This window comes from Rhodococcus wratislaviensis, assembly GCF_900455735.1.
Classification (GTDB): Bacteria; Actinomycetota; Actinomycetes; order Mycobacteriales; family Mycobacteriaceae; genus Rhodococcus_F; species Rhodococcus_F wratislaviensis.
In genome coordinates this window covers 1-57,671 of sequence record NZ_UAUI01000012.1, presented here as the reverse complement: position 1 = coordinate 57,671, position 57,671 = coordinate 1, and the positions used below count along the sequence as shown (strand labels likewise).

Below are 57,671 nucleotides of genomic sequence, written 5' to 3'. Positions count from 1 at the left end.
GGGGCTCGCCGCGTACCCTCCTCGGGCCCACGGGTCCTGCGGCCAGATCTTCTCGGTGTAGTCGACCGGTGACGCGGCGCGGTCGCCGAAGAGCTCGACGAGAGTGTCGATGATCGCTGCCCGGCGGTCGTCGTCGGAGAGCGCCGACCAGGACCGCTGGCGGTCACCGTAGACGAAGCACACGAGCATACCGTGTCCGGCATCTTCGGGGGAGTTGTCGAACACGACTCCGACGGCGCGGGTGCCGTAGATGGTCGCCTGGCCGGACAGTCCGTCGGCGCGCCAGAACGGGGTGTCGAAGACGGCGTGCACCTTCGCCACGTCGCCCATCGGGCTGCGTTCGACCCATCGTGTGCGCGAGACCGGCAGCGGGGGAGCGAACGTGACCCGCTGGGTGGCCGACGGCGGCAGCGCCATGACGACGGTGTCGGCGAGAATCGTTCCCCGGCTGGTCTCGATCCGAACACCGTCGGTGGTGCGCTCGATGTGGCGCACAGCCGTATTCAGATGGACCCGGTCGCCGAGATGATGTGCGACGGCCAGCGCGGTGGACTGTGCGCCGTCCCGGAATCGGCGCTCCTGCGCGCAGCCCTCGGTTTCCATCAGCTGATCGAATCCGCCGGCGGATGCGACGTAGAACAGCAGATGGAACAGCGACAGATCGCGCGGCTCGATCGACCACACCCCCTCGACGGCGAGCGCGAGTCGCCGACGGGCGTCTTCGTTCGCGACGGTCCGCTCGAAGTAGGAGTGGACGGTTTCGCTGTCCCACTTCTCGATGTCCGGGGTGGCCGTGGGGTCGTCGAGGTCGATGGCCCTCGCGAGTTCGTCGATGCGATCGGCGGCAGCCAGGTATTCGGCCATGCCGGGGCCGTCGTCGGGACCGGCGCCGGTGTAGCGCCGCTGCACACCGTCGGGCCAGAGTTCGATGTGCTCGCCTGTGTTGTACGTCGGGAAGGTGGGGCAGTCGAAGCGCTCGGCGAGGGCGAGCAGATGCTTCTGGGTGGGGCCGACCCATTGTCCGCCGTGGTCGACGACGACACCGTGGCTTCTCCGTTCGGAGCACACCCTTCCGCCGACTCGTTCGGATCCCTCGAGGATCACGGTGTCGATGCCGTCGTCGTGCAGCGAGAGTGCGGCGGACAGGCCTGCGTACCCCGCGCCGACCACAACGGTCCGAACGCGGGCCGGTAGGGCAGTCGGGTGATCCTTCGTGTTCGTCATGCCCAGCATCCTGTTCTTGATTGGCTCGCCAGTCAATACTCAATTCTGGTTTCCTGCGCGAGGATTCGAGGGTTGACACGATGTGACGCGTGCCACAGACTGTTGATAACTGGCCCGCCAATCAGAAATGGGGATCGCATGGACGACGCATTCGAACAGGAACTCGAGAGGCGATTGCTCCTATTGGAATCCCCCGGCGGAGGCGGGATGATCCTGCCCGACCTTCCGTGGCGGGACGTCGCGGCGGCGATCGCCGGGATCGTCGCCACGATCTCCGTCATGCTGTGGTGGGGGTACTGATGCCGGACGGGCAGCGGCAGGACAGCGCCACGGCAATGGGAAGTGCGGGCGGAACCGGCGACGACGGCACGGACGCCACGCTGAACGAACTGCCACTGATGCCGGCGGAGCGGATCTGGGGTTTCTGGGACTACTCGGCGGTCAACATCGGCCTGGCCGTGGCCACCTGGGCTTTTCTGCAGGGCGCGGCCGTCGCGTACTACGTCGGCGCGGTACAGGCGATCGCGAGCATCGTCATCGGCTACGCGATCAGCGTCTTCCTCGTCTCGCTCGCGCCGTGCCTGCCGTCGGCGAAGTACGGCATCGAGCAGTTCGTCGGACTGCGAAGCGTGTTCGGCAGCAACGGCGCCCGAATCGTGATGGTCGTGATGTCCACGCTCTTCGCGGCGGCGTGGTCGGCAGTTCTGGCCATCATGTTCGGGCACGGCCTGGTCAACGTCATCGACAACGTCTTCGGGGTCGAGATCTCCCAGACCGGTGCGGCAGTGAGCCTGCTGGGGTTGGTGGCGGTGGCCCTGTCCTGGCTCGTCCTCGCCCGGGGGCCGGTCTCGGTCGAGTCGGTGTGCCGGGTGATCGCACCCGTCCTCGTCCTCATCATCGTCGGGATTCTCGTCATGGTGTTCACCAAGCGATCCTGGTCCGAATTGGCCAGTCTGCCACCGCTCGACCCGGAGAGCGATCCGCACACCAGTTTCATGGTCGCGATCGAACTGAACATCGCCGGCGGGTTCGCGTGGTGGCCGAATATCGGAAACCTCGCCCGGCTCACCCGTGATCCGCGTGCGGCGTTCTGGCCGAACTGGCTCGGACTCTTCGCCGCGTCCGTGGCTGCGGCCGTCGTCGGTGTGTTCGCAGCGCTGGCGCTGAACCTCGAGGATCCCACCGAGTGGATGATCCCGCTCGCGGGAGTCGTGCTGGGAGTCCTGGCCCTGATCGTCATCGGTTTCGCCAACGTCACCGCCATCCTCTCCCAGGGATACGCCTCCATGGTGGCGCTCAAAGGCGGTGGCGGGAAGCTACTCCGCGGAACGCCCTGGCCGGTGCTGGTGGCATTCATCCTCGGACCCGCGGCGATCCTCGTCTTCTTCCCCTCGGCCGTCTACGACAACTACGGTCGATTCCTGTCCTGGGGTGCGATCCTCGTGGCACCGCTGTGCGCCGTGCAGATAGTCGACTTCTTCCTGCTGCGTAGAGGTGTTCTGCGGATCCGCGACCTGTACCTGCCCAGTGCACGCTCCTGCTACGGGTACTGGGGCGGTGTCAACGCCTTCGCGTTCGCCTCCGTGGCGGCCGGCGCGGCGACGTACGCACTCCTGCTCAATCCGGTCACCTACATTCCATCCTCGATCTTTCCGTACACCACCGCCTCGATTCCGGCGTTCCTCGTCGCCGGCACGCTCCATGCCGTGTTGACCAAGATGTTCGTGCAGCCGCTCGGACTCGGCGGCTACGACCGCCTGCCGCGGGTCGCAGCCGGTGTCGAAAGGTGAAAGATATGACGTCACAGCTCTTTCCCCACCTGTTCTCCCCGCTTCGCATCGGGAACGTGACGCTCGCGAACCGTGTCGTGTCCTCCGGGCACGACACCGTGCTCGTGCAGCAGGGGAACGTGACCGACGAACTGGTCGCCTACCACGAAGCCCGCGCCGCCGGTGGTGTCGGCATGATCGTGGTCCAGGTCGCCGGTGTTCACGAGACCGCCCGCTACACGTCCCACGTGCTGATGGCGACGGACGACGACTGTATCCCGGGCTACCGGCGCATCGCCGACGCCTGTCACCGCCACGACTGCGTCGTCGTCGGGCAGATCTTCCATCCCGGCCGGGAGATCCTGGAGTCGCAGGACGGGTCCACTCCGGTCGCGCTGGCACCGTCCGCGGTGCCGAGCGAACGCTTCCACGTGATGCCGAGAGCGATGACGGCGGGCGAGATCGACGCGGTCGTGCAGGGGTACGGCGACGCTGCACGTCGACTGCAGCGCGCCGGACTCGACGGCGTCGAGATCGTCGCGAGCCACGGCTATCTACCCGCGCAGTTCCTCAATCCGCGCACCAACCTCCGCGTGGACCGGTACGGCGGGTCGGCGGAGAATCGCCTGCGGTTCCTGCGTGCGGCGCTCGCATCCGTCCGTGCGGCGGTCGGCCGCGACTTCGTGGTCGGGATGAGGATTTCCGGCGACGAGATGGGCAGCGACGGACTGCGGCCGGACGAATCACAGGCGGTGTGCGCGTCGCTGGACGCGGACGGACTGTTCGATTACGTCAGTGTGTGCGCCGGGAGTTCGTCGAGTCTGTCGGGCGCGGTACACATCGCCGCCCCGATGACCGAGTCCGCCGCCTACACTGCCCCGCTGGCGGCGGCCGTCAAATCCGTGGTCCGGGTTCCGGTGATCGTGGCGGGCCGGATCAATCAGCCCCACGAGGGCGACGCGGTGATCGCGCAGGGGCAGGCCGACGCGTGCGCGATGACCCGCGCCCTCATCTGCGACCCCGCGATGCCGGCGAAAGCCGAACGCAACGACGTCGATTCGATTCGCGCGTGCATCGGCTGCAATCAGGCGTGCATGGGGCATTTTCAGCGAGGGTGCGCGATCTCGTGCATCCAGTATCCGGAGACCGGTCGAGAACTGCGCTTCGGGGCTCTGCGGATCACGCGCCGGCCGAAGAGCGTCATGGTGATCGGCGGCGGACTGGGTGGGCTGAAAGCGGCCGCGGTGGCCGCGGAACGTGGGCACCGGGTGACCCTGTACGAGGCGGCGTCCCGGGTGGGAGGCCAGGTGCTGCTGGCCGAACTGCTCCCGGGCAGGAGCGAGTTCGGTGGCGCCGTCACCAACCTGGAGGGTGAGGCGCGCCGGGCCGGCGTGCGGTTCGTGACCGGGACGACGGTCGATCCCGGACTGGTCAGGTCGGAGCAACCGGACGAGCTGATCGTCGCGACCGGCGCGCGGCCGTTCCGGCCAGAGATCGAGACCCTCGACGAGCCGCACGTGGTGGAGGCGTGGGACGTGATCCGCGGGCGCACACTCCCCGCAGGCAGGGTCCTCGTCGCCGATTGGCGCGGCGATTGGATCGGGCTGGGTGTCGCGAACCACCTCGCCCGGCTGGGCCACCGCGTCACGCTCGCGGTCACCGGATACGCTGCGGGCGAACACCTCCAGCAGTACGTGCGGAACGCGATGGTGGCCGCGGCGGTGGAGGCGAAGGTCGAGATCCTTCCCAACGTCCGGCTGCGCGGTGCGGACGACGACACGGCCTATCTGCAGCACACGCTCACCGAGCGGCCGGTGCTGGTCGACGGTGTCAGTGCAGTGGTACTCGCCCAGGGACATGCGTCGGTCACCGACCTGCTGGAGGTCGACGGGTTTCCGCGGGAGCGGATCCATGCCGTCGGCGACTGCCTGTTGCCGCGCACCGTGGAAGAAGCTGTGCTGGAAGGGCTCACCGTCGCATCGGCGCTCTGACGGCTACTTCGCGGTGCGTTTGGCGGCGGTCGACGCGACCCGGTGCTTGTCGACGGTGATGGCGTCGATGAAGTCGTCGCACACGGCCCGCATCCGCGTCGGAGTCATCAGGGTGGAGCCGGTGAGCACCTGGATCGCGAGGCCGTCGAGAAGACCGAGGAGCATGTCGGTGGCGGCCCCGGGATCCTTCACCCGCAGAGCCCCCTGTTCGACGCCTGCCTCGACGGTCTCCCGGACCACCCCGCGCCACTCTCCGTACACCGTGTCGTTGAGCTCCTGGAGTTCGACGTTGCCGAGTGCGGAGGCCCACAGCTCCACCCACACCCGCCAGGCCGTGATCGTCTCCGGTCCGGCGGGCAGGTACGACTCCACGAGCCGGTGGAGCCGCACGAGCGGAACGTCGCTCTTCTCCATGATCCATCGCCGTCGTTCCAGCGAGTGCTCGAAGTTGAACTGGAACGCCGCATGCAGCAGCGCATCTTTGGAGTCGAAGTAGTAGTGGATCGTCCCGTTGCTCACCCCGGCCCGCGCCGCGACGTCGGCGATCCGGACGGCGCGGAAGCCGAGTTCGGCGATGGCTTCACACGTCGCTTGAAGGATCTGTTCTCGACGTTCCGCTTCAACGCTGGGGCGTGGCATCGCGCTCTCAACTCCTTGGATGTGACGTTTCGTCTACAGAGACCGTAGTCGAGAGTTCGGCCGAACCAGCGTAGCCGTCACACCTGCTGCGTTGCCCTGCTGTTCTCGCGGATGTGCAGGAGAGTCGGGCGGTCCGCGTCGAACGCCGCCGTGATCGCGTCCGTCAACTCCCCGGTGGACTCGACGGTCCGTCCGTGACAACCCATCGCCCGCGCCACGGCGGGGAAGTCGATGCCGCCGAGCGCGACCGAGTGGACGGTGTCGCCGCGGTCCGCCATCTCGTTGCGGATCTCACCGTAGCCGCCGTTGTCGACGACGACGATCGGCAGCGGCAGTCGGAGTTGCGCGGCCGTCGCGAGCTCGGGAAGCGTGAACATCACCCCGCCGTCGCCGAGAATCGCCAGGACCCGGGCGCCCGGGTCGGCCACGGACGCGCCGATCGCCGCGGGCAGACCGTATCCCAGCGTTCCCTGTCCCGTCGGGTACAGGAATCCGCCGGGGCGGTGCACGGTGAGGTTCGACAGTGCACCGTAATAGCAGGCCATCGTGCTGTCCCCGGCGATCACCGTGGATTCGTCGACGGCCGGTGCGATGGCGGCCATCATGTCCAGCCACGGAGCGCCTTCGGCGGCGGCATCGGCATGCAGCCCCTGTCGGAGCGACGCAGCCCGCTCGTGGGCGCCGGAATCCTCGCGCATCTTCGTGACGTCGAGCAGTTGCAACACCGTGGTCCCGGCATCACCCAGCAGGCGGATGGCGGGATCGGCGTTCGTGGTCATCGACGTGGGGTCGACATCAATGCGAATCAGCTTGTCATCCAGTTCGACCGGGCCGTACCAGAAATCGGAGGGTGCAAATTCCGTGCCGATCGCGAGAACGCAATCGGCGGTCTCGAGCACCGCGCGGACCGATGGATGGTGAACGCCGGCTCCCACCGACAGCGGGTGGTCCTCGTCGAGGACTCCCTTCCCGTTGGTCGTCGTGATGACGGGCGCGGACAGACGTTCGGCGAGGGCACGAACCTGCGGGGCCGCCGAGCGGGCCCCGCCGCCCACGACCAGCACGGGAGACTGCGAGGCGGCGAGACGCTGCGCCGCGTCGGTCACCGCGTGCGGGGGAGCGGCGAGCGGAGCGGACTCGACCGGCGCGACGATCCGCACGTCCGCTTCCGCGTCGAGGATGTCGACCGGGATCTCGATGTGCACCGGTCGCGGTCTGCCCGAGCGCATGGCGGCGAAGGCGTAGGCGATCGCGCGGGGGATCTCGGCGACGCTGGTCACCCGGTGGCTGTAGGACACGATCGCCTCGAGCGCGGCCTGCTGATTCTTCACCTCGTGGAGGTAGCCGTTTCCCCTCCCCGGATGGGTGAGCGGCAGAGCCGGTGAGATGAAGAGAACCGGAACCGAATCCGACCACGCCTGCGCCGCTGCGGCAGCGGCATTGAGGATGGCGGGGCCGGTGGTGGTCAGGCACACGCCGGGTTTGCCCGTCACGCGGGCATATCCGTCGGCGGCGTAACCGGCCCCCTGCTCGTGCCGGGTCAGGACGGAGCGGATCGGCGAGTCGGCCAACGCGGCGTAGACGGCGAGGTTGTGGGTGCCCGGAATTCCGAAGACCGTGTCGACTCCGTGTGCGGCGAGAGCCGCGACGAGTGCCCGGCCGCCGTTCTGGCTTGTCATCGATGCCCTCCCATGGGCTGTGCAGTGTTCGTGTGCGGATGGTGCGCGGGTACCGGACGGGTGCGGGGCGAAGGCGTGTCTCCGCCCCGCACCCGTAGGAGTCAGTCCAGGTTCCGGGAAATGACGAGCTTCATGATGTCGGACGTGCCTTCCTCGATCTCCTCCAGTTTCACGTCGCGCATCCACTGCTCGACGGGGTACTCGCGGGAATAGCCCCAACCGCCGAGCGTCTGCACCGCGGCGTGCGTGACGAACATGGCGGTCTCGGACGCCGTCAGTTTCGCCATGGCGGCGATGCCCCGGGCGTTGCCGCCGCTGTCGATGATGCGGGCGGCGTGATGGACCAGCAGCCGGGCGGATTCGATCCGCGTCGCCATGTCTGCCAGCCGGAAGGCGACGGCCTGATGCTCGATGATCGGCACCCCGAACTGCTTCCGTGTCTTGGCGTAGTCGAGGGCGTACTCGTAGGCGGCGCGGGCGGCGCCGACGGCGGCCGCGCCGAGCACGACCCGCGAGATGTCGAATGTGCCCATCAGACCGTAGAAGCCCTGTCCTTCCTCGCCGAGACGATTCTCCTCGGGGACGAACACGTTGTCGAAGAAGATCTCCCGGCACACGATGGCGCGCTGGCCCATCTTCTTCATCGGCTCACCGAACGTCATTCCCTCGGCGCCCTTCTCGAGGAGGAACGCGGAGACGCCGCCGGACCGCTGGGTGCGGTCGGTTTTCGCGAACACGACGTAGAACCGGGCGGCGCCGGCGTTGGAGATCCACGCCTTCTGCCCGCCCAGCCGGTAGCCGCCGTCGACGCGCTCGGCCGTGGTGACGATCGACGCCGCATCCGAGCCGGATCCCGGCTCGGTGGTGGCCAGCGAGGTCATCGGGGCGTTCGGTCCGGTGAGGGGGCCGAGCCACTGCTTCTTCTGCTCCTCGGTGCCGAGGACCATGATCGGATCGGAGAAGAAGCCGTTGGAGCACAGGAGGTTTCCGATGCCGGGGTCACCCCAGCACAATTCCTCCTGCACCAGGCACTGGGTGAAGACATCACTCATGCCGCCTCCGCCGAACTCCTCGGGGATCATGAAATCGGTGATGCCCACCGCGGCGGCCTTGGCGAAGATGTCGACGGGCGTCACGACATCCGCCTCGTCGACCTCCCGGCCGCGCGGCCGGATCTCCTTCTGCGCGAAGTCCCGGCACAGCTCGATGATCTGCTTCTGCTCGTCGGTCAGGGGCCAGGCGGGGATGTTGGTGGTGGTCATGTCGCGGTTCCTTCGCTTCGAATATGGTTGTGTCGGTGCGGGACTGTGGACTCTGGGGTGTGTGGGGTACGACGGGTCAGCGCTGCACCGCCGTCAGCTCGGTGAACTCCTCGACGCCGAACCGGCCGAGCTCCCGGCCCAGGCCGGAGGACTTCCAGCCTCCGAACGGGGCCTCGGGGTTGAACGGGGCGCCGTTGATGTCGACCTGGCCGGTGTCCATCCGGGCCGCGACGCTCAGGGCCCGTTCCGGGTCGGCCGACCACACGGCGCCGCCGAGCCCGTAGTCGCTGTCGTTGGCGAGCCGGATCGCGTCCTCGTCGCCGTCGTGCGGGAGGACGACCAGCACCGGCCCGAAGATCTCGTCGCGCACGATCGGGTCGTGCGGTCCGACGTCGGCGAGCACGGTCGGTCGCAGGTAGTGGCCCGTCTCGAGGCCTGCAGGGACGCCGGACCCTCCCGCCGCCAGACGGGCCCCGCCGGCGACCGCCGCGTCGACCGCCTCCGCGATCGATCGTCGCTGCGCAGCCGAGATCACCGGGCCGAGCTGCGTCGAGCGGTCCCGGGGATCGCCCACCAACAAAGTGTCGGCGTGGTCGGCGGCGAGTTCGACCGCCTCCTCGTAGCGTGCGCGCGGCACGAGGAGGCGAGTCCACGCACTGCACGTCTGACCCGAGTTGACCATGGCGGCATCGACGGTTGCGGTGACCGCTGCCGACAGCGGGGCATCACCCAGCACCACGGAGGCCGACTTGCCGCCGAGTTCGAGGCACGCGCGTGTGAGGGATTCGGCGGCGGCGTGTGCGACGCCCCTGCCGACGGCGGTGGAGCCGGTGAAGGACACCACGTCGACCCCGGGATGTGCGGCCAGTGCGGCCCCCACCGTGCGACCGCTGCCCGGAACCAGGTTCAGGACCCCCGCCGGAACGCCGGCATCGAGTGCGGCGTCGGCGAACAGGTAGGTGGACAGCGGGGTGAGCTCGGCCGGTTTGACGACGGTGGTGCATCCCGCCGCGAGGGCTGCTCCCACCTTGGCCGCGAGCTGGTAGAAGGGGTAGTTCCACGGCGTGATGCACGCGACGACACCCGCCGGGCGGCGCAGCAGCAGCGTCCGGCCCAGCCGTTCCCGGAAGAGAAGGTCCCTGGCCAGCCGCGCATACGATGCGAGGATCTCGATACCGAGGTCGATGTGCGCTTCCTCGGCCACGGTCACCGGGGCTCCCACTTCCGCGACGGTGGTGTCCACGAGGAGTTGCCTCCGCGCGCGCAGTTGGGTGCACAGATCGTCGAGAATTTCCGCGCGATCCTCGGGAAGGCTCGCACCCCAGGCTGTTCCGGCGGAGCGTGCCGCCGCGACGGCGGCGTCGACGTGGGCGGCACCGGCCGACCCGGACCGGCCGATCACGGACTCGGTGGCCGGGTCGTGCACCTCCGTGCACTCGGTGACGGGAATCCAGTCCCCGCCGACGAGGATCGAGTCGCGTTCCCAGGCAGTGTGAATCGTGGTGGTCATCGGGCCGCCGCTCGCGAATCCGTGTACACGGACTTGCCGAGCCACTGACCGCCGTCGGTGACGAGGACCTCTCCGGTGACGTAGCCGGAGCGGTCGCTGAGCAGGAAGGCCGCCGATTCGGCAACCTCGTCCGGCGTCGTGAAGCGAGCGGCCGGGACGCTCGACAGCACTCGGGCGCGGTCCTGTTCGGTGGGCCACAGTGCTGCCCCGGCACCTTCGGTTTCGGTCGGTCCCGGTGCGATGCAGTTGATCCGGACGCCGCGGCCACCCCACTCCACGGCCAGGGTGCGCGTCATCGCGACGACACCCGCCTTCGCCGCCGCACTGTGGACGGTGCCGGGATGACCGTGCCACGCGTAGCTGGCGATGGTGTTGAGGATGGTGCCGCGACCGGTCGCCAGCATGTGGCGGCCTGCAGCGCGGGTGCAGTAGAACGTGCCGTTCAGGACGATGTCCACCACAGCCTTCCACCCGCCCGGCGAGAGGTCCTCGCTGGGAACCACGAAGTTGCCTGCGGCGTTGTTGACGAGGGCGTCGAGGCGGCCGTAGCGATCGACCACCCCGTCGATCGCCGCGTCCACGGCGTCGGAATCCCGCACGTCGCACACCACGGCCTCGGCTTTGCCGCCGACGCGCTCGGCCGCCCGGACGGTGTCCTCGAGCGCGTGCTGCCTGCGGCCGAAGACGACGACGGTGCCGCCCGCGGCCGCCCACCGCATCGCGACGGCGCGTCCGATGCCGGAGCCGCCACCCGTGACGACGGCGACGCGGTCGCGGAATTCGTCGGCGGTGTTCGGGACGAGGCCGGGGGAGTGGGTCTCGGTCATCGCATGGTTCTCCTGTGCTGTCTCGGGATGTGGACTCACGGGGCGGGTGTCGGTTCGGCGGCCACGACGAGCGCGTCGACGGTGAGCGCTCCGTCCGGGGCGACGCGGACCGGATTCAACTCGATCTCGGCGATGTCGGGCCGTTCCGCGATCAACCGGGACACCCGCGTGACCACGTCGACCAGGCCGTCGACGGACACCGCGGGGCGTCCCCGCCATCCGCGGAGAAGCGGCATGCACCGAAGGTTTTCGAGCATCGCGAGGGCGTCCTCGGGTCCGACGGGGGCCGATTCGAGACGGATGTCCTGGAGCACTTCGGTTTCGGTGCCGCCTGCGCCCACCACGATCACCGGACCGAGGTCGGGATCACGGCGTGCGCCGACCAGGATCTCCACGGTGCCCGCCCGGGTGTCCTGCTCCTCGAGCACGTAGTCACCGTCGCCGAGCCGGGCATGCATGTCCTGGAAGGTGCGCGCCAGTTGTTGGGGACCGTCGATGCCGACCGCGACCCCGCCCGCCTCGCTCTTGTGCTCGAGCCAGCTCGCCTTGAGGACGAACGGGGCCCGCAGACGGCCGGCCAGTGCGACCGCCTCCTCGTGGGTGCGTACGACCCCGCCGTCGGGGAAGGTGACACCGAGTTCGGTGAGAAGTTCACGCGCGGCCCAGTAGCCGGACCGGAGCATGTCCTGCGGAACAGGCTCGGAGAGAGGGTGATTCGACGGCTGCGGCGGTCGCAGGCGGGACAGCCCGGACAAGGCGCGGACCGCGGAATCGACCGTGTCGAACACGGGGACGCCGTGCCGCCGCAATGCCTGCGCGGTGCTCGATTCCGGAGCCATGGTGTGGACGACGACGGGCTTGCCCGTCGCCGCGGATGCCCGGCCGATCCGTTCGGCCACGGCCGCTTCGCGTTCGGCGAGACTGGGAGCGTCCCGCGCGTAGCAGCCGAAGTACCCGGTCAGCACCACGGCGTCCGACTCGTCGGCACGGAGAAGGTGTTCGACGACGCTCGCGTAACTTCCCAGATCCTGCTCGCCGGCGCCGGCGAGGTCTACCGGGTTGTTGCTGGCCGCGCCCGTCGGTAGTTGCAGTGCAATGGATTCGGCGAGCCCGGGTGAGAAGTCGGGAACGGTCAATGCGCTCGCACTCGTCACGTCCGCGGCGATCGCGCACTGCCCGCCACTGTCGCCGACGATGGCGACGCGGTTGCCGGCGGGAACGGTGGTGGAGAGGAATGCCCGGGCGACGGTGATCAACTCGTCGGGGGTGCTCACGCGGAGTACGCCTGCCGCGCGGCACGCGGCGTCGACGACGTCCATGGCAGAGGTGAGGGAGCCGGTGTGGGAACGCGCCAGGCGGGTGCTCGCGGCGCTGGCGCCGACCGTCAGCAGCAGGGTCGGTCGTCCGGTGTCGCGCAGGGCGCACAACGTCCGGAACAGGGATTCACCGTCGCTGAAGCTTTCGAGGTACAGGGCGATCACGCGCGTCGGGTCGTGGCTGCCGAGATCGGAGAGCAGTTCGGCGGCGGTGACGTCGGACTGGTTACCGATGGAGACGAACCGGGAGACGCCCACGCCGTACCGGGCGCCGAGCGCGGCGAGTTCGGAGCCGAGTTGGCCGCTCTGCGAGATGACGGCGAGCGGCCCGGGTGTGAACCGTCCCCACGCCAGGGAGAGGTCGGTGGCGCTGTCGTAGATGCCGAGACTGTTGGTGCCGACGAGTCGTGCTCCGGCACTGCGGATCCGGGCCGCGAGTTCGGCTTCGCCGGGAACTCCTGCGGTGACGCCGAGGAAACCGCGGACGCCGAGTGCGAGGGCCTCGTCCACCATGTCCGAGACGAACGGCGCCGGCACGCAGAGGGCCACGAGGTCGGGGACCTCGGGGAGGGCGGACAGGTTCGGATGGCATGGGTGTTCGAGGAGGGTGTCGGTTCTCCTGTTGACCAGATGGACTCGGCGGCGGTGCTCGCCGGTCAGGGCGCCGCTCGCCAGCCAATAGCCCCACTTCGCGGGATCGGCGGAGGCGCCGACGACGGCTACCGAGGCAGGGTCGGAGAACACGCTCAGTTGTGTGACGGACTCGGCCACCACAGTGGTCATAGGGGACTCTCCTCGATCTCGCGTTGCTGTCGATCGGAAAATAGATAACTGGCGCATCAGTCAATTTAGATTGTGGCGGCACTCACAGTGGCTGTCAACCCACCTCTCTCCGTCGCGGCGGGGTGCCGTCCGGGGGGTGGCGCGCTCTTGACATCGAGTGTGATCGCCCTCACGATGATTCATAACTGGCCCACCAGCCAACTATTCGACACCCTCTGTCCTGTCATCCGCGAGGAGCGTTCATGAAGACTGTGCATGATGGATCGACCACGGGGGACACGATGATGTCCTCGGCGGGAATCACCGACGCCGAGGCCGGTCAGCTGCCGCGCGGAATCCTCCCGACGTGGGCAGTGTTCGGCGTGTCGCTCGGCATTCTGGCGCCCGCGTCCACGCTGGCCCTCGCGATCGGTGTCGTCGTCACGATTGCCGGCAACCTCAGCTGGATCACCTGGGCCGTGACCTCGGTACTGGTCCTCGGGTTCGCCGGCGGCATCGGCTGGCTCGCCAAACGCTTCACCACCACCGGAGGAACGTACGGACTCGCGGCCCGCGCGGCAGGGAAGCCCGCCGGATTCTTCGTCATGGTCACCCACCTCGCGTCGTCACTCGTCGCGGGACCCGCGTGCGTGATCGGCTCGGCGATCTACCTCGACGCCTTCCTGCAGAAGGCGGGTCTGCCCGCGAGCACGTGGACACTCGGCATCTGCGCCGGGGCCGTCGCGGTCGCGGTGACCGCCCTGAACCTTCGTGAGGTGAAGCTGTCCGCGAAGCTGCTGCTGGTGATCGAATTCTTCACGGTGGCAGTAATCGTCGTGCTCCTGATCGTGGTCCTCGCGAATTCGGACATCGGTCCGATCGACAGCAGGCAGTTCGACTTCCACGGGTTCAGTGCCACAGCGATTCTCGCGACCGCAGGATTCTCCGTGTTCTCCCTCGCCGGATTCGACCACGCCGCCACCCTGGGCCGCGAGGCGCGTCATCCCAAGCGGGCCATCAGCTTCGCCGTCGTCGGATCGGTCCTGGCCTGCGGGGTGCTCTACATCGTCGCCACCTACATCATCGTGCTCGGCTTCCGCGGGTTGCCGATCGAGAACATGAACGCACCCCTCGACACCCTGGCGGAGCACAACGGCGTCGGGTGGCTCGGCTATCTGATCGACATCGGTGTCGCCATCAGCTTCTTCGGGTCGACTCTCGGCGTCATGGCAGGCACCAGCCGGACCGTGTACACCCTGGCCCGCGACGGTCTGCTGCCCGCTCGCCTCGGCAAGGTCAGCGCCCGCCACGGAACCCCCGCCGGTGCGGTGACGACCCTCGGCGCCATCTATCTGGTGGCGGGGCTCCTCGGCGTGGTCGTGACCGCGGCGGAGACGTCGTACGGCCTGCTCGGGACGTACGCCGGCTACATGCTGATCGCCGCCTACGGACTCACCGCGCTGGCGGCCGGCTACTGCGCGGTCCGGTCGCGGTCGCTGCGCCTGGGCATCGGACTCGCGACCGTCCTCGCCGCGATCGGGTCCGTGCTGGTGTACTGGTACAGCTTCAACCCGTTCCCGTCCGGAGCACGAGGTGTGGTCGCGTGGATCTTCTTCGCGACCGTGCTCGGCTACATCGCCCTGTACTGCTACCTGCGGCTCCGCAAGCAACTCGTCTTCGCACGGATCGGTGAATCCGACCGGAGGACGACCCTCGAGGTCGATGCGGACGAGCAGGCGGGCGCGGTGCGCTGACGGTCCCGCACCCGGACGAACGGGACGCTCGTTGCGTCAGATCGAACGAGCGTCCCGTTCGTCCGGCGATGGCAGGAGTCGGGCGCGTCCGGAGTCGTGCTCGGCGATCGCCGGTGCGACGAACTGCTCGAGCATCGTGCGTTCGTCGGTGTCGTCGACTCCCGGCACGGTGAGCAGGGAGACGATGATGCGAACGAGCCACCGTGCCTTCCGGGACGTCTCCTCTCCGGAGAACCCCGCCTGCCCCAGGAAGGCGGTGCCCAGCGACTCGATGACGTCCGACGAGTGTGCGATCTGCGCGGCGAGGCCGGAGTCGCCGAGCTGGAACCAGGCGGCCAGAGTCGGGTCGGCGCGCACCAGCCGGATCGCGGCCAGCATCGCCTCCACGATCACGTCCTTCGGGTCGCCGGCCGCGGACACCTCCTCCGCGACCAGCGCGCCGATGCGCCGGGCCTCGCGGTGGACGAACGCCAACTGCAACGACTGCCTGCTGTCGAAGTAGCGGTACAGCGTGGCGCGAGAGCATCCGGCCGCCCGGGCGACCTCGGCCATACCGACGGCGGCGATGCCGTTCTCGACGTACAGCTGGGCCGCGACGTCGAGGATGCGCTCGGCGGCGAGGCGGGGGCGTTCGTCCCTCATCCAGTCGGCGGTCATGCTTCACGCATCCGGAACGGGACGCTCGTCGGGCGGCGCACGTAATTGCCGTCCGCGTAGACGACGGCGTCGATGTCGACGGTGAAGTCGGGGCAGCGGGCCAGCAGTTCCTCGAGCGCGATCCGCGCCTGCATCCGTGCCGCGGCCGCACCCAGGCAGTGGTGGGCCCCGTGGCTGAACGTGAGGATCTGCTTCGGACTGCGACGCACGTCCAGGACCTCGGAATCCGGCCCGAACCGGCGCGGGTCGCGGTTCGCGGAGCCGTACAGCAGGAGCACCTTCCGTCCCTCGGGAACGACGGTGCCGTCGATCTCGACGTCGCGGGTCACCGTTCGGGCGAGGCCCTGGACGGGGGCCGTGAGCCGCAGCAACTCCTCGACGGCGTCGCCGACGAGCTCCGGATGTTCGATCAGATCACGACGCTGATCCCGGTGTTCGGTGAGCAACTGGACTGCGCCGCCGAGCATCCCGGTGGTGGTGTCGTTGCCGCCGGTGACCATCGTGAACGCGAAACCGAGGATGGCGAGCAGCCCGGTGACGTCGCCGTCGGCTCCCATCCCTCCGGCGACGAGGTGCGAGATCGTGTCGTCTCCGGGGTCGGTGCGCCGCCGCTCGATCAGTCCGGCGAAGTAGCCCATCAGATCGGTGACCGCACCCGTCGCCTGCAGCGTGTCGCCCTGCGCATTGGCCGCGACGATGGCCTCGGTCCATCCGTCGAACTGCGCTCGGTCCTCATCGGGGACTCCGAGGTAGTGGGCGACGACCATGCTCGGCAACGGCTTGAACAGGTCTTTCACCACATCGCCCTCACCGGCCTCGCGCAGTCGTTCGATGCGCTCCACCACGAACGCCCGGACGTCCGGCTCGACGGCGGTGACCTGCCGTGGGGTGAATCCCTTCGACACGAGACGGCGGAACGCGGTGTGGTCGGGCGGGTCGAGCATCACCAGCGGCGGATTGTCCTGCAGGCCGATCTTCTCGAGCTCGCCGTACGTCGTCGTGAGGCCGGCCGCGGAGGAGAACGTCTCGGCGTCGCGGGCCGCCGCGTAGACGTCGGCGTGCCGGGACAACACCCAGTAGTCGTTCTCGGGTGCGCCCTCGGGGACGACGTGATGGACGGGGTCGTGGTCGCGCAGGCCGGCGTACATCTGCCACGGAGCACGCCACGATTGTCCGGACCTCGGCACGAACGAGACGCTCGACACATATGCGGTCATGTATCGATGGTGAGACACATATCCCATTGTGTCAATGGTGGGGCTACGACCTCTCTAGCCGAACAGGGCGAACGCCACGACAGCGAGGATCAGGACGAGTACCGGTGTGAGGATGAGCAGCAACCCGAGCAGTCCGGGATTCTTCACCGGCCGATGGTCGATGGCGCCCTTGCTGAAACTGCTGAACGGCGACGCGTAGTACACCGGGGGAGCCGGGTGGTACCGGTTGTCGACGGTGATCTGCGCCCTGCCCTGCTCCCAGATCCACGGGACCGAGATCTGGATGTGGTGCACGCCCGGCGGCGCCGGAATCTCGTTGTGGCCCCACCGAAGCGGCACGTGAAACCCGTTGATGCGGGCATTGGGGGTCACCAGCATCGGGCCCATCGGCGGCTTCTTCGCGTCGATGACGAGCGCGGTGGGTGAGGAGACGGGCTGCACGAAGGGCGACAGTATCACCCTGCGGCAGCCCGAAAGTGGTGGCCTACTGGCCGGCCGCGATCCGGGCCTTCTCCAGAGCCGCGAGGGTGCGGAGCACGGTGGCGCGCTGCTTCTCGAGGTCGCTGATCCGGGCACGCGCGGCGAGGCCGGCGGGCTCACCGATCAGGTTCATCTGGGCGTCGATGGCCGAGAGCTGATCGAGCAGGCCCGTGACGCGCGTTTCCAGTGCGGCGACGTCGACGGCGTCGGTGCGCACCGGTGCCACCGGCGGCGTGGCGGACGTGCGGGACGTGCTCGGGCGGGTCGACGCAGACGCCGACGACGTTCCGGAATGAGCGGTGCTGCGCGGCTCCGACACCACGCTGGCCGCCCGGGGACGGAGCGCCTTGCGCACGGCGGCCGGGTCCGGGAGTTCCGCGAGCTTCATCTCGTTGAGTTCGCGGCGCGCATCGCGGGCGTTGACCCGGTGCTCACGCTCTTCGTCGTCGTCCGACTGCAACGTGCCGCCGAGCGGCCGCAGGCCGTACATGCCGAGGAAGCGGCGGGCCTCGTCGATGACCGATTCCTTCTCGCGGCAAGTGCCACAGCGAGGTTCGTTACGGAACATCTCGACGGCGTTGTCGTCTCCGCACCACACGCACGCCCCCGGCGACCAACGCCGGACGTTTCGAATTGCAGCGATATCGATAGGGCCGGAGAGAGTCTGCGCGTCGATCACGACGAGCCACAGTAGGGGAATTCGAGCGTGCGAGTCACATCGCCGTAAGTACGACCTGCGGTTCTGTGGCCAAGCGTGACGAAGATCATGCCGAGGCTCGCAAAGTGCTCCGCAAACGCTGTGTGCCACACGTGTTTTCCCGACCGGTAAGTTTCATTCTCCGGCGCCGATGACGGTGGTCAGCCAGTCGACGAGCGGCCGCATCGAACGCCACGCGGTGCGCACTTCGTCAGCGGCGCGGGGAGTTTCGATCCAGTCGGGGGAGAGGTAGCTCCGGCTGGCGGTGAGAGACTTGTGACGCATCAGGTCGAGTCGCGGGTGGTCCTCGGCGACGCCGCGGGGACGGGTCTTGAGTGTGTCGCCGCCGATCTCGAACCCCGACGATCGAACCTTCTTCACGAGCCGGACGAGTTCGCGGCCCCTCCGGTCGTCGTCGACGGCGTCACGGAAACGCCCGACCTGGACCGGGGTATGCGCGTAGAAGCCGCCGGCGACGAACAGTCCGGCCGCATCGATCTGCACGTAGTAGCCCACACCGGGGCGGGTTTCGACGAATCCGCCCTGATGGGTCTTGTAGGGCGTCTTGTCCTTGGAGAACCGGACGTCGCGGTAGGGGCGAAACACCTTGCCTGCGCCGAATTCCGATTCGAGTTCCGCGAGCAGGGCGGTCATGGGTGCGCGCACGGAGTCGTCGTAGACGGATTTGTGCGCGGTCCAGAAGCTCTTGCTGTTGTCTGCCTCGAGGTCCTCGTAGAAGTCGAGAGCAGCGGTGGGGATCCCGGTGAACACAGGGAAAGGCTACGCCTGTGAGTGGTTGACGAGTCCAGAGACTCGTCAACCACTCACAGGCGCGAAGCGCCTAGGCGTTGCCGTTGAACAGCGACGTGACCGAGCCGTTCTCGAAAACTTCCTTGATGGTGCGAGCCAGCAGCGGGGCGATGGACAGCACCGTGAGGGTCGGGAACTTCTTCGACTCGTCGATCGGAAGCGTGTTGGTGACGATGACTTCCTTGGCACCACACGCGGCGAGACGCTCGGCCGCCGGATCGGACAGGACGCCGTGGGTGGCGGCGATGATCACGTCGCCCGCGCCGGCCTCCTTGAGGATCTTCACGGCGCCGGCGATGGTTCCACCGGTGTCGATCATGTCGTCGATCAGGATGCAGGTGTGGCCTTCGACGTCACCGACGACGCGGTTGGACTTCACCTGGTTGGGCACCAGCGGGTCGCGCGTCTTGTGGATGAACGCCAGCGGCGCGCCACCGAGGGTGTCGGCCCACTTCTCGGCGACCCGGACGCGACCGGAGTCGGGCGAGACGACGGCGATGTTCTCGGTGCCGTAGTTGCCGCGGATGTACTCGGCGAGCTGACCCTGGGCGTGCATGTGGTCGACGGGGCCGTCGAAGAAGCCCTGGATCTGATCGGTGTGGAGGTCGACCGTGATGATGCGGTCGGCGCCTGCCGTCTTGAGGAGGTCGGCGATCAGGCGAGCCGAGATGGGCTCACGGCCGCGGTGCTTCTTGTCCTGGCGTGCGTACGGGTAGAACGGCAGGATCGCGGTGATGCGCTTGGCCGATCCGCGCTTGAGCGCGTCGATCATGATCAGCTGTTCCATCACCCACGTGTTCAGCGGGGCCGGGTGGCTCTGCAGCACGAAGGCGTCGGAGCCGCGGACCGACTCCTCGAAACGGACGAAGATCTCGCCGTTCGCGAAGTCACGGGCAGTCTGCGGGGTGACCCGCACGTCGAGTTCCTTCGCCACCTGTTCGGCCAGCTCCGGATGCGCGCGACCAGAAAAAAGCATGAGGTTCTTCTGGTTGTCGATCCAATTCGCGGTCACTGCTCTATGCCATCCTTTAAATCTTGCTTCTCGGTTTCGTGCAGATCTGAACTGTGGTGCGGTCCCGCGGCGGCTGCCGCCTCGGCGGCGGCCGTACCGGGCCGATTTCGTTGCACCCAGCCGTCAATATTGCGCTGCTTCCCGCCGGAGACCGCGAGTGCCCCCGGTGGTACGTCGAAACGCAGCACCGTGCCGGCGCCGGTGTAAGCACCGTCACCGACCTGTACCGGAGCGACGAACATGGTGTCCGACCCGGTCCGGACGTGTGACCCCACCACCGTACGGCTCTTGGCGACGCCGTCGTAATTGACGAACACGCTCGACGCACCGATGTTGCTGTGCTCGCCGATCGTGGCGTCGCCCACGTAGGTCAGGTGAGGAACTTTGGAGTGCGCTCCGATGTCGGCGTTCTTCGTCTCGACGAATGCGCCGAGCTTGCCGGACGCACCGAGGACGGTGCCGGGACGCAGGTAGGAGAAGGGGCCGACGGTGGCGCCTGCGCCGATCCTCGATTCCGAGCCGTGGGTGCGCACCACGCTGGCGCCTTCGCCGACCGACACGTCGGTGAGCGTGGTGTCGGGACCGATCACCGCGTCCTCGCCCACGGTGGTGGTGCCGAGCAGTTGCACTCCCGGATGGATGGTGACGTCGCGAGCGAGCGTGACGCCGACGTCGATCCACGTGGTCGACGGGTCGACGACGGTGACTCCGGCCCGCATCCAGTTCTCGACGGTGCGGCGGTTGAGTTCGGCGGCCAGCCTCGACAGCTGGACTCGATCGTTGGCGCCTGCGACCTTCGCCGAGTCGGACAGGTGGGCGGCGAAGACGGGTGCACCGGCCTCGCGGGCGATCTTGACGACGTCGGTCAGGTACAGCTCGCCCTGCGCGTTGTTCGCGTTGAGCTGCCCGAGCGCGGAGCGCAGGAACGCGGCGTCGAACGCGTACACACCTGCGTTGACCTCGGTGATGGCCGCCTGCTCCTCGGTGGCGTCGGCCTCTTCCACGATCTCGGCGATCTCACCGTCGTGGGGTTGGCGCACGATCCGCCCGTAACCCCGGGGCTCGGGAGCGGTGAACGTCAGCATCGTGACCGCTGCGGGGGTGGGTTCGCTGTGGTGCTCGTCGACGAGAGCGTGCAGGGTGTGACCATCGAGCAACGGGACGTCCGCTGCGGTGACCAGCACGGTCCCGCGAAAATCGGCGGGCAGGGCGGACAGGCCGCATTCGACGGCGTGCCCGGTGCCGTTCTGCTCTTCCTGGATGGCGACCGCGATCGGGCGGCCCAGTTCGGTCTCCAGGGCGCTGACGGCGACCCCGACTCGTTCCTTGTCGTGCCCGACGACGGTGACGAGGTGGGCCGGATCGACCTCCGCGGCGGCGTGCAGGGAATGCGCCAGCATCGTGCGCCCGCCCAGGGTGTGCAACACCTTGGGGGTCTTCGACCGCATCCGAGTTCCCGCGCCGGCGGCGAGGACGACCACGGCGGTCTGCACTGGCATGAAGCTCCCTCTGGATCGTTCTGCTCTTGCTGTTCTCGACAGCTCCACCTGCAGGAATTCGCTCCGCAGGCTCCGCTCCGCCGCCAGGACTCGAACCTGAACTATCTGAACCAAAATCAGAGGTGCTGCCATTACACTACGGCGGATTGCCACACACACGGGGTGTCACGCCCGTTTGCGCGAGAGAATCCTCGCATGCCGACCCGCCGCCCGTCGAACCGCTGCGGAAATTTGTCTCGAACGCCCCGATAGAGTGGGTGCTACCTGCAGTGTTTCGACGCTGCCCGCGGCACTTCATCGTCGCGAGTGTCAGGAAAGGATGGTGCCTCGGTGCCCCGACCCACGGACGTGGACGCGACCCCCGAGAGGGCGGTCCGCACCCGGATGACCGGTACGCAACGCCGCGAGCAGTTGATCGAGATCGGTCGCGCCCTGTTCGCCGAGCGAGGCTACGAGGCGACGTCGATCGAGGAGATCGCACAGCGGGCGCACGTCTCCAAGCCGGTCGTCTACGAACACTTCGGCGGCAAAGAGGGCCTCTATGCCGTGGTCGTGGATCGGGAGATGTCGCGGCTGCTGGAGATGGTGACGTCGTCGCTGAAGCAGAACCGCTCCCGGGTCCGGGTCGAGCGGGTGGCGCTGGCGCTGCTGACCTATGTGGAGGAGCACACCGACGGATTCCGCATCCTCGTCCGCGACTCTCCGGTGGCGGCACCGGACGGAACGTATTCGAGCCTGCTCAACGAGGCCATCGGTCAGGTCGGGCACATCCTCGCCGGCGATTTTTCACGGCGTGGCTTCAATCCCGATCTGGCCCTGCTCTACGCGCAGGCGCTGGTCGGAATGGTGTCCACCACCGCGACGTGGTGGCTGGACGAGCGGACGCCTCCGAAGGAGGTCGTCGCCGCGCATCTGGTCAACCTGTGCTGGAACGGGTTGACCAATCTCGAGGCGGATCCCCAGCTGGGCACCGATCGGCCCCGCACGACACCTCAGTGAACGTGTTCTCGTTTTCCGACTCGCGGTTCAACTTCACTAGGGCTGCGCCTGTCAAGTGCTAGGGTTCGCTGGAGTTTGCGCGCCCCGTCGGGGGGGTTGTTCGGGAGGCAGTCGATGGCGAGACAGGTTCGAGCAGAGGTAACTCGGGCTTCGGTCCTCATGGCGGCGGCCGACGTCTTCTTGCGGCTCGGCTACGCCAATGCGGGTCTGAACGAGATCATCGAGCAGTCGGGTGTGACCAAAGGCGCGCTCTATTTTCCACTTCAGTTCCAAGGAAGACCTGGCCCGCGGTGTCATCGACGAGGGGCAGATCCGGCTCACCGCCGGAATGACGTCCGTCAGCGACGGGCCGACGCCGGCACTGGAAGCGCTCGTCGCCTTGTCCTACGTGGCGATCGAGGCGGCGAGTTCCGACCCGATCGTCGCGGCGATGCTGCGACTGCAGCACGAGATCGGCGACTACCAGGGGACGCACGGCAACGTGGTCTCCTCGTGGCAGCAGGGTTTCGAACGACTCGTGGCACGAGCGGTCGAGGAGGGCGACGTCCTCGCGGAAGACGACGTCTCCACGGGAACTCTGTCCACATTCCTGCTCGGGTCGCTGCTGGGGGCCCACGTGGTCGCGACCGCGACCGGCGCCTTCGACGATCTTCCCCGTCGCATGGAACGGGTCTGGTACTTCATTCTTCCCGGACTGGTCGAGCCGTCGAAGCTCGTGTATTTTCGCCAGTTCGCATCCCGGCGCCTGCTGCGCTAGAAAACCGCTTCCGCGGGAAGAGGTTTCCGCGACCAGGTGCGGGATCGTCGCCACATTGTTAGGTGTGTCACAGGCTGGAGTCGGGCATTCGCATTAAACACACCTCGAATCCAATAGAATCGGCCAAAAAATACTTTGAGTATGTACTTTGCCAGACAAAACGGTTCCACATCCTAGTTGAAAGGAATGCGTCGGTACCGCCGTGGTTTGCCCAGTTAGGCACTGGGCTTTGCGAGGCCAATGACGCCGTCTTGGGTTACCGGAGGATGTATTGTGAAATCTCGTCCCCCGAATTTCCGGGTGGTCGAAAGATAACCGCCATTGCCAGCCCAATGAGCCGATGACATCGGAGGGTGCCCGATGCCGTTCGTCATTGTCGAACGCGAAGAGACGCTGGTCGCTGGACTGGCCGTCCGTAGCCCCAAGCGGGCGCTCGGAGAAGCCCGCGACAAGGCTCTCGAAAAGACGTGGTCGACTCTTCTATCGCAGAACGTGGATCGGCCTCTGGCCTCCGCCTATGTCGACCACGCGCCCGAGATCAATTCGTACTACACACAAATCGTCGGCTATGAGTGCTCCTCTCTCGATCAGGTCGGACGCGGGCATCTGGTGTCGCGGATTCCTGCGGGAACGTATGCCAAATTCTCCTCGGTCGGAACGTTTCCCGATCTCTTCGACGCCCTCTGGGGGCAGATTCGCGACGCGGAGGAATCGCATCAAATTCAGCGGTCCTACACCGGTGATTTCGAGTTCTACCCGCACGCATTCGGGATCGATCTGTACGTGGCGATAGTGCCACCCGCCACCAGGCAGGGGCAGCAATGAGTTTCGAGATCGTCAAGCGTGAGTCGACCGACTTCGGTGGGCTCACTCTGCCGCGCATAGAACTGGGTCCCTCGGCGCACGCCACCGACCTGATGAAGTTCACGCGTGAGCGTGTCCAGCAGCGAGGGGTCGAGGAACTGACCACCGTCTACGTCGCCGTCCCGGATCTGGGATGGACCGCGGTGATCGGATACCGCTGCATCGACCTCGATCACCTCGACATCGGCGACGTGCTGGTGCGCGTCCCGTCCGGCTACTTCGCCAAGTTCACCCCCGACGGGCGGTCGTCCGACCCGATCGAGGACGTGTGGATTCAGGCCGAGCTGGCGGAGAAGGAAGGGCGCATCGAGCGTGCCTACGCGGAGGAGATCGAGGTCTTTCGCGCGCCGAGCAGCGTCGAGCTGTTCATTTCCCTCAGCTAATAACAGGCGGAACTTACCGACCTGAAGTTTGTTTTTGGGCCCATTTGTGGCATCACAGGTGACAAATCCGGAGTAAACGCGGAAAATGGGTAGCCGCGGGGCTGTGACCGGGTGTTCGTGTGTCCAGTTCTTGGGGTCTTTACGTAACCCGTGAGTCCCCGGAATTGCCGCACCGACGCCCGATGGGAATACCAATGCCTGTTGAACAGCTGACGAACCCGCAGATGGATGTACGGTCGACGGAGACCATACTCGATCGAACTCTGAGTGTGTGGGATCCGCGGGCGGAGTGTCGCTTCGTCGTCGCCCGGCCCGCCGACGAGCCGACGCTCTGGGAAGAATATCTCGAGGGAGCGGTCGCGGGCTATCGCAAGTACGGGGCCGAGAAGGCGCTCGAGTACCGCCAGATTCAGGCCGGCGACACCACCGCACTCTTCTTCGTCGCCATCGACTCGAACGGCACGGTCGCGGCCGGCGTCCGCGCCCAGGGGCCGTATCTTGTCGCTGATCAGGCGCACGCGATCACGGAATGGGGAACCGATCCCGGCGCTCCCGCCGTCCGCCGGATGATCGAGGACCGGTTGCCGTTCGGTGTCGTGGAGGCGAAGGGTGCATGGGTGGCGGACACGGCCTCCCGGCGGGGTGAACTCGTCGGTGCACTGGGCCGTTTCGCCACCTTCTCGATGGATCTGCTCGACGTCCAGTTCATGCTCGCGACCGCCGCCTCCCACGTCCTGGACACGTGGCGAACCACCGGTGGGGTAGTGGCCGACCATATTGCTCCCGTGCCCTATCCGGATGACCGCTACGAGACGCGGCTGATGTGGTGGGATCGGAGTAGGCGCAGGGGCCGCGCCGAATCCATGCAGCTGGCCCAACTGTTACTCACGACGTCCCGACCGACGCCGTCGGCAGGCATCGCGACGGGGACGGGAGGAAACGTCGTCCGGCCGATGCGGAGCGTCTCGTGAACGAATCCCGCGGTGAGTACACCGCCCTGCTGCTCGACGAGGGCCACTCCGGGGACGCGGCGGTACTCGACCGTCTCCGCCGCGACCCCGCGGTAGTCTTCGTCGATCGGCTCGGCCAACAGTTCGACAGTCTCCGTTCCCTCGTGCCCACGCCGGGACCCGGTGTGCTGGACGAGGCTCCGGTGTGGGCGTACTACTCGTGGCGACGGACCGTGGTGCGTCTGCTCGGCCCCGTATCGTTCCGGCTGCTGCGGCTGGACCGGAATCGGAACAAGATCACCGTGCAGGAGCAGGAACGCCTCAGGGACGTGACCGTCGGGATCGTCGGTCTGAGCGTCGGTCACGCGGTCGCGTTGGCCCTCACGCTGGAAGGTGCGTGTGGGAGCCTGCGGCTCGCGGACTTCGACACCCTCGAACTGTCCAACCTGAATCGGGTTCCCGGAACGGTTCTGGATCTCGGCGTGAACAAGTCTGTGGTCGCTGCCCGCAGGATCGCGGAGATCGACCCCTACGTCACGGTGACGTTATGGGAGGACGGTCTCGACACCGGGTCGGTGGCCGAATTCCTGGACGGCACGGACGTGGTGATCGACGAATGCGACTCCCTCGACGTCAAGGTGTCCCTGCGACGGGAGGCCAGGCGGAGGGGATTGCCGGTGCTGATGGCGACCAGCGACCGGGGTCTGCTGGACGTCGAGCGATTCGACCTCGAACCCGATCGGCCGGTCTTCCACGGAGTGATCGGTGATGTCGACGTGGAATCGCTGGCGGGGCTCGGCTCGCGGGACAAGATTCCGCTGGTCCTCCGGATTCTCGACGCGGGACAGCTGTCGGCGACGATGGCGGCATCGTTGGTGGAGGTGGACGAAACCATCTCCACGTGGCCTCAGCTCGGAGGCGAGGTGCTGCTCGGCGGGGCGGAGGTCGCGGCGGCGGTGCGGCGCATCGGACTCGGACAGCCGCTCTCGTCGGGTCGGTGCCGCATGGATCTGGATCGGCATCTCGATGCCCTCACCGATCCGCCGAGACCGCACGATCTACCGGAGCAGCCCGCGAATCGTGCCGTGCCCGCAGCGGTCTCGCACGACCCCGTCGACGCGATCGTGCATGCCGCGTCCCGCGCGCCGTCCGGCGGCAACGTCCAGCCGTGGACGATCGCGGCGGACGAGGTGGGGCTGACCATCTCCGTGGCCCCGGAACATACGACGGCCATGGACGTCGGGTACCGCGGCAGTTGTGTCGCAGTCGGCGCCGCGCTGCACAACGCCCGGATCGCCGCGTCGGCCGCGGGACTGCTCGGCGCCGTGACGGTCCACGACGGGGACCGTGGACTTCCCGTCGCCACGATGACGTTCGGCAGCGGCAACGACCGGGAACTCACCGACCGCTACGAGCAGATGCTCGACCGGACCACCAATCGCAGGCCGGGCGTGCCCCGGCCGTTGGACGACACGCAGGCGGGACTTCTCGCGGAGGCGGCATCTCGCGAGGGTGCACGCCTCTGCCTGGTCACCGACCGGGACGACGTCGCGACGATCGGCGCCATTCTCGCGGAGTCGGACCGCATCCGATTCCTCACGCCGACCCTGCACCGCGAAATGATCGGCGAGTTGCGGTGGCCGCCCCTGGATTCGGTCGAGACCGGCATCGACGTTCGCGCACTCGAACTCGATTCGGCGGAATTGTCGACCCTCGCGCTGCTGCGGAGACCCGAGGTCATGGAACGACTCGGCGCACAGGACGCGGGACGCGCCCTCGGCAAGTCCACCGCGGACCGCGTCGCGTCGAGTTCGGCCGTCGCGGTCGTCGCGATTGCCGGCAGCACCCCTCGGGACTACGTGCGCGGCGGTGAGGCGACCGAGAGCGTGTGGATCCACGCCCAGGCGCTCGGACTCGCCGTCCAGCCGATTTCACCGGTGTTTCTCTACGGTGTGGAAAGTGCGGAACTCGAGCAACTCTCACCACGGTATGAGGCACCATTGGAGAGGCTGCGGGAGGAACTGTTCGACGTCGTCGGAGCGAAGGCAGGTGAAGCGCTCGCCATGGTGTTACGGCTCAGCCATGCGCCGGGCCCGTCGGTTCGGAGCGAGCGCCTCGCCGACCGGGTTCGCAGGCGGATATCGTAAGGACAGGAGGGCCAGTGAACACCGAGAAGCAAACCGAAAAGCTCGAGACCCTGGTGACAACCGTGGCGTCCCGGCTCACGCCCGTCGATGCGGTCTCGTTCAGAAACGTGGCCACCCGCGTGTTGCAGGATCTCGTGGAGCACTTCGAGGTCGACACCAGCTTCCTCAGGTTCACCGACCACGAGATCGCGGCGACAGTCCTGGTCGCGGAATACCCGCTGCGGCCCTTCATCCCCGACCCCGACCCGCTCGGCGTCGTCTATTTCAAGGACGCCGACTCGACGTTCGCCCAGATCGAGCACCAGAAGGAAGTGGCCATCTTCCGTCCGGAGGTGTCCGGTCCGGATTACAACGAGCGGGTCCGCGAGGCGTCCGGGGTGCCGCAGGTGTCGCTCGCGGCCGTTCCGCTGCTGTCCGGTGACACGACGACGGGCACGCTCGGATTCATCAAGTTCGGCGACCGCGACTGGACCCCGCCGGAACTCGACGTCCTCAAGGCCATCGCCGCGCTGCTCGCCCAGGTCCAGGCGCGCATCGTCGTCGAAGAGCAGTTGCGCTACTCGGCCGACCACGATTCCCTCACCGGACTCAGTAACCGGCGCGCGCTCTACCACCACCTGGACACCCGCCTCGCCGAGTCCGAACCCGGGCCGGTCGCCATCCTGTTCCTCGACCTGGACCGGCTGAAGCCTCTCAACGACTTCTTCGGTCACGGAGCCGGCGACGGGTTCATCTCGACGATCGCGGACCGGCTCAGATCGAGCAGCGAAGCCGACGACCTCGTCTCCAGGCTGGGCGGCGACGAATTCGTGCTCGTGCTCGGTGGATCGGTAGGTCTGGAGGAGGCGGAGGCGCGGGCGCAGCACATCCGCGACGTCGTGACCGAGCGGGTGCGTCTCGGCCGCGAGGTCGTCAGTCGCAGTGTCAGCATCGGCGTCGCGGCGGGATATCCGGGTAAGGCCACCACAAGTTCACTTCTCAGCCAGGCCGACCAGGCCGTCATGGTCGCGAAGACCAAGGGCGGTAACGCGATCAGCGTCTTCACGGACGAGATGCAGGAGGAGAGCGAGAAACGCAACATGATCGAGCTCAGTCTGCGTGCGGCCATCGCGGACGAGTCGCTGTTCCTCGAGTACCAGCCCGAGGTCGACCTGCGGACCGGCCGCATCATCGGGGTGGAGGCCCTGGTGCGGTGGAATCACCCGCTGCTCGGGTTGCTGCAGCCGGCGTCGTTCATCGACGTCGCCGAGGCGACGAATGTGGCGGGGGAGCTCGGGCGCTGGGTGATCCGGAAGGCCTGCCGGCAGTGGGCCGACTGGCGGTCGCAGGTTCCCGAACTGGATCTGGATCTCCGCGTCAACGTCTCGCCGGGGCAGTTGGCCGGTCTGGATTTTCTCGACGTCGTCGCGAATGCGTTGACGGAATTCGACCTTCGGAAGGGCGCGCTGTGCCTGGAGATCACCGAGAACGCTGTGCTCAGTGACCTGACCTGGACGCGTGAAGCGCTCGAAGGGCTGCACGCGATGGATGTCGAGGTCGCGATCGACGACTTCGGCACCGGGTACAGCTCCCTCAGCCACCTCAAGGCGCTGCCGGTCGGGACGCTGAAGATCGACAAGGGCTTCGTGATGAACCTCGACAGCAATGCGGGGGACCGGGCGATCGTGAAGTCCATCATCGGCCTTGCCGAATCGTTCGGCCTGGAGCTGGTCGCGGAGGGCGTCGAGAACGTCGAGTCGGCCCGGCAACTTCTCGACATGGGATGTCATCGGGCGCAGGGCTTCCTGTTCAGCCGACCGGTCTCGGCGGAGAAGATCGGCAAGTTGCTGGTGGCCGGAGCCATCGAGGTCGGGCTGTAGCTCGCCTACCCGCGCGGCGCGACGGCGAATTCTCGGAGGAATCGCTCGCGCCGCATTTGCTGTTTCATTGCGTCGCGAAGACAGCGTTACAGACTCAGGGTATGTTTATGCCCACACCGCAGTACCTCTTGTCTTGAATCGCCGGTGTGCGGTAACTTCTCGAAGGGTTTGCTGGAGAGTCGCTGAGGACAGCTTCCGGCACGGAACGTGGGACTGTCGAAGACTGGAGCAGGGGGATCGATGTCTGGTGGTTCTGTCTCGTCGATCCCCGAGTCCCGTATCGGGTGCGACGTGATGACGGTCGGGCACGTGCGAAGCAGCGTCGAGCGTTTCGGCGACCGCTACCTGACAAGAATCTTCACGCCCCACGAACTGGAAACCTGCGAAGGGCCTGCGCGGGCACAACGGCTGGCCGCCCGGTTCGCGGCCAAGGAGGCCGTGGTCAAGGTGTTGCGACCCAGGGACGTCGCCTTGCCGTGGCAGTCCATCGAGATCCGGCGCGAGAGCTGGGGCGGATGCGGAGTGCGCCTGTCCGGCAACGCGTCGGCCCTCGCCGAGCGGCAGGGGCTCGGCGATTTCCACGTCTCGATCTCGCACGAGGCCGATGTCGCGATCGCGATGGTCACCGCGTCCCGGTACGGCACACCACCCCATCACCAAGGAGAACGCCACCCATGAGCGAGCAGACGATCCGCAAGGTTCTCGGCGACCACGCCCGGTTGTCCGTCGATGCCACGAGCATCGCCGTCGGCGCCGACCTCTACGAACTGGGTTTGACGTCGCACGCGAGCGTCAACGTCATGCTGGCGCTGGAGGATTCGTTCGACATCGAGTTCCCCGACGAACTGCTGCGCAAGAGTACGTTCGCGAGCGTGGATTCCATTCGGGGCGCACTCGTCGAACTCGGAGTGGCATGAGCATCGCCCTCGCGAGCGACACCGGGATCGAGTCCGCGCAGTCGTGGGGACCGGCGGCGCGAGCCGAGAGAGTCGTGGCCGAGGTGGCCGCGCGCTGGGCCGTCGACGTCGATCGGGACGCGCGCTTTCCGCAGGAAGCGCTCGACGCGCTCCGGGACCAGCGGTTGCTCTCGTGTGCCGTTCCCCCGGAGCTGGGTGGCGAAGGCGCGACGCTTCGCGAACTGTGCACGATCGCCCGGACCCTCGGGCGGCACTGCGCCGCGACGGCGATGGTGTTCGCGATGCACCAGACCCAGATCCTCTCGCTCGTACGACATCCGGGTTGCGACGGCGTCTCCGGCTTCCTGCGTGACGCGGTCGCCGGTCAGTATCTGCTCGCGTCGGCGACGACGGAACTGGGCATCGGGGGCGACGTGCGACGCAGCACGTGCGCGGTGGAGCAGTCCGGCGGGGTGGTGTCGCTGATCAAGAACGCCCCCGTGATCTCCTACGGCGAGTACGCCGATGCGATCCTCGCGACCGCGCGGCGTACCCCCGACAGCCCGCCGAGCGACCAGGTGCTCGTCGTCTGCCGGCGCGCCGATGTGACGCTCGAGCGCACCGGTGAGTGGAACACGCTGGGGCTGCGCGGGACCTGCAGTCCCGGTTTCGTGCTGCGTGCCACCACCACAGCCGACCTCGTCGTCGCCGACCCCTACGCGGAAATCTCGGCAGCGACGATGCTCCCGGTGTCGCACTCGGTGTGGTCGGCCGTGTGGCTCGGCATCGCCGACGCCGCGCTGGAAAAGGCGCGCCGGTACGTGCGAGTGGCAGCGCGGAAGCAGCCGGGTGTGGCCTCGCCCGCGGCGTCGCGTCTCGCCGAGGCGGCCGCCGTGCACCAGCAGTTCTCGGACGTCGTGTTCGCTGCGGCGCGCCGGTTCGACGACGCCGATGCGGCGCCCGCCGGTTCACCGGAGGCCGAAGTCGCGGGTGGAGTGGGTTTTTCGCTGGCGATGAACAACCTGAAGGTGACGGCGTCGACGCTGGTTGTCGACCTCGTCGGCAGGGCCCTGCTGATCTGCGGGATCGCCGGCTACCGGGAAGACACGGAGTACTCGCTGGGCCGGCACCTGCGCGATGCGCACGGGGCGGCCGTCATGGTCAACAACGATCGAATCATGGCCAACTCGGCGCAGATGGCCACGGCATACCGGGGGACGATATGAGCACGGATACAGCAGTGGAGCGGGAAGAGACGAGCGAACTCGAGCGGGCCCGCCGTGCGTTCCGGGCGGAACTGCTCGAGGCCGGACTCCTGGTGGACACGTCCGTCGCCGGCCTCTACGGACGGTCCGGGTTGTTCGAGGACATCGTCGACGGCATCGACGCCGTCGTGCGGGCAGCGGGCCCGGGTGCGTCCGCGGCTCGATTCCGGTTCCCTCCGGTGTTCCCGCGCACCAGTTTCGAGCGCACCGACTACATCGCGTCGTTCCCCAACCTGACCGGTGCGATCAACACGTTCATCGGCACCAACGCCGAGCACGCCCAACTGCTGGCGGCGCGAGCCGACGGCGAGAGCTGGGACAAGTGGCTCGAACCGACGGACACGATGCTGGTATCGGCGGCGTGCCACCCCGCGTACCCGATGTTCACGGGTGTGCTCCCGGACGGCGGTGCGCTGCTCGACGTGTACGGCTACTGCTTCCGGCACGAGCCGGCGTTCGACCCCGCCCGCATGCAGGCGTTCCGGATGCACGAGTTCGTGCGGATCGGCACGGCGGACCAGGCCGCGACCCACCGTGATTCGTGGATCGAGCGCGGGCTCGAGGTGCTGTCCGACCTGTGGCTGGACGCCGCGCCGGTGGCCGCCAACGACCCGTTCTTCGGCAGGGTCGGACGCATGCTCGCCGCCAACCAGCGCGAGGAGAACCTCAAGACCGAGCTCACGGTGCGCCTGTACGGCGATCTCGACGAGGGCACCGCCGTCGTCTCGTGCAACTGCCATCAGGACCATTTCGGTGTCACGTTCGACATCGCCACCGCGGACGGCGGTGTCGCCCACAGTGCGTGCGTGGGATTCGGGATGGAACGCATCGCGCTCGCGATGCTGCGGACTCACGGCATGGACCCGTCGCGCTGGCCGAGTGCGGTGAAATCCCGGATGTCGCTGTGACGTTGCGGCTGATCGACATCTCGCCGGACGGGTACGAACCGCACCCCATCCACTCCGGCGAACGGACGTGGACCGAGACCAACTGCTACCTCGACCTGTGGGTGGAGGTACTCCACTCGCTGGGGCTCGATCCGGTGCCGGCCGCGGCGTGCGCGTTCGGCGCCCGGTTCGACGGATCGCAGTGGACGTTCCTGAAGTTCAAGCCGGAGGATCTGTTCGCGCTCTACGGGATCGACGTGGGTGAGATGAACGTCTGGCGCCGGGTCCTCGACCACGTGGAGGACAATCTCGCGGCGGGAATGCTGTCCACCGTCGAGGTGGATGCGCACTGGCTCCCCGACACGGCAGGCACGGGTTACCGCGAGGGCCACACCAAGACCACGATCGTCGCGAACCACATCGACCGGGAGGGCGGTGTGCTGGAGTACTTCCACAACAGTGGGTATCACCGGCTGGCCGGTGACGATTTTCGCGGGTTGTTCGGGCTGGACGTCGCGGGGTCGACGACATTCACCCCCTACGTGGAGCAGGTCCGGTTCGACGGGGATCCGGGGTACCGGCCGGCGCGCTTCGAGGCGGTGCTGCGGCATCATCTCGCCACCCGACCGGACGGAAATCCGGTGCGCGACCTCGGTGAGCGGGTCGTCGCCGACGTGCCCTGGATTCGTAGCGCGGGCATCGACACGTTCCACCTGTGGACGTTCGGGGTGTTGCGGCAGTGCGGTGCCACCGCCGAACTGGCTGCCGACGTGTGCGAGTACCTCGAGCGCAACGGGTTCGCGGAGGCAGCGGCGTTCGCGCCGGGCTTCCGGGCGGTGGCGCAGGGTGCGAAGAGCGTGCAGTTCCAGATGGCGAGGGCCGCTCGCGGACGCAGTGTCGATCCGTCGGTGCAACTCGACGGCATGGCCGAGGCGTGGGAATCCTCGGTCGGCGGCGTGGCGCGAGTGGTCGGACGCGCATAGTGGATCTTCTCGCCGACGCTCGGTGGCGTTGTGTGGCAACGGAACCGGGTTCGGTCACCGATCCCGCGGGCCTGGCTTGTGTGCCGGGTCCATGGTATGTCGCGCAGGTGCCGGGTACCGCGGCAGGCGCGATCCGGGCGACCGACGGCGCTGCGGCGGCGCGGGCGGCGAAGACCGATGCGGTGGACTGGTGGTTCGTCACCGACGTGTCCGGCGGCGGCCCGGGTCCGTGGCGGCTCGAGTTCGACGGCCTCGCCTCGCACGCGGAGGTGTGGGCCGGCGACGACCTCGTCCTGACGTCGGAGTCGATGTTCGTGCCGGCCTCGGTCGAGCTCGCCTCTCGCCCCGGCGGGGTCACGCTGGCGATCCGCTTCTCGTCCCTCGAGGCCGTGCTGCGCCGCCGGCGGCCACGCGGACGCTGGCGGTCGTCGCTGGTGAGTGCGCAGGGCCTGCGCTGGATCCGCACGAGCCTGCTCGGTCGCGCCCCGGTCTTCGGCGGTGTGCCCGCCCCGGTGGGTCCGTGGCGGGCGGTGCGCCTGCACGACCGCGCCGCGCCTGTCCTGTCGGACCGTCACGTGGTCACCGCCGTGGCGGACGGCACGGGCGTGCTGGACCTCGCCGTGCGCGTGCATCGTTCGGCCGGACCGGCCCCCGTCGTGCGGCTCGGCGACCTCGCCGTGGTCGCGACGATCGTGGACGTCGGGGACGCACAGGAGGTCCGCGCCCACCTGCGCGTCCCCGACGTCCGGTTGTGGTGGCCGCACACCCACGGCAATCCCGTGACGTACCCGCTGAGCATCGATCTGGGGGAGCACGTCGTCGACCTGGGCGCGGTCGGATTCCGCACCGTGTGCGCGGCGCGCGGCGACGGCGGATTCCGGCTGTCGGTCAACGGGGTCGACGTGTACTGCCGCGGCGCCGTCTGGACGCCGGTGGATCCGGTCGGGCTGGGCGGCCGGGATCAGACGCGGGCCACCCTCGAGCGGGTGGTCGAGGCCGGCCTGAACATGGTCCGCGTGCCGGGCACGGCGGTGTACGAGGACGCCGCGTTCTGGGACGACTGTGCCGAACTCGGTGTCATGGTGTGGCAGGACGCCATGCTGTCGACGTTCGACCCGCCCGACGACCAGCCGTTCCTGGACCTGCTGACCGCGGAGGTCGAGGCCGTGCTGCGGCCGCTGTCCGGTAACCCCGCGCTCGTCGTGTTCAGCGGAGGCAGCGAGACCGAACAGCAGCCGGCGATGCTCGGATTCCCGGCGCCGCACATGACGGCGGTACACGACGTGATTCCGGCAGTGGTCGGTAGGACGGCGCCGGGGGTGGTGCCGGTGTCGTCGTCACCGTCGCCGCCGCCGGGCGGCGACCCGCTCGCGACCCACGTGGGGACGGGTATCGCGCACTACTTCGGTGCCGGGGGCTACCGGCTTCCGCCGTCCGACGTCCGCCAGGCCGGGGTGCGGTTCGCCGCCGAATGCCTCGCGTTCTCGATCCCCCCGTCGGACGCGGCGATCGAGGCCGAATTCGGCAGCCTCGCGGCGGCCGGCCACCATCCACGGTGGAAGGCGGCCGTGCCGCGGGACAACGGGGCGTCCTGGGATTTCGAGGACGTCCGCGACCACTACGTGCGGACGCTGTTCGGCGAGGAGCCGTCGACGATCCGCTGGAGCGACCCCGAGCGGTACCTCGCCCTCGGCCGGGCCGCCGTCTGCGAGGCGTTCGCGGCGACTCTCGGTTACTGGCGGCGGCCCGATTCGGGATGCGACGGCGCCCTGGTGCTCGCGCTCCGCGACCTCGAGCCCGGTGCCGGGTGGGGGCTGCTCGACTCCGACGGCAGGCCGAAGGCGCCGTGGTTCGTGATGCGGCGGATGTCGCTGCCGGTCGCGGTCCTGCTCGCCGAGGACGGGTTGGACGGACTGCGGATCGACGCGGTCAACGACTCCGACCACACGGTCGTGGGGGAGTTGCGGGTGCAGGTGCACACCCGCACCGGTGCCCGGGCGTTCGACGTCACCGAACCGGTGACCGTGGCTGCGCACGCGGCGCGCCGGTGGTCGCTCGACACGGTGCTCGGCCGGTTCACCGACGCGACCCACGTCCACCGCTTCGGCCCCCGCGGCTACGACAGCGTGACCGTCACCCTGTCGAGCGAGGACGGTGTCGCCGAGTCCGTTCACCTCGTCGGCGGACCGGCGCGCGCCCTCGAACGCACCGTCGGCCTGACGGCGGTGGTGCGGCAGACGGCGTCCGGCGACTGGGTCGTCGACGTCGGGACCGACGGCGCTGCGCAGTACGTTCACCTCGACCTCCGCGGCTTCGAACCGGCGGACTCCTGGTTCCACCTGCCGCCCGGCGGAGCACGGACGGTGCCGGTGCGCAGGACCGGGACGACGGACGCGGTGACCGGGCACGTGCGGGCGTTGAACTCGATGACCGTCGCACCGGTGGTGCAGGCCTCCACCTGATACGGACCCCGGTCCGTCCGTGTGCGATATCGACTAGGCTGGCTCAGTCCGCAACTGGCCGCTCGTCCCGGCCCGAGCTGTTCGCCGGCAGTTCGTCATCACTGCTCAGGAGTGCGTCGTTGTCTTCCCCGCTCATCGCTGCCGAGCCCTCGTCCGACACCCCGCTCGCCGGTCTGGCGAAGATCGCGCTGGGCGACGCAGTCATCGCGCAGGTGACCGAGGCGCTCGGGCGGCATCACCTCGACATCGTCGCGCCCGCGCCCGCCCGGCCGTTCGTGGCCGCGGCTCTCGCCGAGCGCACCCATCTGCTGCTGGTCACCGCGACCGGTCGCGAGGCCGACGACCTCACCGCCGAACTGCAGGAGATGATCGGCGACGCCGTGGCGCAGTTCCCGTCGTGGGAGACGCTGCCGCACGAACGGCTGTCGCCGAGCGCCGACACGGTCGGTCGCCGCGTGGAGGTGCTGCGCAGACTCGCGCGTCCGGACGACCGCTCGTACGGGGCGCCGCTCCAGGTCATCGTCACCACCGTCCGCTCGCTCGTGCAGCCCATGGCGCCGGGTCTCGGTGAGATCGAACCCGTCACGCTGCGGGTCGGCGTCGAGCACGACTTCGACGGGCTGATTCAGCGGCTCGTCGAAATGGCGTACACCCGCGTCGACATGGTGGGCAAGCGCGGTGAGTTCGCCGTCCGCGGTGGCATCCTGGACCTGTTCTCACCCACCGCGGATCATCCCGTGCGCGTCGAGTTCTGGGGTGACGAGGTCACCGAACTGCGCGCGTTCTCCGTCGCGGACCAGAGGTCGCTGCCGGAACTCGACATCGACGCCGTGATCGCCCCGCCGTGCCGCGAACTGCTCCTCACCGAGGACGTTCGCGACCGGGCCGCGCAGCTCGCGGTCGACAACCAGGCCGACGCCGCGCTCGTCGAGATGCTCGACAAGATGTCGGCCGGCATCCCGGTGGAGGGCATGGAGGCATTGCTGCCCGTGCTGCGGCCGGGGCAGCTCCAGCTGCTCACCGACGTGCTGCCCGAGGGCGCGCACGTGCTGCTGTGCGATCCGGAGAAGATCCGGACGCGGGCCACCGACCTGGTGCGCACCGGTCAGGAGTTCCTCGAGGCGTCGTGGACGGCGGCCTCGATCGGCGGCGCCGCCCCGCTCGACACCTCCGTGCTGAAGGGCGACGGTATCGACCTCGGCGCCTCCGCCTACCGCTCGCTCAGCCAGGTCCGTGAATCAGCGGAGACGACGGGTCAGCCGTGGTGGACGCTGAGCCCGCTCGCATCCGGCAACGGCGAGGAACTGGAGCTGGCGGTCACGCCGGCGCCGCAGATCCGCGGTTCGGACGACCTGCTGTCGGAACTGTTCGTGAGCCTGCGCGCCCACGTCACCACCGGCGGGCGGGCCGTGATCGTGGTCGCGGGCGCCGGTACCGCGCATCGGGTGCTCGAGCGTCTGCGCGAGGCCGAGGTGCCCGCGGCGGAACTCGTGCCCGGTTCGGAGCCCCCGCGAGGACAGGTCGGGGTGCTGCGCGGTTCGCTCCACGACGGCCTGGTCTTCCCCGGGGACGACTCCACTGCCGGACTCGTCATCGTCACCGAGGCCGATCTCACCGGCAACCGGGTGGCGGCGGTCGGCGACGGCAAGAGGCTGCCGGCGAAGCGCCGCAACCAGGTGGACCCGCTGGCCCTGACGGCCGGGGACATGGTGGTGCACGACCAGCATGGCATCGGACGATTCGTCGAGATGGTCGAACGCACCATCGGCGGCGCCCGGCGCGAGTACCTCGTGATCGAGTACGCCGCCAGCAAGCGCGGACACCCGGGCGACCGTCTGTTCGTGCCGATGGAGTCGCTCGACCAGCTGTCGCGGTACGTCGGCGGCGAGCTGCCCGCGCTCAGCAAGCTCGGCGGTTCCGACTGGGCCAACACCAAACGCAAGGCGCGCAAGGCGGTTCGTGAGATCGCCGGTGAACTCGTCCAGCTGTACGCGGCGCGGCAGGCCGCACCCGGTCATGCGTTCGGCCCGGACACCCCGTGGCAGAAGGAGATGGAGGACGCCTTCGCGTTCACCGAGACCCACGACCAGCTGACGGTCATCAGCGAGGTCAAGGCCGACATGGAGAAGGCCGTGCCGATGGACCGCGTCGTCATCGGCGACGTCGGCTACGGCAAGACCGAGATCGCGGTGCGGGCGGCGTTCAAGGCCGTGCAGGACGGCAAGCAGGTGGCGGTCCTGGTGCCGACGACGCTGCTCGCTCAGCAGCATCTGCAGACCTTCACCGAGCGCATGGCCGCGTTCCCGGTGACCGTGCGCGGGCTCTCCCGCTTCACGGATGCGGGGGACTCCAAGGAGATCATCGCCGGCATGGCGGACGGCGAGATCGACGTCGTCGTCGGCACACACCGGCTGCTGCAGACCGGGATCCGGTGGAAGGACCTGGGCCTCGTCATCGTCGACGAGGAACAGCGCTTCGGTGTCGAACACAAGGAGCACATCAAGGCGCTGCGCACCCACGTGGACGTACTCACGATGTCGGCCACGCCGATCCCGCGAACACTCGAGATGAGCATGGCGGGCATCCGCGAGATGTCCACGATCCTCACGCCGCCGGAGGAGCGGCACCCCATCCTCACGTACGTCGGCGCGTACGCCGACAAGCAGGTGGCCGCGGCCATCCGACGGGAACTGCTCCGAGACGGGCAGGTGTTCTACGTCCACAACCGGGTCAGCTCGATCGACAAGTCGGCCCAGCGGATCCGCGACCTCGTCCCCGAGGCTCGGGTCGTCGTGGCGCACGGGCAGATGAACGAGGACACACTCGAGCGGACCGTGCAGGGCTTCTGGGAACGCGACTACGACGTGCTGGTGTGCACCACCATCATCGAGACGGGTCTCGACATCTCCAACGCCAACACGCTCATCGTCGAACGCGCCGATTCCCTCGGCCTGTCGCAGCTGCACCAGTTGCGCGGTCGCGTCGGGCGTAGCCGGGAACGCGGCTACGCGTACTTCCTGTACCCGCCGGAGAAACCGCTCACCGAGACGGCCTACGACCGCCTCGCGACCATTTCGCAGAACTCCGACCTGGGCGCAGGCATGGCGGTCGCGATGAAGGACCTCGAGATCCGCGGTGCCGGAAACGTGCTGGGCGCCGAGCAGTCCGGTCACGTCGCGGGTGTCGGGTTCGACCTGTACGTGCGGCTGGTGGGGGAGGCGGTCGAGGCGTTCCGGGCGGCGGCCGACGGCAAGCCGATCACGACGGAGGACGCCCCGAAGGAGGTCCGTATCGACTTGCCCGTCGATGCGCACATCCCTCCCGATTACGTCACCAGCGACCGTCTGCGGCTCGAGGGTTACCGCAAGCTCGCGGCGGCCACCGAACTCGACGGCATCACGGCCGTGGTCGACGAACTCGTCGACCGGTACGGACCGCTCCCCGAGGAGGTCCGCCGACTGGTTTCGGTGGCCAAGCTGCGTCTGCTGGCCCGTGAGTACGGCCTCGAGGAAATCGCCGTGGTCGGGACGCAGCTGAAGATCGCGCCGATGGCCCTGCCCGACTCGAAGCAGTTGCGTCTCAAGCGGATCTACCCGAGCGCGCAGTACCGTGCCACCACCGGGATGGTGCAGCTGCCGCTGCCCCGGGCGGGTTCGGGCGGAATCGGCGCGGAGCGGGTGCGGGACGTGGAGTTGCTGCAGTACATCGCCGACTTCGTGCTCGCGCTGGACGGCAAGGCCGCCGGGTCCGTGGTGATGGAGGCCTGACCCGATGACGGTGGTCCTGCTCGACTCGTTGCGGCCCACGACGATCCCGATGGAGGCCGTCGGGGTGGTCGGTGACGGAGTGGAGTTCACCGACGAGGTACCCGAGGCCGTGCGGAGATTGCTGACCGAGGCGCCGGGGGCCGCCGTCCTGGTCAGTAGCGATCCCGACGATCCCACCGTGCGTGACTGGGTCGCGTCGGGGTCCCGCGTCATCGCGGCGCCGAAGGTCCCGGGCGACAACCTCGTCGAGGCAGCCGAGGTGATGGACCGATTGTGGAGTTACGGCGGCTGGGAAGTGACGCAGACGCACCGCACCCTGTCGCACTACCTCGTCGAGGAGACGTACGAGGTTCTCGACGCCATCGAGTCGTCCGAACCCGGTGATCTGCGTGAAGAGCTCGGAGATCTGCTGCTGCAGGTCCTGTTCCATTCGCGGATCGCCTCGGCGTCGGGCAATTTCGACGTGGACGACGTGGCCGCGACGCTGGTTGCCAAGCTCGTGCACCGCAGCCCCCACCTCGGGGAGGAGGTCGTCGGGCCGATCGACATCGCGGAGCAGGAACGGGCATGGGAGATTCGCAAGGCGGCGGAGAAGGCACGGAGTTCCTGCCTCGACGGCGTCGCGATGAGTCAGCCGGCGGCGTCGCTGGCTGCGAAGGTCGTGGCCCGCGCGAGCAAGGCGGGTTTGCCGTCCGAACTGGTGCCCACGGAGATCACTGCCGACAGCGCGGCGGTGGTCGCCGCCGAGTCGAGGCTGCAGGCGGCGACGCACGATCTCATCGCCCGGATCCGCGCGGCCGAGAATGCTGCGCGCGCGGCGGGGAAGACCGAGCTGGCTCCCGCGGACTGGCTCGGTTACTGGACGTCCTGATACAGGGTCGAACAGCCCGATCGTTCGAGTTTGCCAAAATGTAACTGAGTGATGAATCACCCTCGTGTCTGTAGTGCGAGAAAAACAAACCTGAGGTAGTTTAAAGCGCGCATAGAAGACCGTTTGGTTGCAAACACGCGTTTCGAAGAACCGCGAGGTCCCTCGACAGGGGTGTTTGTGGGCTTCGCGCACTGCACGTGGTGGGTACCTGAGCTCCCGGTCGGGCGAGGGCCGGTACCCACAGGGGACCACACATTGTCATGCTTCCGGGCCGACTCGATTGCCCGACGATGAGAGACGGACACATGAGCCTGTACACGCCTGACCGCCTGGAACCTTCCGACGAGACAGACGCGCACGACATCGACGAGGCCGGTACCGCCGACCGCGCGCCGGGCCGCCCGACGGTCACCGTCGTCGTGCCCGCGATGAACGAAGCGAGGAACCTCCCGCACGTCGCCGCGCGGATGCCGGCCGACATCGACGAGATCGTCTTCGTCGACGGACATTCCGTCGACGACACGGTCGAGGTGGCCAGGAGCCTCTGGCCGGACGCCATGGTCGTGACACAAAGCCGAAAGGGCAAGGGCAACGCCTTGGCCTGCGGTTTCCTCGCCGCCACATCGGACATCATCGTCATGATCGACGCCGACGGATCCACCGACCCGGCCGAGATCCCGCTGTTCGTCGGGGCTCTCGTGGCAGGCGCGGACTTCGCGAAGGGAACCCGCTTCGCCGCCGGCGGCGGAAGCTCGGACATCACGTTCAGCCGAAAGCTCGGAAACAAGGCGTTGAACGCCATCGTCAACCTCAAATTCGGGGCCTCGTTCAGCGACTTGTGCTACGGCTACAACGCATTCTGGCGCCACCACGTCCCGGTGATGGCATTGCCGTCCGTCGACACGACCGAGGCACAGTGGGGCGACGGCTTCGAGATCGAGACACTCATCAACGTGCGGGTCGCCAACGCGGGCCTGAAGATCACCGAGGTGCCGAGTTTCGAACAGGACCGCATCCACGGCGAGAGCAATCTCAACGCGGTACGTGACGGGCTCCGGGTGCTGCGCACCATCAGGAGCGAACAGCGCACCTCCGCACCGGACGTGTCCCCGGCTCCCGTCTCGCGAGGCTGAGCACCCATGACGGTGTCCACTCTCGTGTCCTGCTCCGTCGTGATCTGCGCCTACACCACCGAACGGTGGACCGACCTGTGTGCCGCAGTCGATTCGGTGCTCACCCAGAACGTGCCCGTGCTCGAGGTCCTGGTGGTGATCGACCACTCCGAGGAACTGTTCTCGCGTGCCGAACGGCACTTCGCCGGGGAGACCCGGGTGACCGTGCTGCGTAACTCCGGGTCGAAGGGGCTCTCCGGAGCCCGCAACACGGGCGTGCGGGCGGCGAGCGGCGACATGATCGCGTTCCTCGACGACGACGCGCGCGCCGAACCCGACTGGTACCGCGTGTCCGCCGCCCACTACTCCGATCCCGACGTGCTCGGTGTGGGGGGATTCGCCAGTCCGGTGTGGCCCGCGGACCGTCCCGTGTGGATGCCCGCCGAGTTCGACTGGGTGGTCGGCTGCAGCTACGTCGGGCAGCCGACACGCATCGAGCCGGTGCGGAACTTCATCGGCTGCAACATGTCTCTGCGGCGCATCGTGTTCGACGCCGTCGACGGGTTCAGCGACGGGATCGGCCGGGTCGGAAAGACGCCGGTCGGGTGCGAGGAGACCGAACTCTGCATCCGGATCCGAGCCCACCAGCCCACTGCGCAGCTGCTGTTCGATCCCGCGATGAAGGTGGCACACCGCGTCAGCGACGACCGCACCACGTTCCGCTACTTCCTGTCGCGCTGCTTCCACGAGGGCGTGTCGAAAGCACTGGTCTCCGATCTCGTCGGGTCCGGCGACGCGCTCAGCAGCGAGCGGGTGTACACCGCGCGTGTCCTCCCGCGAGCCGTCGTCACGGGCATCGCATCCCCGCGGCACGGCGGACTGGCCCGCGCCGGCGCGGTGGTCGCGGGGCTCACGGCGACCACTGCCGGCTACGTCCGGGGTCTCGTCGGTCTGCGATCGAAGCGGGGGACGGCATGACCGGGACACTCGATCGCCGGATCGACCTGGTACCGGCTCTCGTGAGCGATCACGCGCCGACGTGGGACGGGGCCGTCTGGGTCGGCGAACTGCGCGGTCCCGTCCGGGAAGACACCGAATACCGGCTGGAGCGCGCCGAGGGGTATCGGCGTGCCCGGCTGCTCGTGCGAGAGGATCGCACCCTGCGGGGATTCGTCGAGCTGGACATCGAGGACGGCCGACTCGAGGCCGACGCATTGCGGCGCGCACTGGACGGGCTCCTTCCGGGAGCGGTGGTCGAAAGCGCCGCCGCCACCGACGGATCCGGCCCTTCCGTCACCGTGGTGGTGTGCACCCGGGACCGGGTCGACAGCCTGAAGGTCGCCCTGGAATCGATCCTGTCGCTCGATCATCCCGGCTACGAGGTGATCGTGGTCGACAACGCATCCCGCACGGATGCCACGCAGCGGTACGTCGCCGGACTCGGTGACCCCCGTGTCCGCGTCGTGATCGAGCCCCGTCCGGGCCTGTCCAGGGCGCGCAATGCGGGCGTCCGCGCGGCGAGCACGGAGATCGTCGCCTTCACCGACGACGACGTCGTCGTCGACCCGCACTGGCTCACCGAACTCGTCGCCGGCTTCGGCGCCGGGAATGCGGTGGCCTGCGTGTGCGGGATCGTCCCGAGCGGTGAGATCCGCACACCGGCGCAGGCGTACTTCGATCAGCGGGTGGGGTGGGCGAGTTCCTGCGTCCCACGGTTGTTCGACCTCGCGCACCCACCCGCCGACGTGCCGCTCTTCCCGTTCCAGGTCGGGGTCTACGGCACCGGTGCGAATTTCGCCGTCGACCGGCAGGCCGTGTTCGCGCTGGGTGGTTTCGACGAGGCGCTCGGGGCGGGAGCCCCCACCGACGGTGGCGAAGACCTCGACATGTTTTTCCGCGTGCTGCACTCCGGGCGGCAGCTGGCGTACCGGCCCGGGGCGGTCGTGTGGCATCGGCACCGGGCCGACAACGAGGCGCTCGCCGTCCAGGCGCGCGGCTACGGCCTCGGACTCGGCGCCTGGCTGGCCAAGATCGCCGTCGACCCCCGCACCGCCTGGCTCGCAGTGCGCATCGCCGTGCGGCAGGCGCCGACGTTTCTCCATCTGTCGCGCAAGATGTCCCGCGTCGCCACACCTCCGGACGCTCTCGCCGACGATCTCCCCGTGGGGATCGGAGCCACCGAACTGCGGTCCATCGCACGTGGCCCGTTCGCCTATCTGAAGGCCCGAGTGGAGGGCCGGCATCCGGCACCGATGAGAGGGATGACCCATGACTGCCCATCCTGATCTCGCAGGCACCCGGTTCGCCACCTGGTTCGGACCGGAGGACGCGCCGCTGTTCGGCGTCGTCGATCTTCCCGCCGACGGCCGCTGCCGCGGCGCCGTCGTCCTGTGCCCGCCGATCGGCAAGGAACAGGTCGACTCGTATCGCGGAATGGTCTACCTCGCCCAGCAATTGCGGGCGCGGGGGCTTCTGGTGTTGCGGTTCGACTACCGCGGCACCGGGGACTCGCCGGGCGCCCAGGACGATCCCGACGCGGTCGCCGGATGGCTCGACAGCATCCGGAGGGCCGTCGACTACGTGCGCAGCTGCGGCGTCACGGACATCGGTCTCGTCGGCCTCCGGATCGGCGCCCTGCTCGCCGCGCAGGTCGCCGCGACGTGCGGTCCGGTGCGGGCCGTCACCCTGTGGGATCCGGTGGTCCGCGGCCGCGCCTACCTGCGCAAGCAGACCGCGCTCCACCAGATGGTGGTCGGTCCCGAGGACACGGACGATCCGCAGGTCACCCTCATCGGTGCGGTGCTCGCACCGGCCGCGGCGACGGCCTTGTCGGCGATGAGTCTGCGGGCGGCCACCCCGCCGCCGGGCGCGAAGATCCTGATGGTGTTGCGGGAGAGCGAGGTCGATTCCGTCGGGATGCGCGAGGCCGTCGCTGCGTGGAACGCCGAGAACTTCACCGTGCACGACTACGAATCGTTCCTCGAGCCGGCGGACTTCGTGGTCCGGCTCCCGTTCGGCGACATCGACCGGATCGCCGACCGGATGTCTGCGTCCTTCGGCGACCACCACACCGGTGCCGCACTCGAACTCCGTACCACCGCCGTCGTGGATCGGACCGTCGACGGCAGGCAGGTCACCGAGACTCTGAGCTTCGCGGGAGCGTCCGAACTCTTCACGATCCGCACGTCCGTCGCGGCCGAGCGGGGTGCAACGGACAACCCTGCGACACCGACGGTGATCTTCCACGGCACCGCCGGCGAGCACCGCGTCGGACCGGTCCGGCTGTGGGTCGAGACGGCGCGCGAACTCGCGGCCCACGGGATCGTCAGCGTTCGCTTCGACCGCCGCGGCACCGGCGACACCGGCATGGTTCAGCACGGCGAATCCACCACCATCTACACGGACGAATCCCGCGACGACGCCGTCGACATCATCTCCGTCAGCGGTGCGCAGCCCGAAGCGGTTGTGCTCGCAGGAATGTGCTCGGGGGCGTGGAATTCGAGTTACGCCGCCCTCCGGCGTCCCGTCCGGGCGGTGATCCTGGTCAACATGGCGGACTGGACCATTACCCGTCAGGCGTTCGTGAAACAGTCGACGATGGACGCCGACCGGGGGTCCCTGAAGGGTGCAGCGCTCACGCTGCTCCACCGGCACGCGGCGACGGCGAAAAAGCACCTGCGGGTGTGGATGCCGTACCGCTGCTGGTTGTGGCTGGGCCGGGCAGGCTTGCTGCAGGTGCCGGAGGTCATGCTCGCCCCGCTGAACGACCGTGGCGTGCACACCACCGTCCTCCTCTCGCCGATCGACTACACCGCGTTCGTCGAGAACCAGGGTGAGCGCAGCCTTCGCCGGCTCCGGCGCGCCGGCTGGAACGGACGCCTGGTGACGTACCCGTCCGGCGATCACTCGCTGTACAGCACCGCCCTGCGGGACAGAGTCCTGCGGGACGTCCTCGCCACCGTGCTCGGTGAACTGACCGTGGACCGTGTCGACGACGCCCGTGACGATTCCCGGCCGGAGTTGGTCGGGTAGCCATGGGATCCCCGACAGCGACGCAGTCGCAACTACGCGCGAGGCACCGTGCCGAGCAGCCACCGCGCTCCGCGGGGCGGAACCTGCAGATCAACTCGATGGCACTGATGCTGTCGAGTGTCGTCACCGGTGTCCTCGGCCTCGCCTTCTGGGGCGCGGCGGCGCGATTGTTCCCCGCCGACCAGGTGGGCGTGGCGTCCGCTCTCATCTCGACGGCGATCATGCTGTCGACGCTGTCGAATCTCAGCCTCGGCTCGATGTTCGAGCGCTTCCTGCCCGTGGCCGGCCACCGCGCGGGACCGTTGCTGGTCAAGGGTTTCGCCGCCGTGGCCACGCTGGCCTTCGTGTCGGCTGTCGGGCTCATTGTCCTCGGTCCGCGGGACACGCTGTTCGAGAACAACCTGGAAATAGCGATCTATCCGGTGTTCGTCGTCGTCCTCGCGCTCTTCGCCCTGCAGGACCAGACCGTGTCCGGGCTGGGCGTTGCCCGCTGGGCGGCGTCGAAGAACGTTTTCCACGCGCTGGCCAAACTGCTCGCGGTCGTGGTGCTCGCGGCGTCGGGGTCGGCGCTCGCCATCGTCGCGTCCTGGGGGGTCACCGCGGCGATCGCCGTCGTGGTCGTGTTGACGTCGATGGGCCTGCGCATCCGGTCCGACCCTCGATACCGGCAAGTGCCCTCGCTGCCCTCCAACAAGGAACTCGGAGTGTACTTCGGTTCCTCGTACGGCATTTCGGCGCTGGGGGCCATCGCCCCGCTCGTCGTCCCGCTGATCGTCGTCACCCGGGTCGGTACCGCGGCGAACGCCTACTTCGCGGTGACCTGGTCGATCGTCAGCGCCCTCTACATCATGGTGAACCTCATGGTGGGCCCGTTCGTCGCCGAGGCCGCTGCGCATCCGGACAAGATCGTCAGCCTGTCCCGCCGGTTCGTCCGCACCATTGCCGTGGTCGCGGTGGTGGGCGGATTCGGCCTGGCCTTCGTCGCGCCGTTGGCGCTCGGATTCATCGGTGACGAATACCGTGCGGAAGGGACGCCCCTGCTCCATCTCGCCGCGGTGTTCGTGCCCCTCACCGTCATCGGCGCCGTCTACGACGGTCTCGCGAGGGTGTACCGCCGGCTGACCCTCGCCGTCGTCACGCAGTGCCTGGCCACGGTGGTCATCATCGTCGGCAGCCTGGTCTTCAGCTCGTCGATCGGGGTCGCGGGTGTGGGCTGGGCGTATCTCGCCGCCGAGACGCTCACCGCCGTGATCCTCGCAGGACCGCTCATCTCCTGGCTCCGCCGACTCCGGAACCGCGCCAAGTGGGAGCGGTGGCTGGCGAAGAAGACCGTGAACCAGAAACCGATGTGGCAGGTGTCCGATGTCGACGCATAGCGCGAGCTACCGCGATCTGATGCGCAGCGCGAGCCGGATGATCACCGCGATCGGTCCCCTCCGGCTGCCGAGCATCGGCGAGATCCGGGACACGCTGACCCTGCTCGCGCACGCGGGCGGGCGGCACACCCCGATCGGCCTCGTCCCGACCACCGAGTCACGCCGATGGGAGCACCGACCGCAGGACTTCCTCGGGCAGATAAGGGAACTCGGACCCTGTACCCGGGAGGAGGTGCCGCAGCTGCTGACCCGGCTGGCACGTTCGGGTGCGTCCGCGCACCCGCTGAACGTCGCGGTCGCGGGCGATTTTCTGCTGCTCGACATCTCCCACGGACTCGGCGACGGGAGGCTCGCGCTGTCGCTCCTCCGTGCCGTCGCCGGGGGACGCACGGGGACACCGGTTCCGGAATGGGCGCGGACGCGGGACACCGCACTGCCGCTCGCACGCGCCCTGACCCGGACGTTCGCGTCGTCCCCCACACGTGTCGCGAGGCTCCTCGAATCCCTGCCCGCTGCCGCACACGGCCCCGGATCGGCGGAGATGGTGCCGTGGCACGGCGCGCCCACCGCCGTCGTCGCGTCCGCAGCATCCGGGACCACTGCGGAACTGCGTCGCTGGCGGGATCGGGAGATGCCCGGGGCGTCGGTGTCGTCGTTGTTGTTCGCGGCCGTCGCGCGGGCGATGCGCAGCCACGGCCTGACGATCGACGACAAGGTCGACGTTCTCTTCGACTGCCGCCGGTATCTCCCGGAGGGTGCGACGGTGAACGGCAACTTCGCTGCCCTGGTGCGTTTCTCGCTGTCGGATCCGGGTGACCCGGCCGAGATGAGTGCGGCGATCGCACAGGCCACGGCGTCGGGCAGGCCGCTCGCCTCGCTGGCACTCAGCACCGCCACGTTCCGCAGGCGGGTGGCTGCCGGGAGCGCGCACGCGCGGGCCACTCACGTCGCGGCCGAACCCCGGACGAGGCTCGTGTACTCCGACATGGGCGAGGCCGCGCTGCTGGCAGACCTCGACTGGACCGACGAGCCCGGCAGGCGTCTCGTCACCGCGCTGAGCGAACCGGCCGACCCTGCATCGATCGTCTTCACCTCGGTGCGGCGCGGCCCGGAATTGGACGTGTCGGCGTCGTTGCACGACAACGTCTTCGACCCGGAACTCGTCCGCATCGCACTCGCGGACGCACTGTGCGACCCACTGTCTCTACTGTCTCGAAGGATCTTCTGACCATGCCCTCACACGTCCTCGAGACATCGAAGCGGACTTCGCTGTACCTCACCGTCGCCGTACTGCAATTTTTCGTCGTCGAATTCCTCGTCGCCGGCACGTGGCGCGGGCACTACAGTTACTCCGCCAACTTCATCAGCGACCTCGGTGTCCCGTTCTGCGGCACGGACGGAAACGCGCCGTGCAGCAAGACGTCACTGCTGATGGATGCGGCGTTCGTGGTGACCGGACTCGCCTACGTGGTTGCCGCCGTCCTCTGGCATCGCATCGAACGGGTGCTGCCGCTGGTCCCTGTCGTCTTCCTGGTGGTCGCCGGAATCGGCGGAGTGGTGGTCGGTCTCGCGCCGTCGAACACGCACTGGGAAGTGCATTCGCTCGGCGCCACGCTGTTCCTCATCTTCGGCAACCTCTTCGCACTGACGACGGCACTCACCGTCTGGCCCCAGATATCCGGACCGGCAACGTACGTCGCGCTCGCACTCGGGACACTCGGACTGGTGGGGTACTTCTGCTTCACATACTCGTGGGACCTCGGTCTCGGCGTCGGTGGTATCGAACGCGTCGCGGCGTACTCGGCGATCTTCGGGTTCGTCGTCTGCGTTCACCTCGTGACACAACTGCAGTCGGTTCGACGTTCGGCTGTCGTCCAGGTCGGAGACAGCGCCGGTGCATAGACAGCTGAACCGTCCGCGCCGGACCCGCGCCGTGTCTTCGGCGATGGTGTTCGTCGCGCTCGCCTGCATCGGCGCCACCGGGTGGTATGCGTCGAGCGATGTCGCACAGGCATCGAGGAAGGGCGAGTCGGTGCTCATGTTCGACGATTTCGTCGGGCCCGCCGGAACCTCGCCCGACCCCCGGTACTGGGGACACGCGGTCGGGGGAGGAGGCTGGGGTAACGACGAGGCGCAGGTCTACACGGACGATCCCGCCAATTCCCGGCTCGACGGCGAGGGCAACCTCGTGATCGAAGCCCGTCCCGACGGGTCGGGCTACACGTCCGCCCGGCTTGTCACCCTCGACCGCTTCGCATTCCAGTACGGACGGGCCGAGGCCCGCATCAAGCTGCCGAGCGGGCAGGGCCTGCACCCGGCGTTCTGGTTGATGGGCACGGATGTCAACCGCGTCGGCTGGCCGCAGTCGGGGGAGATCGACGTGATCGAGACGATCAACGACGCGTCGTTCTACCACAGTGCGCTGCACGGCCCGTCCGCGGACGGCACACCCTGGGAGGTGAAAGCCGAAGGCAGCGGGAACATGTCGGACGATTTCCACGACTACTGGGTGGAGCGGTCGCCGGACCGGATCGCATTCGGCATCGACGACGCGGTGACGGGCGAGTTCTCGCGCGCCGACCTGGCCCCGGGGCAGGAATGGGTGTTCGACAAGCCGTTCTCCCTGTTGCTGAACGTCGCAGTCGGCGGACGGTGGCCGGGCGACGTCGGAGCCGATACGACGTTCCCCGCCGCGATGCTCGTCGACTGGGTGAGGGTGACCGATGAGTGATCTCCTCACTGCCGAGCGTCTCGACACTAGGGCTCCGGAGCTGACCCGGTACTACGACGTCGCCGCGTTGGCCTCGGCGGTCGCGGGACTGGCGTCCCTGGCGCCGCTGCCGTCGTCGGTGAGTGCGGTGCTGCTGGCGGTGTTCGTGTTGATCGGACCGGGTCTCGCGGTCGTGACGTGGTTGCGGCTACCGGTCGCTGCGGCCGTTGCGGCCGTCCCCGTCCTCGGACTGTCCGTGGTGACTGCGGCCACCACTGTCCTGGCCTGGTTCTACCGATGGCCCGCGACGGGTCTGCTGCTCGTGATCGTCCTGGCCGTCGTCGCGTCCGCGCTGCGGCATCGGTGGCACGACACCGGCGCCGAGCCGGTGCGCGCGGTGACCGTGCAGCAGGTGTCGTGTCGTCTGGCGCAATGGTGGCACGCTGCCCGCCGCAACCGGCCCCTGATCCTCGTTGCCGTGGCGCTCGCCGTGTGGGTGGCGGTCCTCTTCGGGCTCGGCTCGACCGCATATGCACAGTTCGGCCTGCTGTTCGTCGGAAGCGGTCCCGGCCTGGTGGTGTGCGCCCTGATGATGCTCGGCGCGTTCGTCTGGGCTCTTCGCGAGAGGGCTGTCGGGACCGCCGCCGCGGCCGTGCTCGGCGTGATCGTGGTGGAACGGCTCACCCCGACCCTCATCACCGACGTTCCCATCTACGGGTGGACGTACAAGCACCTCGGCGTGGTCGACTACATCCAGCAGTTCCAGACACTGCCGCCCAAGGGCGTCGACATCTACGGCGAGTGGCCGGGCTTCTTCACCGCGTTCGCGTGGTTCGGCGACATCACGTCCGCGGACATGATGTCGATCGCTCACTGGTTCGCGCCGGTGATCCACGTGCTGCTGGCGGTCGTGATCGCTGCGATCGCCCGGCTCCTCGGGTTCGGCATGCGGGTGGCACTGACGGCCGCGATGGTGGCGGAACTCGTCAACTGGGTGGGGCAGGACTACTTCTCGCCGCAGGCCATTGCCCTCGTCATGGCACTGGGTGTGGTGGCACTGCTCGTGGTGTCGACGGAGCACCGATCTGCGGCGTACCTGTCGATCCTCGTCTTCGCCGCTCTGGTGCCCACTCATCAGCTGACCCCGTACTGGCTGTTCGGCGTGACGGTGGCCCTGGCGGTGACGCGGAAGATCCGGCCCTGGTGGATCCCCGTTCCCTACTTCGCGATCCTCGTCGCCTATCTCGTTCCCCGGCTGGACATCGTGGCACCGTACGGGCTGCTGTCCGGTTTCAACCCGGTCGACAACGCCGCCAGCAACGTGACCGCCGTCGGCACGTTCGGGAAGATCTTCACCTCCGCCGTGTGCCGGTCCCTGTCCGCGGGCATCATCCTGCTCGCCGTGGTCTGCGCGATCCTCCTCTGGCGTCGCAAACGTCCCGCCTGGGTCGCGACCGTCATGGCGTTCAGCTCGTTCGCGCTGCTGGCCGGTCAGAGCTACGGCGGTGAGGCGATCTTCCGGGTGTATCTCTACGCCGTTCCCGGGTGCGCGATTCTCATCGCACCGATCCTCGTGGACACTCTCACGATCAGGTTCCGGTCCGGACTGCTCCGTCGAGTCGTCCCGGTCGGACTCGCGAGCGGACTGGCATACGTGACATTCGCTGGCCTGCAAGGCTATTTCGGGCTGTGGTCGCTGGTCATCGGATATCAGTCCCAGGTGACGTTCGCGGAGGACATCCTCGCGAACGAGAAGCCGCCGGCGACGATCATCTCCCTCTATCCCGCCGGTCTCCCCACCCGGGTCAGCGCCGACTACCTCGAGTTCGCCGTCGTCGACAAGGATTTCGATCAACCCTTGCTGGCCTTGCCCCCGGCCGTGCTGGAGGGCTTCCCGCACGGCGGCCAGATCGAGATGCTCACCGCGGATGCGGCGGAACGCGACGGCGACACGTATCTCGTGTTCAACACGCAGGGCACTGCCGCCATCCGCTACTACGGCTATCTACCCGACGGATCCGTCGAGAACTTCGAGGACCAGATGCGGTCCAGCCCCGACTGGTCCGTGTACGCGCAGGACGACAACAGCACGATCTTCCGTTACACGGGGCCGCGCCGGTAACGGCCACGTCGCGTATTCGGTCACGACCGGTCGCGGCGACGCCTAGCATCGGCACATGCGGCGGATGCGCTCGGCCCTGTTCGAGATTTCGTTGACGTGCTCGGTGGCGCTGTGCGCGCTGTCCCTCACCCCGGCTGTTGCCGCCGCCGTGCCCGGCGGTGCAGGCGTCCGGACCGCCTACCCCGGATACACCGTGATCGGCAGCGACGAATTCGACGGACCCGCAAACGCGGCACCCAATCCATCGTTCTGGGGCTACGACCTCGGCGGCGGCGGGTGGGGCAACAACGAGAAGCAGGTGTACACCGACTCCCGGCAGAATTCGCGACTCGACGGCAACGGTCGTCTCGTCGTCGAGGCCCGCAGAAACGGTGGCGGATTCACGTCGGCTCGACTCGTGACCCGTGGAAAGTTCGACTTCACGTACGGGGTGATCGAGGCACGGATGCAGGTGCCGTCCGGCCCGGGAATCCATCCCGCGTTCTGGACGCTCGGAAGCAACATCAACAGCGTCGGGTGGCCCGCCTGCGGGGAGATCGACATCCTCGAGGTGATCGGGGACGGTTCGCGGTACCACGCGGGAGTGCACGGCCCGACCGTCGGCGGCGGACACTGGGAACGCTCGACGGATGGCTCGATCGGTGCGAACCTCAGCGCGGGTTTCCACGACTACGCCCTGATCAAGGCGCCCGGCCGCATCTCGGTGGGCATCGACGGGAACATCGTCGGCACCGTCACCACGGCGGACCTGCGACCCGAGGAACGCTGGGTGTTCGACGCCCCGGCATACCTGCTGCTCGATGTGGCCGTCGGCGGGAACTGGCCCGGCCCGGTCACGTCGTCGACACGCTTTCCCGCCACCATGCTGGTGGACTGGGTGAGGTTCTCCCAGTGACGTCCGGGACCCACGAGTTTCGGGTGTGAATAGAATCAAGTTCATGGCCGTGTCGAACTCAGAGTGCCGCTGCGGCCACCCATTCGCCGCTCACGAGCACTACCGCAAGGGCACGTCCTGCGCACTGTGCGACTGTCCGCGGTTTCGGCGGCCGCTTCCCCGGCTGATCCGGAAGCTCGTCGGCCGCTGACCGCGATCCGAGCACGGCAGCGGTGCGGATCAGGCAGCGATGTCGCACGTTCGTACTTGCCCATCTGCCTTACGGCGCGCAGAAACATACCATAGGTATCTTTTTGCACTATATTTCAGTATGCACATCGTGCAAAGATGGACCTCTGGATACTTTGAATCCGATAATTTACTGACGGCAGGCGGCAGTTCGGGTGGTGGCGATGGAACATCGGACAGCCGCGCGGGTGGGGACGTCGCCGAGTGCAAAGGCCGTGGTCTGGAGCGGCGGTCTCTGGCTGATCGCGGCGATGTTTGCCGTACCGGCATTGCTGTTCGCGCTGGCGCTGTGGCGAGGGTGGGGTGGGACGTTTACGACCACGGTGGTTGTCGACGTCGGCTTGCTGGTGTTTGCTCTCGTCGCGACCGGGTGTACCGCGTGGGCTGCCCGGAGAGGACACGGCAGTCGCCGCCGCAGCTGGCTGGCGTTGGCGGGTGGGCTGGCGGCCTGGTCGGTCGGCCAAGCCATCTGGTGCTACTACGTGGTGTGGCAGGGCAGTGATCAGATACCGTTCCCCTCCTCGGCGGCTGCTGCGTACCTGCTGTTTCCGGTCGGCGCATGCGCGGCGCTGTTGCTGTTCCCGGCAGGTGACAGCGGACAGTCCCGTACCCGGCTGATTCTGGACGGAATCATCGTGGCCGGTTCACTGTTCGTGATGTCGTGGGTGAGCGTGCTCGGCAGCGTCTACCGCGCGGGGAGCGCCACCCCGGTCGCCCTCGTGTTGTCCCTCGCCTATCCTGTCGCGGATCTGGTGATTGCGACGATGGCAATTGTGGTGCTGACCCGAGCGCGGGCTGGGCAACGCTTGACCATGGGACTGCTGTGCATCGGGATCATTCTGATGGCGTTGTCGGCCAGCGCAGTCTCGTACTTGACCGCGTTGGGCACGTATCACAACGGCGGCGTTACCGACCTGGGCTGGGTGGCCGCCTTCGCCGCGATTGGGCTGGCGGCGCTGTCGAGCACCCGCGAGCAGTCACTCGAGCCGGTTCCGGCCCAGATTCCGTCTCGGACACGGTTGTGGTTGCCGTACCTTCCGTTGCTGCTGGCCGCCGCCGTCGGCCTGCAGCGGGAGCTGCCCAGCCTGGGCTCCGGGCCGATTCCCGCTGCGATCGTGGTCCTGGTGATCGCCTTGCTGGCACGGCAGTTCATCGTGTTGGCCGAGAACCGACGGTTGTTGCTCACCGTGGCCCGGCAGGCCTTTCGCGACCGACTGACCGGACTGGCGAACCGTGCCTTGTTTCTCGACCGGCTCGACCAAGCCCTACAGCGCCAGCGCCGCGAACTCACACCGATCGTAGTGCTCTGTGTGGATCTCGACGATTTCAAAACCGTCAACGACAGCCTCGGCCATCCCGCCGGGGACGAGCTGTTGATCCGCGTCGCGGAACGGCTCACCGGGTGCATGCGGAGCACCGACACCGTCGCGCGGCTCGGAGGCGACGAGTTCGCGGCACTGGTCGAAGGCAGTGTCCAAGATGCCCTGTCGGCCGCAGACCGGGTACTGGAGGCATTCACCCCGCCGTTCATCATCGACGGTGTCGTGCTCTCCATCCGCCCCAGCATCGGGCTCACCATTTCCACGGTCGCCGGCGCGACGACCGAGAGCTTGCTCAAACAGGCAGATCTGGCAATGTATGCGGCCAAGCGCTGCGGTGGTGGTTGCCTGCGCAGTTACGTGCCGGACCCAGCCGACTCCGACACCATGTGCGCGCTGACCTGCGACGACAATCCGACTCACAGCCTCGGACCCGGGGAAACCACGAACGCACCGCGACACGCACGACACGTGACGGATCAGGCTGTAGCGGGAAGGGACATCGTGTCGGTGCCGAGGTCTGCACACAATCGACACCGACCGGGTCCGGTGAGCTGGGTGTCGCCATCCGATCGGGCGCGGCGGGGCGTCATGGCGGGGCTGGGGATTCTGCTGATCGGTGTGGTCCTGTTCGGGATCTTGATGGGGACAGGTGATCAAGCGGGTTGGATCGTGCTGCACCGAGTGCTCTACAACGGACTGGCCTTGTCGGCTGCCTTTCTGGTTGCGGCTCGCGCGTGGTGTATTCCGACCGAGCGACGGGCGTGGTGGCTGATCGCGCTGGGAATGACCAGCTGGTGTGTGGGCGATGCCGTGGCGATGTCGTGGCCGCCTGATGGCCAGACCCCATCGGTGGCCGATCTGCTGAAACTGGCGTTCTACCCACTTGTGTACGCCGGGTTGGTGGTGCTCGTGCGCGCGCAAGCGCGGCGGTTGCCGACCGAGATCTGGTGGGACGCCATCACTGCAGGGTTGACGCTGGCGGCGCTGGCAACGGCCGTCGCATTCGGTCCGATCGACTCGGTCGCCGACGGATCACCCGCGGCGGTGATCGTCGGGTTGGCCTACCCGGTGGGAGACATGCTTCTGTTGGCACTCGCGGTCGGGGCACTCGCGGTGCTGGGGTGGCGGGCCGAGCAGCGGTGGGTGCTGCTGGTCGCGGGGTTCATGATGTTTGCGGTGGCCGACACTGTCAACCTGTTCCGCACTGCTGCCGGTCACGGGGAGACTACGTGGATCGATGCGCTCCCGCACGCCGCCGCGATACTTGTGGCCGTGGCCAGTTGGCGAGCCCCTGGCCGAAGGCAGTCCGGTCAGCTATCGGGACTGGGTATCTGGATACCCCCGCTGGTGTGCACCGCCGCTTCGGTGGGGCTGCTGGTCCTCGACCACGATGCACGGTTGCCGGGACTCGCGGTGGTGCTCGCCGCGCTCAGCCTCGTCACGGTCGCGGCCCGATTCGCGGTGACGTTCCGGGAAGTCGTCGTCCTGGCCGACAGCCACCGCCAGGCGAGCACCGATGACCTCACCGACCTGGCCAATCGGCGGGCGATCATGGCGGCGCTGACGGCCGCATACTTCGACCGGGCGGCACAGTCGGGGACGGGCCCGGGCCCGGGGCCGGGCCTGCTGCTGATGGATGTGGACCGCTTCAAGGAGATCAACGACTCGTTCGGACGTAATGTGGGCGATCAATTGCTGTGCCAGATAGCGGACCGGCTGGCTCGGTCCGTGCGACCGGGTGATCGGCCGGCACGCCTCGACGGAGACGCCTTTGCGGTCCTGCTGCCGGCAGGGATCGACCTCACGGACGCCCGGGCATTGGCCGGCCAGCTCCTCGAGGCAGTAAACGAGCCTTTCGATCTCGACGAGGTCACGGTGCGCGTCGAGGCGCGGATCGGGATCGCCCTCTGCCCGCAACACTGCACAAACCCCCAGGATCTGCTGCAGTGCGCCGGAGTGGCCGTGTATCGCGCCAAGTCCACCCGCCGCACGATCGCCGTGTACGACACTACCGAGTACCAGCGCAGCATCGAGGAGAGACAGACCATCGACGAGCTGCGCACGGCGATCGCTGGTGGCGAGCTCACGTGCTACTACCAGCCGAAGGTCAGTGCCTGCGACGACCAGGTGCACAGCGTCGAGGCTCTCGTTCGGTGGGAGCATCCCCTCCGCGGCTTGCTCCTACCCGATCAATTCCTTCCTCAGGCCGAACAGTCAGGACTGATGCGTCCACTGACAGCGAGAGTGCTGGAGCTTGCGCTGGGTCAGGCGCGGAGCTGGCTCGATCGCGGTATATCGCTGACCGTCGCAGTGAATCTATCGGTCACGAATTTGCTCGACGCAGACCTGGTTGCAGAGATCGACCGACTCCTGGACGACCTTCGGTTACCCGCCGACACGTTGATCCTCGAGATCACCGAAAGCGTCCTGATGACCGACTACAGGCGCGCCAGAAGGGTGGTCGAGGCGCTGCAGGGTCTGGGAATCGGATTGTCCATCGACGACTACGGCACCGGCTGGTCCTCCCTTGCCTATCTGCAGGACCTCGCCGTCGATGAGCTCAAACTCGACCGGATCTTCGTCGCCCGCCTCGCCAGCGACCCTCGATCCGTCGCGATCGTCCGATCGACCGTGGAGCTCGCACACAGCCTGGGCGCATCTCTGGTCGCCGAAGGCGTCGAAGACGAAGACACCCTGCGTGCCTTGCGTCGATACGGCTGCGACGTCACCCAGGGGCACTACCACGGCCGCCCGCTGCCTCCCGACCAGCTCGACCTTCAGTTGCTCGGCCGACACCGTTGATGCATACGCGGTGCCAGGTGCGCGGGATCGAGAGGCCCTACGTGAACAGGCCCTGACCCCAGTACTGCCCCTCGGCGAGGCCGGGCGGGCACGCGAAGACGGCGGAACCGACGTGCTGGATGTACTCGTTCATCGCGTCGTTCCGGGACAGGTTGAGCTGCATCGGCACGAACTGTTCCTGCGGGTTGCGGCAGTAGGCGATGAAGAAGAGTCCGGCGTCGAGGTGGCCGAAACCGTCGGAGCCGTCGGTGAAGTTGTATCCGCGACGAAGGATCTGGATGCCGCCGAGTTCCTGAGCGGACGCCAGCCGCACGTGCGCGTCGACGTCGATCACCGGGTCGTGACCCTTCTTGGAATCGAGGTCGAGTTCGTCGAACTCCGCCTTGCCGCTCAGAGGAGCGCCGGTGCCCTTGGACCGTCCGATCACGCGTTCCTGCTCGCCGAGCACGGTGCGGTCCCACTGCTCGATGAGCATGCGGATCCGCCGCGCCACGAGATACGCGCCGCCGCCCATCCACGCCTGGTCGTCGCCGGACGCCACCCACACGTGCTCGTCGAGGACGCCGGGTTCCTCGGCCTTGATGTTGTTCGTTCCGTCCTTGAACCCGAACAGGTTTCGCGGTGTGTCCTGGGTGGTCGACGTCGACGAGGTGCGGCCGAATCCCAGCTGGGACCAGCGGACGGAGGCCGTCCCGAACGCGACGCGCGCCAGGTTGCGGATGGCGTGCACGGCCACCTGCGGGTCGTTGGCGCACGCCTGGATCGCGATGTCGCCGCCGCTGCGCGCCGGGTCCAGGTTGTCCGCCCGGAAGTGCGGAAGCTCTTCGAGCGCGGCGGGTTTCTTGGACGCGAAGCCGAAGCGATCGTCGAACAGTGA

General features: G+C 68.0%; 44 protein-coding genes, 1 tRNA gene and 1 pseudogene (1 of these 46 running past the window's edge). 30 read left to right on the top strand and 16 right to left on the bottom strand.

Annotated elements, in window-relative coordinates; all coding sequences use genetic code 11:
- A protein-coding gene (locus DTA22_RS18405) for a flavin monoamine oxidase family protein (protein WP_112300494.1) crosses the window boundary here: on the bottom strand, positions 1 to 1,233 show its 5' portion. 168 nt of this gene lie to the left of the window's left edge; only the first 1,233 of its 1,401 coding nucleotides appear in the window; its start codon is at positions 1,231 to 1,233; its stop codon lies off the left edge, out of view.
- A 129-nt stretch (positions 1,234 to 1,362) separates the two neighbouring features.
- Between DTA22_RS18405 and DTA22_RS36310 the strand changes: the two genes are divergently transcribed.
- From DTA22_RS36310 to DTA22_RS18395, 3 genes are read left to right on the top strand one after another with little or no spacing between them, the layout of a single operon-like run.
- Positions 1,363 to 1,524, top strand: a complete 162-nt coding sequence (locus DTA22_RS36310) for a hypothetical protein (protein ID WP_037243896.1) — start codon at positions 1,363 to 1,365, stop codon at positions 1,522 to 1,524.
- Complete coding sequence (locus DTA22_RS18400; protein ID WP_112300492.1) at positions 1,524 to 3,014, top strand: cytosine permease; 1,491 nt, start codon at positions 1,524 to 1,526, stop codon at positions 3,012 to 3,014. The genes DTA22_RS36310 and DTA22_RS18400 overlap by 1 nt, the downstream gene beginning before the upstream one ends.
- A gap of 5 nt (positions 3,015 to 3,019) precedes the next feature.
- On the top strand, positions 3,020 to 4,984 hold the full coding sequence (locus tag DTA22_RS18395) for an oxidoreductase (protein WP_112300491.1): 1,965 nt from the start codon (positions 3,020 to 3,022) through the stop codon (positions 4,982 to 4,984).
- A 3-nt stretch (positions 4,985 to 4,987) separates the two neighbouring features.
- Here the strand turns inward: DTA22_RS18395 and DTA22_RS18390 are convergent, their stop codons facing one another.
- From DTA22_RS18390 to DTA22_RS18365, 6 genes are all read right to left on the bottom strand, one after another.
- Positions 4,988 to 5,623 (bottom strand): TetR/AcrR family transcriptional regulator, encoded by a 636-nt coding sequence (locus DTA22_RS18390; protein ID WP_037243902.1) that lies wholly within the window; start codon positions 5,621 to 5,623, stop codon positions 4,988 to 4,990.
- A gap of 77 nt (positions 5,624 to 5,700) precedes the next feature.
- The gene (locus tag DTA22_RS18385; protein ID WP_112300489.1) at positions 5,701 to 7,302 is read right to left on the bottom strand and encodes a thiamine pyrophosphate-binding protein; all 1,602 of its coding nucleotides are present in this window, start codon (positions 7,300 to 7,302) and stop codon (positions 5,701 to 5,703) included.
- 101 nt (positions 7,303 to 7,403) lie between these two features.
- Positions 7,404 to 8,564 carry an acyl-CoA dehydrogenase family protein gene (locus DTA22_RS18380; protein ID WP_112300487.1) on the bottom strand — a complete coding sequence of 387 codons (1,161 nt, stop codon included), beginning with the start codon at positions 8,562 to 8,564 and terminating at the stop codon, positions 7,404 to 7,406.
- Between the two features lie 76 nt (positions 8,565 to 8,640).
- Positions 8,641 to 10,074 carry an aldehyde dehydrogenase family protein gene (locus DTA22_RS18375; RefSeq protein ID WP_112300485.1) on the bottom strand — a complete coding sequence of 478 codons (1,434 nt, stop codon included), beginning with the start codon at positions 10,072 to 10,074 and terminating at the stop codon, positions 8,641 to 8,643.
- Complete coding sequence (locus DTA22_RS18370; RefSeq protein ID WP_112300483.1) at positions 10,071 to 10,901, bottom strand: SDR family oxidoreductase; 831 nt, start codon at positions 10,899 to 10,901, stop codon at positions 10,071 to 10,073. Before DTA22_RS18370 ends, DTA22_RS18375 begins: the two co-directional genes overlap by 4 nt.
- Positions 10,902 to 10,936: 35 nt before the next feature.
- Complete coding sequence (locus tag DTA22_RS18365) at positions 10,937 to 13,000, bottom strand: acetate--CoA ligase family protein (RefSeq protein ID WP_112300481.1); 2,064 nt, start codon at positions 12,998 to 13,000, stop codon at positions 10,937 to 10,939.
- A gap of 242 nt (positions 13,001 to 13,242) precedes the next feature.
- Here DTA22_RS18365 and DTA22_RS18360 point away from each other — a divergent pair, with 242 nt between their 5' ends.
- The gene (locus DTA22_RS18360; protein WP_112300479.1) at positions 13,243 to 14,733 is read left to right on the top strand and encodes an APC family permease; all 1,491 of its coding nucleotides are present in this window, start codon (positions 13,243 to 13,245) and stop codon (positions 14,731 to 14,733) included.
- Between the two features lie 36 nt (positions 14,734 to 14,769).
- Here the strand turns inward: DTA22_RS18360 and DTA22_RS18355 are convergent, their stop codons facing one another.
- The 8 genes from DTA22_RS18355 to DTA22_RS18320 all read right to left on the bottom strand — a co-directional run bounded on the left by DTA22_RS18355 (position 14,770) and on the right by DTA22_RS18320 (position 21,251).
- Positions 14,770 to 15,390 carry a TetR/AcrR family transcriptional regulator gene (locus tag DTA22_RS18355; protein ID WP_112300477.1) on the bottom strand — a complete coding sequence of 207 codons (621 nt, stop codon included), beginning with the start codon at positions 15,388 to 15,390 and terminating at the stop codon, positions 14,770 to 14,772.
- Complete coding sequence (locus tag DTA22_RS18350) at positions 15,387 to 16,607, bottom strand: cytochrome P450 (protein ID WP_174233824.1); 1,221 nt, start codon at positions 16,605 to 16,607, stop codon at positions 15,387 to 15,389. The genes DTA22_RS18355 and DTA22_RS18350 overlap by 4 nt, the downstream gene beginning before the upstream one ends.
- 54 nt (positions 16,608 to 16,661) lie before the next feature.
- The gene (locus tag DTA22_RS18345) at positions 16,662 to 17,048 is read right to left on the bottom strand and encodes a hypothetical protein (protein WP_112300473.1); all 387 of its coding nucleotides are present in this window, start codon (positions 17,046 to 17,048) and stop codon (positions 16,662 to 16,664) included.
- A gap of 43 nt (positions 17,049 to 17,091) precedes the next feature.
- On the bottom strand, positions 17,092 to 17,766 hold the full coding sequence (locus DTA22_RS18340) for a hypothetical protein (RefSeq protein ID WP_174233823.1): 675 nt from the start codon (positions 17,764 to 17,766) through the stop codon (positions 17,092 to 17,094).
- 153 nt (positions 17,767 to 17,919) lie between these two features.
- Positions 17,920 to 18,555, bottom strand: a complete 636-nt coding sequence (locus DTA22_RS18335; RefSeq protein WP_112300471.1) for a DUF2461 domain-containing protein — start codon at positions 18,553 to 18,555, stop codon at positions 17,920 to 17,922.
- Between the two features lie 70 nt (positions 18,556 to 18,625).
- Positions 18,626 to 19,606: a ribose-phosphate diphosphokinase gene (locus DTA22_RS18330; RefSeq protein WP_005238800.1), complete on the bottom strand. Its 981-nt coding sequence runs from the start codon at positions 19,604 to 19,606 to the stop codon at positions 18,626 to 18,628.
- Entirely contained in the window at positions 19,603 to 21,105 is a 1,503-nt protein-coding gene (gene glmU, locus DTA22_RS18325) for a bifunctional UDP-N-acetylglucosamine diphosphorylase/glucosamine-1-phosphate N-acetyltransferase GlmU (protein ID WP_112300469.1), read from the bottom strand. Before glmU ends, DTA22_RS18330 begins: the two co-directional genes overlap by 4 nt.
- Positions 21,106 to 21,180: 75 nt before the next feature.
- Positions 21,181 to 21,251, bottom strand: a tRNA-Gln gene (locus DTA22_RS18320).
- Between the two features lie 238 nt (positions 21,252 to 21,489).
- On the opposite strand from DTA22_RS18320, the gene DTA22_RS18315 reads away from it, so the two are divergent.
- The 26 genes and pseudogenes from DTA22_RS18315 (at position 21,490) to DTA22_RS18190 (ending at position 56,794) form a co-directional block, all read left to right on the top strand.
- Positions 21,490 to 22,104 (top strand): TetR/AcrR family transcriptional regulator, encoded by a 615-nt coding sequence (locus DTA22_RS18315; protein ID WP_206031502.1) that lies wholly within the window; start codon positions 21,490 to 21,492, stop codon positions 22,102 to 22,104.
- Between the two features lie 114 nt (positions 22,105 to 22,218).
- Positions 22,219 to 22,861: pseudogene (locus tag DTA22_RS18310) on the top strand (ScbR family autoregulator-binding transcription factor).
- A 360-nt stretch (positions 22,862 to 23,221) separates the two neighbouring features.
- A complete protein-coding gene (locus DTA22_RS18305) occupies positions 23,222 to 23,686 on the top strand; it encodes a GyrI-like domain-containing protein (protein ID WP_112300468.1) in 465 nt (154 codons plus the stop codon).
- The gene (locus DTA22_RS18300; protein WP_112300466.1) at positions 23,683 to 24,108 is read left to right on the top strand and encodes a hypothetical protein; all 426 of its coding nucleotides are present in this window, start codon (positions 23,683 to 23,685) and stop codon (positions 24,106 to 24,108) included. Before DTA22_RS18305 ends, DTA22_RS18300 begins: the two co-directional genes overlap by 4 nt.
- Positions 24,109 to 24,302: 194 nt before the next feature.
- Positions 24,303 to 25,079: a hypothetical protein gene (locus tag DTA22_RS18295; RefSeq protein WP_112300464.1), complete on the top strand. Its 777-nt coding sequence runs from the start codon at positions 24,303 to 24,305 to the stop codon at positions 25,077 to 25,079.
- Positions 25,076 to 27,205, top strand: a complete 2,130-nt coding sequence (locus tag DTA22_RS18290; protein ID WP_112300462.1) for an Rv1355c family protein — start codon at positions 25,076 to 25,078, stop codon at positions 27,203 to 27,205. Before DTA22_RS18295 ends, DTA22_RS18290 begins: the two co-directional genes overlap by 4 nt.
- 14 nt (positions 27,206 to 27,219) lie before the next feature.
- On the top strand, positions 27,220 to 29,064 hold the full coding sequence (locus DTA22_RS18285; protein WP_037243995.1) for a putative bifunctional diguanylate cyclase/phosphodiesterase: 1,845 nt from the start codon (positions 27,220 to 27,222) through the stop codon (positions 29,062 to 29,064).
- Between the two features lie 240 nt (positions 29,065 to 29,304).
- Positions 29,305 to 29,742 (top strand): holo-ACP synthase, encoded by a 438-nt coding sequence (acpS, locus tag DTA22_RS18280; RefSeq protein ID WP_112300460.1) that lies wholly within the window; start codon positions 29,305 to 29,307, stop codon positions 29,740 to 29,742.
- Positions 29,739 to 29,981, top strand: a complete 243-nt coding sequence (locus tag DTA22_RS18275; RefSeq protein ID WP_112300458.1) for an acyl carrier protein — start codon at positions 29,739 to 29,741, stop codon at positions 29,979 to 29,981. The genes acpS and DTA22_RS18275 overlap by 4 nt, the downstream gene beginning before the upstream one ends.
- Complete coding sequence (locus DTA22_RS18270) at positions 29,978 to 31,186, top strand: acyl-CoA dehydrogenase family protein (protein WP_112300456.1); 1,209 nt, start codon at positions 29,978 to 29,980, stop codon at positions 31,184 to 31,186. Before DTA22_RS18275 ends, DTA22_RS18270 begins: the two co-directional genes overlap by 4 nt.
- A complete protein-coding gene (locus DTA22_RS18265; protein ID WP_112300454.1) occupies positions 31,183 to 32,133 on the top strand; it encodes an amino acid--[acyl-carrier-protein] ligase in 951 nt (316 codons plus the stop codon). The genes DTA22_RS18270 and DTA22_RS18265 overlap by 4 nt, the downstream gene beginning before the upstream one ends.
- A complete protein-coding gene (locus tag DTA22_RS18260; protein WP_112300452.1) occupies positions 32,130 to 33,095 on the top strand; it encodes a DUF1839 family protein in 966 nt (321 codons plus the stop codon). Before DTA22_RS18265 ends, DTA22_RS18260 begins: the two co-directional genes overlap by 4 nt.
- Positions 33,096 to 33,127: 32 nt before the next feature.
- Complete coding sequence (locus DTA22_RS18255) at positions 33,128 to 35,557, top strand: glycoside hydrolase family 2 protein (RefSeq protein WP_245973321.1); 2,430 nt, start codon at positions 33,128 to 33,130, stop codon at positions 35,555 to 35,557.
- A gap of 119 nt (positions 35,558 to 35,676) precedes the next feature.
- Entirely contained in the window at positions 35,677 to 39,324 is a 3,648-nt protein-coding gene (gene mfd / locus DTA22_RS18250) for a transcription-repair coupling factor (protein WP_112300428.1), read from the top strand.
- Positions 39,325 to 39,328: 4 nt separating this feature from the next.
- Entirely contained in the window at positions 39,329 to 40,195 is an 867-nt protein-coding gene (locus DTA22_RS18245) for a MazG family protein (RefSeq protein WP_112300426.1), read from the top strand.
- 305 nt (positions 40,196 to 40,500) lie between these two features.
- Entirely contained in the window at positions 40,501 to 41,328 is an 828-nt protein-coding gene (locus DTA22_RS18240; protein ID WP_112300424.1) for a glycosyltransferase family 2 protein, read from the top strand.
- A gap of 6 nt (positions 41,329 to 41,334) precedes the next feature.
- Positions 41,335 to 42,285, top strand: a complete 951-nt coding sequence (locus DTA22_RS18235) for a glycosyltransferase family 2 protein (protein WP_112300423.1) — start codon at positions 41,335 to 41,337, stop codon at positions 42,283 to 42,285.
- On the top strand, positions 42,282 to 43,592 hold the full coding sequence (locus DTA22_RS18230; RefSeq protein ID WP_112300421.1) for a glycosyltransferase: 1,311 nt from the start codon (positions 42,282 to 42,284) through the stop codon (positions 43,590 to 43,592). Before DTA22_RS18235 ends, DTA22_RS18230 begins: the two co-directional genes overlap by 4 nt.
- Positions 43,576 to 45,339 carry a serine aminopeptidase domain-containing protein gene (locus tag DTA22_RS18225; protein WP_112300419.1) on the top strand — a complete coding sequence of 588 codons (1,764 nt, stop codon included), beginning with the start codon at positions 43,576 to 43,578 and terminating at the stop codon, positions 45,337 to 45,339. Before DTA22_RS18230 ends, DTA22_RS18225 begins: the two co-directional genes overlap by 17 nt.
- A gap of 2 nt (positions 45,340 to 45,341) precedes the next feature.
- Positions 45,342 to 46,715 (top strand): lipopolysaccharide biosynthesis protein, encoded by a 1,374-nt coding sequence (locus DTA22_RS18220; RefSeq protein ID WP_112300417.1) that lies wholly within the window; start codon positions 45,342 to 45,344, stop codon positions 46,713 to 46,715.
- Positions 46,702 to 47,943 (top strand): hypothetical protein, encoded by a 1,242-nt coding sequence (locus tag DTA22_RS18215; RefSeq protein WP_112300415.1) that lies wholly within the window; start codon positions 46,702 to 46,704, stop codon positions 47,941 to 47,943. Before DTA22_RS18220 ends, DTA22_RS18215 begins: the two co-directional genes overlap by 14 nt.
- A gap of 2 nt (positions 47,944 to 47,945) precedes the next feature.
- Entirely contained in the window at positions 47,946 to 48,617 is a 672-nt protein-coding gene (locus tag DTA22_RS18210; protein ID WP_112300414.1) for a DUF998 domain-containing protein, read from the top strand.
- A gap of 31 nt (positions 48,618 to 48,648) precedes the next feature.
- Positions 48,649 to 49,446, top strand: coding sequence for a glycoside hydrolase family 16 protein (locus DTA22_RS18205; protein ID WP_112300412.1), 798 nt, complete (start codon positions 48,649 to 48,651; stop codon positions 49,444 to 49,446).
- Positions 49,439 to 51,547, top strand: coding sequence for a hypothetical protein (locus DTA22_RS18200; protein ID WP_112300410.1), 2,109 nt, complete (start codon positions 49,439 to 49,441; stop codon positions 51,545 to 51,547). Before DTA22_RS18205 ends, DTA22_RS18200 begins: the two co-directional genes overlap by 8 nt.
- 55 nt (positions 51,548 to 51,602) lie before the next feature.
- Complete coding sequence (locus tag DTA22_RS18195) at positions 51,603 to 52,442, top strand: glycoside hydrolase family 16 protein (RefSeq protein WP_112300408.1); 840 nt, start codon at positions 51,603 to 51,605, stop codon at positions 52,440 to 52,442.
- Between the two features lie 392 nt (positions 52,443 to 52,834).
- Positions 52,835 to 56,794 (top strand): diguanylate cyclase domain-containing protein, encoded by a 3,960-nt coding sequence (locus DTA22_RS18190; protein ID WP_112300527.1) that lies wholly within the window; start codon positions 52,835 to 52,837, stop codon positions 56,792 to 56,794.
- A gap of 37 nt (positions 56,795 to 56,831) precedes the next feature.
- Here the strand turns inward: DTA22_RS18190 and DTA22_RS18185 are convergent.
- Positions 56,832 to 57,671: Dyp-type peroxidase (locus DTA22_RS18185; protein ID WP_112300407.1), on the bottom strand; the 840-nt coding region annotated here is incomplete at its 5' end.

Coding starts and splice junctions, on each gene's coding strand:
- DTA22_RS36310 (WP_037243896.1), top strand. CDS start 1,363: ATGGACGACGCATTCGAACAGGAACTCGAGAGGCGATTGCTCCTATTG.
- DTA22_RS18400 (WP_112300492.1), top strand. CDS start 1,524: ATGCCGGACGGGCAGCGGCAGGACAGCGCCACGGCAATGGGAAGTGCG.
- DTA22_RS18395 (WP_112300491.1), top strand. CDS start 3,020: ATGACGTCACAGCTCTTTCCCCACCTGTTCTCCCCGCTTCGCATCGGG.
- DTA22_RS18390 (WP_037243902.1), bottom strand. CDS start 5,623: ATGCCACGCCCCAGCGTTGAAGCGGAACGTCGAGAACAGATCCTTCAA.
- DTA22_RS18385 (WP_112300489.1), bottom strand. CDS start 7,302: ATGACAAGCCAGAACGGCGGCCGGGCACTCGTCGCGGCTCTCGCCGCA.
- DTA22_RS18380 (WP_112300487.1), bottom strand. CDS start 8,564: ATGACCACCACCAACATCCCCGCCTGGCCCCTGACCGACGAGCAGAAG.
- DTA22_RS18375 (WP_112300485.1), bottom strand. CDS start 10,074: ATGACCACCACGATTCACACTGCCTGGGAACGCGACTCGATCCTCGTC.
- DTA22_RS18370 (WP_112300483.1), bottom strand. CDS start 10,901: ATGACCGAGACCCACTCCCCCGGCCTCGTCCCGAACACCGCCGACGAA.
- DTA22_RS18365 (WP_112300481.1), bottom strand. CDS start 13,000: ATGACCACTGTGGTGGCCGAGTCCGTCACACAACTGAGCGTGTTCTCC.
- DTA22_RS18360 (WP_112300479.1), top strand. CDS start 13,243: ATGAAGACTGTGCATGATGGATCGACCACGGGGGACACGATGATGTCC.
- DTA22_RS18355 (WP_112300477.1), bottom strand. CDS start 15,390: ATGACCGCCGACTGGATGAGGGACGAACGCCCCCGCCTCGCCGCCGAG.
- DTA22_RS18350 (WP_174233824.1), bottom strand. CDS start 16,607: ATGACCGCATATGTGTCGAGCGTCTCGTTCGTGCCGAGGTCCGGACAA.
- glmU (WP_112300469.1), bottom strand. CDS start 21,105: ATGCCAGTGCAGACCGCCGTGGTCGTCCTCGCCGCCGGCGCGGGAACT.
- DTA22_RS18315 (WP_206031502.1), top strand. CDS start 21,490: ATGACCGGTACGCAACGCCGCGAGCAGTTGATCGAGATCGGTCGCGCC.
- DTA22_RS18305 (WP_112300468.1), top strand. CDS start 23,222: ATGCCGTTCGTCATTGTCGAACGCGAAGAGACGCTGGTCGCTGGACTG.
- DTA22_RS18300 (WP_112300466.1), top strand. CDS start 23,683: ATGAGTTTCGAGATCGTCAAGCGTGAGTCGACCGACTTCGGTGGGCTC.
- DTA22_RS18295 (WP_112300464.1), top strand. CDS start 24,303: ATGCCTGTTGAACAGCTGACGAACCCGCAGATGGATGTACGGTCGACG.
- acpS (WP_112300460.1), top strand. CDS start 29,305: ATGTCTGGTGGTTCTGTCTCGTCGATCCCCGAGTCCCGTATCGGGTGC.
- DTA22_RS18275 (WP_112300458.1), top strand. CDS start 29,739: ATGAGCGAGCAGACGATCCGCAAGGTTCTCGGCGACCACGCCCGGTTG.
- DTA22_RS18270 (WP_112300456.1), top strand. CDS start 29,978: ATGAGCATCGCCCTCGCGAGCGACACCGGGATCGAGTCCGCGCAGTCG.
- DTA22_RS18265 (WP_112300454.1), top strand. CDS start 31,183: ATGAGCACGGATACAGCAGTGGAGCGGGAAGAGACGAGCGAACTCGAG.
- DTA22_RS18245 (WP_112300426.1), top strand. CDS start 39,329: ATGACGGTGGTCCTGCTCGACTCGTTGCGGCCCACGACGATCCCGATG.
- DTA22_RS18240 (WP_112300424.1), top strand. CDS start 40,501: ATGAGCCTGTACACGCCTGACCGCCTGGAACCTTCCGACGAGACAGAC.
- DTA22_RS18235 (WP_112300423.1), top strand. CDS start 41,335: ATGACGGTGTCCACTCTCGTGTCCTGCTCCGTCGTGATCTGCGCCTAC.
- DTA22_RS18230 (WP_112300421.1), top strand. CDS start 42,282: ATGACCGGGACACTCGATCGCCGGATCGACCTGGTACCGGCTCTCGTG.
- DTA22_RS18225 (WP_112300419.1), top strand. CDS start 43,576: ATGACTGCCCATCCTGATCTCGCAGGCACCCGGTTCGCCACCTGGTTC.
- DTA22_RS18220 (WP_112300417.1), top strand. CDS start 45,342: ATGGGATCCCCGACAGCGACGCAGTCGCAACTACGCGCGAGGCACCGT.
- DTA22_RS18215 (WP_112300415.1), top strand. CDS start 46,702: ATGTCGACGCATAGCGCGAGCTACCGCGATCTGATGCGCAGCGCGAGC.
- DTA22_RS18210 (WP_112300414.1), top strand. CDS start 47,946: ATGCCCTCACACGTCCTCGAGACATCGAAGCGGACTTCGCTGTACCTC.
- DTA22_RS18200 (WP_112300410.1), top strand. CDS start 49,439: ATGAGTGATCTCCTCACTGCCGAGCGTCTCGACACTAGGGCTCCGGAG.
- DTA22_RS18195 (WP_112300408.1), top strand. CDS start 51,603: ATGCGGCGGATGCGCTCGGCCCTGTTCGAGATTTCGTTGACGTGCTCG.
- DTA22_RS18190 (WP_112300527.1), top strand. CDS start 52,835: ATGGAACATCGGACAGCCGCGCGGGTGGGGACGTCGCCGAGTGCAAAG.